Source organism: Catellatospora sp. KI3 (assembly GCF_029948125.1).
GTDB lineage: Bacteria > Actinomycetota > Actinomycetes > Mycobacteriales > Micromonosporaceae > Catellatospora.
The window spans coordinates 57,672-115,342 of the sequence record NZ_JASAMB010000021.1 but is presented as its reverse complement, the minus strand read 5'-3'; the positions used below and the strand labels follow the sequence as shown (position 1 = coordinate 115,342).

Below are 57,671 nucleotides of genomic sequence, written 5' to 3'. Positions count from 1 at the left end.
CGCTGCACCGGGTCGGAGGCCTGCAGCGGCTGGGCCGTGCGCAGCTGGTCCGGGGTGAAGTCCGGGCGCAGGTAGTCGAACTCGTAGGCGCGCCCGGCCGAGTTCTCCCGCTGCGAGTACACGATCTGCATGTTCGGGTCGTACGACCAGGCCGAGCCGAGCTTGCGCATCGACACCGGGGCGCCGAACACCGGGATCAGCGGCATCGCGAACTGCTGGGTGACCTCCACCCGGGCCGTGTTGCGCAGCGTCACCACGTTGCTGGTGTCCAGGCCGACCGGCATCGGCATGTTGTCGTTGACCGGCTGCCCGGCCGGCTGGCGGCTGGAGAAGCCCTTGTCGCCGATCTCGTCGGCGACGCCGAAGCGCAGGTAGAACGGCCGCGAATCGGTCGTGCTGACCTTGACCATGTCCTGCACCTGCGAGGACCGCAGCCGCCCGCTCAGCTCGGCGAAGAGGTCCACCCGGGTGGCGCCCTTGCCGCCCTTGCCGTTCTGGCCCAGGCCCTCGCCGGTGCCGAACTGGCCGAAGAAGCCGACGCCCATCGCGGGCACCGCCAGCGGCAGCAGCACCGCGGCGACGACGCCGACCGTGGCCAGCCGCCGCCCCGTCGCCGACAGGGGAGAGGGCTCCCACACGTCCACGCCCCGGCCCTCGCCGGTGAAGCGGCGGCCGAAGCGGCGTACCCGGTCGACGTTGTCGCTGACCAGCAGCCACAGGAAGCCGACCGCGCCGATGATGAACGGCAGCGGCGACACCGAGTCGACGTAGACCGCCACCGGCACCGAGTAGATCGCCAGCATGGGCAGGCCCGCCAGCGCCGGGCGGCGCAGGCTCACCGCGCACAGGTCCACCAGGACCGCCACCGCGCCGATGCCCATCGCGCTGATGAACAGCAGGCCGTCCAGGTCGGGGACCGGCACGTAGCTGCTGCGGATCTCCTCGCCGGACAGCGACAGCAGCGCGCCGAAGCGCTCAATGGTGTCGGGGGTCGGGATCAGGCCCAGGGCCGCCGTGCCGTCGCCGAACAGCCAGGTCAGGCCGAGCAGCAGGGCGGCGAGCATGGCCGCCAGCTGGGCCCAGGTGCGGCCGCGCAGCGAGCGGGTCGCCAGCGCCGCCCCGGCCACCAGGCCGACCATCAGCAGCGCGTGGAACAGCCAGGTGTACCCCTCGAAGATCAGCGAGATCGGGGCCGAGGCGAGCAGGGTCGTGCCCGCCGCGACCAGGCCCAGATGCCGTCGCGAGTTCATCGGCTGCCTCCCATACCGACGGTCTCGGCCATCGCGGCCCGCACCGCGAAGCCCTGCTGGCCCTTGGCGGCCTGCGGCCACAGCGTGGGCAGCTGGTCGCCGTGCTTGACCCGCAGCACCCGCCAGCCGCTCTGCAGCAGCGCCAGCGCCGCCGTGGCGTGCTCGCGCTCGGCCGCCTCGCGGGTGGCCGCGGGCAGGTTCAGCCAGGTGTTGGTGTCCATGAACAGCGCCACGCAGGTGGTGCCGCTGGTGCGCAGCGCGGCCAGCAGCCGGGCCTCGCCCGGGGTGAGCAGGCCCAGCACCGCGATGATCAGGCCGCCGTCGGCCCGGCGGCGCACCTGGTCGACCAGGCTCGACACGTCGCCGCGCTGGGAGGTCTTCACCTCGGCCAGGTGGTCCAGCAGCAGGCCGTCGCCGGTCGCCTCGGTGGCGTCGAGGTCGGCGCCGCTGTCGGTGACCATGCGCAGCCGGTACCCGGCCTGGCGCAGGTGCACCGCGATGCTCGCCGACGCCGACACGGCCCACTCGAAGCTGGCCGTGGGGCCTTCGCCCCGGTGGGCGCTGCCCCGGGTGTCCAGCAGGACCGTGGCCCGGCTCTCCCAGGGCTGCTCCTCCCGGCGCACCATCAGCTCGCCGACGCGCGCGGTCGAGCGCCAGTGCACCCGGCGCAGGTCGTCGCCGCGCCGGTACTCGCGGGTGGCCGCGTCGTCCTCGCCGTGCACCGCGACCGAGCGGGCCCGGCTGTCGCCGGTGCCGGAGTACTCCCCGGCCAGCCGCACCAGCTGCAGCGGCGACACCTGCGGGATCACGGTCAGCTTGTCGGTGCTCGGGAACGAGCGGGTCAGCTCGCACAGGCCGAACGGGTCGGTCATCCGCAGCGTCAGCGGGCCGACGTCGTAGCGGCCGCGCAGCTCGGCGCGCACGGTGTACGCCACCGAGCTGGCCTGCTGCGCGCCCAGCCGCTCCAGCACCAGCCGGGGACGGCTGCCCAGGGCGTAGGGCAGCCGGTCCTCCAGTAGCAGGGTGCCGGTGGGCAGCCGGGACACGTTCTGCAGCCGCAGCAGCACGCGGGCGCTGGCGCCCGCCTGCACGCGGTACGGGTCGAGGCTGCGCGTGCACGCGAGCCGGTACCGAGCCCGGCCCACGTGCAGCGCCGCGAGCAGCGGCAGTGCCACCAGCAGCACCGCCACCCGCATCAGGTCCTTCTCGCCGAGCACGACCGCGCACAGCAGCGCGGCGACCCCGGCGGCCAGGAAGGACCGGCCCCGGGTGGTCAGCCCTCGCAGCGCCTCGCGCATGGGTCAGCCCCGCCGGTCGTAGAAGGAGTTCGGCGGGGTGGCCGGGCGGGTGTCGTAGGGGGAGCGCCGGTCGTGCGGCACGGGCAGGCGGTGCACCAGCTCCGACAGGATCGCGTCGGTGGTGCGCCGGGCCAGCTGCGCGTCGGCGGTGGGGATGACCCGGTGCGCCAGCACCGGCACGGCCAGCGTCTGCAGGTCGTCGGGGACGACGTAGTCGCGGCCGTCCAGCGCCGCGACCGCCTTGGCGGTGCGCAGCAGCTGCAGCGTCGAGCGCGGGGACGCGCCCAGGCGCAGCTCGGGGGCCTCACGGGTGGCGGTGACCAGCTCGACCGCGTACCGCTTGACCGTCTCGGCGACGTGCACGCTGCGTACGGTGCCGATCAGGCGGCGCACCGTGGCCCCGTCCACGACCGCGGTGAGGTCCTCCAGCGGGTCGTGCGAGTGGTAGCCGTCGAGCATGGCGTACTCTGCGGCGGCGTCGGGGTAGCCCATCGCGATGCGGGCGGTGAAGCGGTCCCGCTGCGCCTCGGGCAGCGGGTACGTGCCCTCCATCTCGATCGGGTTCTGCGTCGCGATGACCATGAACGGCATGTCCATGGTGTAGGTCTCGCCGTCGACCGTGACCTGGTGCTCCTCCATGCACTCGAGCAGCGCCGACTGGGTCTTCGGCGAGGCCCGGTTGATCTCGTCGCCGACGACCAGGTTGGCGAAGACCGCGCCCGGCTTGAACTCGAACTCGCGCGTCTCCTGGTTGTAGACGCTGACGCCGGTCACGTCGCTGGGCAGCAGGTCGGGCGTGAACTGGATGCGCCGGACCGAGCAGTCGATGGAGCGGGCCAGGGCCTTGGCCAGCTTCGTCTTGCCGACGCCGGGGACGTCCTCGATGAGCAGGTGGCCCTCGGCCAGCAGCACCGCCAGCGCCAGCCGCACGGTGGCGGTCTTGCCCTCGATGACCTGCTCGATGTTGGCCACGATCGCGTTGGTCGTGGCCTTGAACTCCTCGACCGTCATGGGGTCGGTGAGTTCGCTCCCACCTCGTTGCGTGGTCACATGTCCTCCTGAAGTTCGCAACCGTGGGGCGCGGGGTGCTCGCTGATCCTGGTCACCAGGCCTCCACCATTCTGATCACCTAGCCGAGACCAGGACGCTCAAGGTCGCGGCGTTGGTTGCCTCGCGGAACACCCGCCGTTCACCGCGTCGCGTCTGCGACGCGCGAGCGGACGAGCACGTTCCGTCGTGACCCCACTGTTACGCCTGGGGGGTGTGTGCGCAATGGGCGGTATGCGAGATGCCCCGCCGCGCGCGTACGCGGTATCATGCGGGCATGGCCCGGAAGCTGGTGCTCCTTAGCAGGCCGTGCTGACGCGACAGAGCGCGCGTGAGCACGGCGACCCCTCCTGCGCGAGGGGATTTTTTATGCCTGGAGCACGCCCGGTGGCCGCGCGGTGGCGGCCTCATCCGCTGAGACCTGAGCCTGAGACGCGTACTGATTCGTTGAGGATTTGACATGAGCGAGCAAGCCGAGACTTCGGCCGACGTCCCCGCGTTCCGCTACACCGCCGCCCTGGCGGGCGAGATCGAGCGGCACTGGCAGGACTACTGGGACGAAAACGGCACCTTCCACGCCCCGAACCCGACCGGCCCGCTGGCCGACCCGGCGCACCCCCGCTTCGGCGCGGCCAAGCAGTTCGTGCTGGACATGTTCCCGTACCCGTCGGGCGCGGGCCTGCACGTCGGCCACCCGCTGGGCTTCATCGGCACCGACGTGTTCGCCCGCTTCCAGCGCATGGCCGGCTTCAACGTGCTGCACACGATGGGCTTCGACTCCTTCGGCCTGCCCGCCGAGCAGTACGCGGTGCAGACCGGCACCCACCCGCGCGTCACCACCGACCGCAACATCGCGCGCTACCGCGAGCAGCTGCGCATGCTGGGCCTGGGCCACGACCCGCGCCGCTCGGTCGCCACCACCGACGTGGAGTTCTACCGCTGGACCCAGTGGATCTTCCTGCAGGTCTTCAACTCCTGGTACGACGCGGAGGCCGGCCGCGCCCGCCCGATCGCCGAGCTGGAGGCGAAGTTCGCGGCCGAGGACCCGACCTGGGCCGCCAAGTCCGTCGCCGAGCGCCGCGCGATCATCAACGACCACCGCCTGGCGTACGTCAGCGAGGCGCCGGTCAACTGGTGCCCCGGCCTGGGCACCGTGCTGGCCAACGAGGAGGTCACCGCCGACGGCCGCAGCGAGCGCGGCAACTTCCCGGTCTTCAAGCGCAGCCTGAAGCAGTGGATGATGCGCATCACCGCGTACGGCGACCGCCTGATCGACGACCTGGACACGCTGGACTGGCCCGAGGCCATCAAGGCGATGCAGCGCAACTGGATCGGCCGCTCCACCGGCGCCCACATCTCGTTCGCGGTCGACGGCTCGGACGAGCAGGTCCGCGTCTTCACCACCCGCCCCGACACCGTCTACGGCGCGACCTACATGGTCGTGGCGCCGGAGCACGAGCTGGTCGACGCGATCGCCCCGGCGGCGTGGCCGGACGGCACGCACGCGGTCTGGACGGGCGGGCACGACACCCCGGCGCAGGCGGTGGCCGCCTACCGGGCGTTCGCGGCGAGCAAGACCGACGTGGAGCGCCAGGCCGACGCCAAGACCAAGACCGGCGTGTTCACGGGCGCGTTCGCGGTCAACCCGGTCAACGGCTCGAAGCTGCCGGTCTTCATCGCCGACTACGTGCTGGCCGGCTACGGCACCGGTGCGATCATGGCGGTGCCCGGCCAGGACGAGCGCGACTGGGAGTTCGCCGAGGTCTTCGAGCTGCCGATCATCCGTACCGTGCAGCCCACCGAGGGCTTCGACGGCAAGGCGTTCACCGGCGACGGCCCGGCGATCAACTCCGGCATGCTGGACGGCCTGGGCGTCGCCGAGGCCAAGGCGAAGATCATCGAGTGGCTGGAGGCCGAGGGCCGCGGCCAGGGCGCCATCACGTACCGGCTGCGCGACTGGCTGTTCAGCCGCCAGCGCTACTGGGGCGAGCCCTTCCCGATCGTGTACGCCGAGGACGGCCAGCCGATCGCGCTGCCCGAGTCTATGCTGCCCATCGAGCTGCCCGAGGTCGACGACTTCTCCCCGAAGACGTTCGCGGCCGACGACGCGAACTCCTCGCCGGAGACGCCGCTGTCGCGCAAGGGCGACTGGGTCGAGGTCACGCTGGACCTGGGCGACGGGCCGAAGCGGTACACCCGGGAGACCAACACCATGCCGCAGTGGGCCGGCTCGTGCTGGTACCAGCTGCGCTACCTGGACCCGACCAACGACAAGGCGTTCGTCGACCCGCAGAACGAGGCCTACTGGGTCGGGCCGCGCAACCCGGGCGACTCCGGCGGCGTCGACCTGTACGTCGGCGGCGTCGAGCACGCCGTGCTGCACCTGCTGTACGCGCGCTTCTGGCACAAGGTGCTGTTCGACCTGGGCCACGTCAGCAGCTTCGAGCCGTACCACCGCCTGTTCAACCAGGGCTACATCCAGGCGTACGCCTACACCGACGACCGCGGCGCCTACGTGCCCGCCGAGGAGGTCACCGAGGAGCAGCCCACGGTCTGGACCTGGAACGGCGAGAAGGTCAACCGCGAGTACGGCAAGATGGGCAAGTCGCTGAAGAACGTCGTCACGCCCGACGAGATGTGCGAGCGGTACGGCGCAGACACCTTCCGCGTCTACGAGATGTCGATGGGCCCGCTGGAGGTGTCCCGCCCCTGGGACACCCGCGCGGTCGTCGGCGCCCAGCGCTTCCTGCAGCGCGTCTGGCGCTCCATCGTCGACGAGCAGACCGGCGCGGTCGTGGTGGTCGACACCCCGGCCGGTGACGAGCTGCGCCGCCTGCTGCACCGCACCATCGCCGGGGTCCGCGAGGACATGGCGGCGCTGCGCTTCAACACCGCGATCGCGAAGCTGATCGAGCTGACCAACGCGGTGACCAAGGCCGGTGCCACCCCGCGCGAGATCGCCGAGCCGCTGGTGCTGATGGTGGCGCCGGTCGCCCCGCACATCGCCGAGGAGCTGTGGCGCAAGCTGGGCCACGACGGCTCGCTGACCTTCGCCGACTTCCCGGTCGCCGACCCGGCGCTGCTGGCAGCCGCGCAGGTCACGTACCCGGTGCAGGTCAACGGGAAGGTGCGCGGGCGGGTCGAGGTCGCGGCGGACGCGAGCGAGGAAGAGGTGCGCGCGGCGGCCCTGTCGGCCGTCGGCGACGCCCTGGGCGGCAAGGACCCGAAGAAGGTCATCGTCGTAGCCGGCCGCCTGGTCAGCATCGTCGCCTGACCCGCCGCGGCTTCGGCCGCGCCTAGATCCGAGATCGTGGACGCCAGGTGTCGCTATAGCAGCACCGGGCGTCCACGATCTCGGATCTTCCCCCGCCATCATCCCACGACCTGGACGACGACGGCAGAGCAGAGCCCGCGACCGCAGGCCCAGGGCGGCGTCATGCGCCGGTCGCGGATGCGCGACCTCTTGCGCATGCCGTCCGGACCACGAGCCACGGCTCATGGCAGCCGTCGATCATCGATTGCTGTCGCACAGCGGCCCTAGGCTCATCGGTCGTGCGACAGCCACCGCGCGACGACGCCGCCGACCTCGACTTCCTGCTCTTTCGCCAGCGGGACGTGCTCACCCGCGACCAGGCGCTGGCCCACTTCACCAGCGCCGCCGTCCGCCACCGCGTCGCCTCCGGCCGCTGGACCCGCGCGGCGCGCGGCGTCTACCTGCTCCAGCCGACGCCCGCCGACGACGAGCAGCGCCGCTGGATCGCGGTCCTGGCCGGTCCGCCCGGCACCATCACCGCAGGCCGGACCGCGCTCGCCCAGCACGGCCTGCGCGGCTTCCACGTCCCCGGCATCCACCTGCTGCTGCCCGCCGAGGCGCGCGACCGCGACGCCCCCATGGACGTGATCGTGCACCGCACCCGCCGTGTCGATCCGGCCGACGTGCACGAACTGGGCAGCCCGCCGTGCACCATGCCCGCGCGCTCGCTGGTCGACGCCGCCCGCTGGGCCCGCTCCGACACCGAGGCACAGACCCTGATCGCGGCCGCGATTCAGCAACGACTGACGCACCCGACCGAGGTCCGCGCCGTCCTGGCACGGATGCCGAACATCGTGCGCCGGGACGTGATCGTCCAGGCCGTCAACGACAGTGCCGGCGGCGTGGGCTCGCTGCCGGAGGCGGAGTTCGTCGCGCTGTGCCGCCGGGGCGGCCTGCCGGAGCCGAAGCTGCAGGTCAGCCGCCGCGACAGCGGCGGCAGGCAGCGGTATCTGGACGCGCTGTTCGACGGCTACGGCGTCCAGGTCGAGGTCGACGGCGCTCAGCACATGGACGTGCGCGCGTGGTGGGCGGACATGCGGCGCCAGAACGCGTTGTGGGTGCGGGGCGAGCGGGTGCTGCGCTTCCCGGCCTGGGCCGTCCGGAACAAGCCGGATGAAGTGCTCGAAACGCTGCGTGCTGCGTTGCGCGCCGCCGGGTGGTCGCGGGGATGATCCGAAATCGTGGACGCTGGATGCTGCTATAGCAACACCAAGCGTCCACGATTTCGGATCAAGGGCTGGGAAGCGTAGTGATGACTCAAATCCTGGTGGATGTCGACGCGGAAGATCTGGCTCGGGCCATGGAGATTTTGGGCACTTCGGACGACGCCGAAGTGGTCAGGCTGGCGATCGGCAAGATCATCGTCGCCGACGCTCGGCACAAAGTGATCGAGATGTCACAGCCGGCCACTTCGGCGATCTTGGTGACGGACAGGTCCGTCGGGAGGCATGGTCGTGACCTGTGCCAGCGACATCAGCGTATGCCCGGACTGGAGCTCCGAGACTGCGAACGAGGCGTTCGCAGTCTCGGGTCAGGCTGGGGCGAGGGGGCGGTTGCGGAGGGACTGGCGGCGCCAGTGGAGGGCGGCGGCGGCGCTGATGAGCAGGCCGCTGGCGGCCGGTACGAAGGTCAGCCAGCTCAGCGTGTGCGGGGCGACCGCGGCCGCGCCGATGGTGGCGTAGCTGAACGAGGACGGGACCCCGCCGATGAGCGTGCCCAGCAGGTAGTGCCGGAACCGCGTGGTCGACGTGCCGTACGCGTAGCCGACCAGGCCGAACGGCGCGATCGGCTGCAACCGCACCACGACCACCGCCAGCAGCCCGTGCGCGGTGAGCCAGCGGTCCAGCCGCTGCAACCGGTCCCCGGCGCGGGCCGCGACCAGGTCGCGCCCGGCCCAGCGCCCGGCGGCGTAGGTGAACGCGGCGGCGATCAGCGCCGCCGCCATCGACCAGGTCGCGCCCATGACCGCACCGAACAGCGCCCCGCAGCCCAGCGAGATCGCGGTCCGGGGGACCAGTGCGCTGAGCAGCCCGGCGCACACCAGCACGGCCACGACCGGTGCGGACGGACCGAGCTGGTCGACCCACGCGGGCAGCCGTTCCAGCGGCAGCAGCCACGCACCGACCGCGGCGGCGACGACCAGCAGCGCCAGCCCGACCGCTCGTCGCCAGTGCGTGACCAGCGGCCGGCCCGCCTGCGGCGGCTCCGGCAGTGCGACGGCGGGGACGGTCGCCGGGTCGGCAGCCGAAGGCGCTCCCGCCGGGTCCGGCCTGCCGCTCGTCGCGGCGGCGGCGGGCCTGGGGTCGCGGATCGTGCCCGTCACGCGTTTCCCGTGGCGGACAGGCGCTCGGCGCGCAGCCGGGTGGGCCAGGTGTCGTCCATGGCGGGCAGGGTCTCCGCGCCGGTGGCCCAGCGCAGCAGCAGGTCGGCCAGGCCGGGGTTGCGCGACAGGGCCGGGCCGTGGGCGTACGTGCCCAGGACGGTGCCGTTCCAGGCCCCCTCGCTGACGCCGTCGTTGCCGACGCCGGTCTGCACCCGGACCAGCGGCCGGACGCCGCGGCCGAGGTGGGTGCGGCCGCCGTGGTTCTCGAACCCGGTCAGCGTGGGCACGCCCAGCACCGGGTCGACCTCGCCGGCCAGCTCGCCGACGGCGCGGGTCGGGCCGCGGTCGGAGTACAGGTCGAGCAGGCTCAGCCCGGCGCACTCGGCGCCCTTGGCGTAGAAGCTGCGCCCGAGCAGCTGGTACCCGGCGCACACGGCGAACACCACGGCGCGCCGCGCGACGGCGTCGTGCAGCCCTCCGTCGGCGTTGAGGCGCTGCGCGGCCAGGGCCTGCGGGCCGTCCTCGCCGCCGCCGAGCAGGTAGATGTCCCCGGTGGGCAGCTTCTGGTCGGAGCGGACCTCGACGGTCTGCACGGGGATGCCGCGCGCCCTGGCCCGGTGCGCCAGGATCAGCATGTTGCCCCGGTCGCCGTACGTGGAGAGCAGGTCGGGGTAGACCCAGACGATCTGCAGTGCGCTAGACAACTCGATCCAACTCCGCTCGGATGTCCTGGAACGCGGTGTAGTTCGCGATCACTTCCAGCCGGCCGGGCGGCACCGCCGCGACCGCCTCGGCGAAGGTCTTGACGTGCGTGAACGGCACCTGGTTGACCTCCAGCCGGACGGCGAGGTCGTACGCCCGGTCGCCGGTGATGAGCACCTGGCGGCCGCGCAGGGGTGCGAAGTCGACGTCGAACAGCCAGCTGGTGTCGAAGCCGTCGGGGTCGCGGGCGTTGATGGACAGCAGCGTGGGCTGCTGCTCGGCCATGTCGAACGCCTCCAGCCAGCTGGCCGGGTTCTTGGCCAGCAGCAGGCGGATGTTGCGGCCGTCCCGGTCGACCTGGGCGTAGCGGCCCGCGACGCTGGCGACCTCGGCCAGCCGGGGCGCGGCCGCGGCCGGGTCGACGCCGAACCGGTGCGCCACGGCCAGCGCGGTGGCCGCGTTGCCGACGTTGACCTTGCCGGGCAGCTGCAGCTTGAGCTCGTGCGACATGCCCGCGGGGTCGATCACGGCGTTGTCGCCGACGGTCCACTGCGGGGTGGGCCGGACCAGGTCGCCGCTGGCGCAGCGCCAGCCGTCGTCGGTGCCGTCGCGGTCGATGTGGGCGCCGCAGGCGGGGCAGACGTGGGCGTCCTCGCGCCAGCGCTGGCCGGCCGAGAACCAGGTGACCCCGCCGGTGCCGGAGGCGGCGTGCGCGGCGGCGGCGTAGACGACCATCGGGTCGTCGGCGTTGGCCACCACGTGCACGTCCGGGTGGTCGACCAGCGCGTCGCGCCACAGCTGGGCCATCATCGCGACTTCCTTGGCCCGGTCGAGCTGGTCGCGCGACAGGTTCAGCAGCGCCACGACCAGCGGCGTGGTGGCCCGCAGCACCTGCGCGAGGTAGTGCTCGTCGACCTCCAGCACCGCGTACGGCGTGGCGCCGGCGCGGGCCAGGGCGGAGGTGTGCCCGGTGGGCATGTTGGCGCCGAACGAGTTGGTGGCGACCTCGCCCAGCACGCCGACCGCCGCGGCGGTGAAGCGCGTGGTGGTGGTCTTGCCGTTGGTGCCGGAGACCAGGGCTATCCGGCGGCCCGCGGCCAGGTGCGCCAGCAGGTCGGGGTCGATCATCATGCCGAGGCGGCCGCCGATGACCGATCCGTCGCCCCGCCCGGTGGCGCGCGACAGCGCCGCGGCGGTACGCGACACCGACGCCGCAAGGGTGGCGCGCAGCGGCAGTTTCTTCTCCGTCACGCCGGAGAGGCTACCTGACCCGGCGGGCCCGCCGGACCTGTGGCGCAGAACACCGGGCGACCGCGGGTTTTCCCTGCGTATTGCCTATTCGGCCGCAATGGGATAAAACGAGTGGGCAGCCGCGTGTGGCGGAACGTGCGTGCCAGGTTCCGAGCTGCTGCGCCAGGCGGATCAGCCGAGCCCTGCCCGGTCCGCTTGCGCCACCCCCTCACGATGGATCCCGGGCAGGGGCGAGTCGCCGCGCGTACCGGTGCGGCCGCCGCTGGACCCGGGAAGGACCGCACCGTGCAGGAACCCTCCGACCGCCGTCCCCGTTTCGACCCCACCCGCCTGGTGCTCTCGCTCGGCGCGGGCCTGGCCGCGGTCAGCCTGCTGGGAGCGCCAGCCGCGGCGGCGGCCCCCCGCCCGCCCGCGCCGGCCCAGGCGACGGTCGACGACGAGCACCCGCAGCCGCCGGACACCGACGACGCCCCGCGCGGCGGCGACGAACTGGCCTGACCCCGAAAAGTTTTCGAAGACGCTGCCGAAGGGCACTGTTCCGCCACGCTCCGCGACGCTCGCGGAGCACCACGTGACGAGCAGTGCCCTTCGGCGTACCCGCATCCGGGTGTCAAAAGAATGACCTTGGTTACCCGGCGCGCCGCCGCCCCACTCCACTCCACCGTCGATGAGCTGCGGCGATATGGAGCACTAAGGCACCCGGAAGGCTGATTTCGCATTGACGGTGGAGGGAAGTGGAGTAAAGTGGGGCGCAATGGCGGGCCGTGGGTCCGCCGGCCCCGCAGGCACCGCGCGTCAACTCGTCCGCGAAACGAGTCGGAGCGCGGCGTCGGTCTACGAGGGGGTGGGGGCCGATGTTCCTGGGCACCCATACTCCGCGGCTGGACGACAAGGGCCGGCTGATCCTGCCCGCCCGGTTCCGGGACGAGCTGGCGGGAGGTGTCGTGATCACCAAAGGGCAGGAGCGCTGCCTCTACGTCTTCACGGTGCCCGAGTTCCAGCGCATCGCGGGACAGCTCGCCGAGGCGCCCATGACGAACAAGGCGGCCCGCGCCTACAGCCGGGTCTTCTTCGCGGGCGCCCACGACGAGGTCCCCGACCGGCAGGGCCGGGTCACCATCCCGCCCCACCTGCGTGAATACGCGGCGCTCGACCGTGACCTGGTGGTCATCGGAGCGAGCACCCGCGTCGAGATCTGGGACAAGCCGTCGTGGGAGTCCTACCTCGCGGCGAACGAGGACGAGTTCGCCGACATCGAGGAGGGGGTGCTGCCCGGCGGTCTATGAGGATGGGCGGGTCTGGCGCGCGAAAGCCGGATCCGGGCCGCCGTACCGCGAGATCTCCACCCGCTCCGGCACCTGGCATCACTTCCCCGATGCCAGGCGCATTCGCTCCCACCTCGGCCGCGAGGCGGGACGGGGAAGCGGATGGGGATCTGGCGGTACGACGGCAGGCACAGCGAACAGGGGGGCTCGACCATGGTGGAACCGCGTGGCGTACACGTGCCGGTTCTGCTCGATCGATGCCTCCAGCTGCTGGCCCCCGCTCTCGACCGGCCCGGTCGCGGCCCCGACGGACGCACCGTGCACGTCGACGGCACGCTGGGTCTCGGCGGTCACGCCGAGGCGGTGCTCGCCGCGCATCCGAACACGATCCTGGTGGGGCTGGACCGCGACACCGAGGCCCTGGCCCACTCGCAACGACGGCTGGCTCCCTTCGCCGACCGGATCCATCTCGTGCACGCCGTCTACGACGAGCTGCCCGACGTGCTGGTCAAGCTGGGCATCGACGCGATCGACAGCGCCCTGTTCGACCTGGGCGTGTCGTCGCTGCAGCTCGACGAGGCCGACCGGGGGTTCGCCTACGCCCAGGACGCGCCGCTGGACATGCGGATGGATCAGACCACCGGCACGACCGCCCAGGAGATCGTCAACACCTACTCCCACGGCGAACTGACCCGCGTGCTGCGGGTGTACGGCGAGGAGAAGTTCGCGTCCAAGATCGCCGCGGCGATCGTGCGCGAGCGTGCCAAGGCGCCGATCACGTCATCGGCGCTGCTGGCCGAGCTGGTGCGGGACTCGATCCCGGCACCGGCCCGGCGTACCGGGGGACATCCGGCGAAGCGGACGTTCCAGGCGCTGCGTATCGAGGTCAACGGCGAGCTGTCCACCTGGGAACGGGCACTGCCGCGGACGATCGACGCGCTGACGCCGGGCGGTCGGGTGGTCGTGCTGTCGTACCACTCGCTCGAAGACAAGATCACTAAGCAGGCCTTCGTGGCCCGCGCGCGCAGCACCGCTCCGATCGGCCTGCCGATCGAGCTGCCGGGCACCGGGCCGACGCTGAAGCTGCTCACCCGGGGTGGGGCGGAGCTGCCCAGCGACGAGGAGGTGGCGCGCAACCCGCGAGCCGGATCGGTGCGGTTGCGCGCGGCGGAGACGATCGACACGGACCACAGTCCATGAACCGACAGCTGCGAGCAAAGGGGGCAAAGATGAACGTGACACCGCTGCGGGCATCGCGCCGCAGCACCGAGCCGCCGCAGGCGGCGCCGCGCCCGGGGGGTCGGAGCGCGGCGCATGCGACGGCAGCTGTTCCCGCACGTGACGAGGTTGCGCGCGGGCGGTACCGCATGAGCGGCAACGCCGCGCTGGCGGCGCAGCCGGTGGCCGAGGAGCCGGTACGCCGGCCGCGGCTGCGACTGGCGCCCCCGGTGCCGGTGGCGGCCCCGCGTACGCCGTTCGTGCTGCTCATCGTGGTGGTCGTGGTGGCCGGGGTGCTCGGCATCCTGGTGCTCAACACCAAGATCGCAGAGAACGGCCTGCACCTGACCGAGCTGAACCACAAGCAGGCCCAGCTGGACCTGCGCGAGCAGCAGGTGAGCCAGGAGATCGCGGAGGCGGAGTCGCCCGGTCGGCTGGAGGCGGCGGCCAAGCGGCTCGGCCTGGTGCCCGCGGGCGCGCCCGCGTTCATCCGGCTGCCCGATGGCAAGATCATCGGTGTGCCGCAGCCGGCCACCGGCAAGCCCAGCATCACCAGCCAGTAGTACGTGACGCGCCGCGGCGCGGCCCCGCCCGGGCCGCGCCGCGTCGCCGTGGGTCCCGGGTTGCCAGGCAATCGGGCGTATCCGGGCCTGTCCAGTGCCCGATTGCCCGGCAATTTGGTCGATCTTGGTCGATCTCGGGTGAGCGAGGACCGGGCGGGGTCCGGTGAAGGGGAGACCATGGCGCGGCGCGAAGACGAGGAACCACCCCGGCGCGACACCTCACGCCGGTCGGGCATCTCCGACGCGCGCGCCTTCACCCCACGCGGCCGCACCGTCCGTGACGGAGCCCCCCGGGCGGGCGAGACCGATGATCCGGACGAGGGCCGCAATCCGCGCGTCCAGCATGTTCCGCCGGTCGGCCGGGCCCGCGCCGAGGCGCAGCGCCCGCGCGGCGCCCGCGCGAGCGCGCCCCGCGAGCCGGAGGCCGAGCAGGACGAGGACGAACTCGACGCGCTGGCCGAGCGGGAGCTGCAGCGGCGCCGGGCCGCGCTGCGCATGGTCCGCGGCGGGCGCGCCGACGAGCCGCCGACCCGCGCCGCCGCCGGGCTCAAGCGCACGGCCGGACGCGGCGAGCCCGCGGGACGGGAGCCCCGGCGGGGGCCGGTCGGGGCACGCGAGGCGGCGCGGCGCGGGGCCGCGGTCGTACCCCCGTGGCAGCGGCGCGGCCCGCAGCGGCGCGGCGGCCCGGACCGCCCGGCGGCGGTCATGCCGACCCCGCCCCGGCTGGGCTCGCCGAACCGGCGGCTGCGGCTGGCCACGGTGCTGTCGCTGCTGCTGTTCGTGGTCATCGGCATCCGCCTGGTGCAGTTCCAGCTCGCCGACGCGCCCGCGTTCGCGGCCGCCGGGCTGAAGGAGCGGCTGGACGAGGTCGGCCTGGCCGCACCGCGCGGCGCGATCTTCGACCGCAACGGCAAGGTGCTGGCCCGCAGCGTCGAGGCGCGCTTCGTCGCCGTGGACCCCGAGCTGGTCGACGACCCGGTGGGTACGGCCCAGAAGCTCGCGCCGCTGCTCGGCAAGGCCCCGTCGGAGCTGGAGCCGCTGCTGCGCAAGGGCACCCAGGAGGTCATCGGCGGGCCGGTGCGGTTCCGCTGGCTGGTGCGCGGGCTGAGCGTGGAGGCCGCCGAGCAGGTGCGCGCGATGAAGCTGGACGGCATCCGGGTCGAGCGCGACGAGCGCCGCGACCTGCCCGGCGCGGACCTGGCCGCCAACCTGATCGGCTTCACCGGCACCGACATGACCGGCCTGGCCGGGCTGGAGGCCCGCTACGACGACGTGCTGCGCGGCCACAACGGCGAGCTGGTGTACGAGGTCGGCAACGCCGAGCTGCGCAAGCCCATCCCCGGCGGCTACCGCCACGAGACGCCCGCGCAGCCGGGCAGCTCGCTGATGCTCACCATCGACTGGGACGTGCAGTACCAGGCGCAGCGCACGCTGTTCCAGAACATGGAGAAGGAGCACGCGGTCTGGGGCGCCGCGGTGGTGATCGACGTGAAGACGGGTGAGGTGGTCGCGCAGGCGTCGTACCCGACGTTCAACGCGGCCGACTGGAGCGACGCCAAGCCCAACGAGCTGGTCGACGCGGCCACCTCGATCGTGGTCGACCCGGGGTCGGTGCACAAGGCGGTCACCCTCTCGGCGGCGCTGGAGGAGGGCGTGGTCAAGCCCGACTCGACCGTCTCCATCGGCCCGGTGATCTACAAGGGCGGGGCGCCGTACCGGGACACGCACATGTTCGCCGAGGGCACCAAGATCACGCTGCCGGGGCTGATGGCGTTCTCGTCGAACGTGGCGACGATCAAGATCGCCGACAAGCTGGGCCCGCAGAAGCTGTACGAGTACCAGCGGAGGTTCGGGCTCGGCGAGCCGACCGGTATCGGGGTGCCCGGCGAGTCCTCCGGCCTGGTGCAGCCGCCGGAGAACTGGAGCGGGTCGTCGTACGGCTCGATCCCGATCGGCCACGGGGTGGCCGTGACGCCGCTGCAGATGGCCGAGGTCTACGCGACCATCGCCAACGACGGCGTCTGGATGCAGCCGCACCTGATCAAGGAGACGATCGACCCGAAGGGCGCCCACACGCCCGGCCCGGCCCCGAAGTCGCACCGGGTCATCAGCCCCGAGACCGCGGCCTCGCTGCGCCGGATCATGGAGGCGGTCACCACCGTCGACGGCGCCACCGGCCGGTCGGCCGCGCTGGCCGGCTACCGGATCGCGGGCAAGACCGGCACCGGCTCGCAGGTCGTCAACGGCAAGTACGTCAAGGGCGAGGTCGGCTCGTTCATCGGCATGGCCCCGGCCGAGGCGCCGCGCTACGTCATCGCGGTGTTCGTGAAGGCGCCCGGACTCGGCGCGGGCGGCAAGGTGGCGGGTCCGGCGTTCCGCGACATCATGGCGTTCACGCTGCGTCACTTCAAGGTGCTGCCGAGCACGCAGAAGTCGCCCGACTTTGTGACGCATTACTGATCAATGTCACTAGAAGTCAGACACAGCGGGCACAGGTGTACGGCGCGTCACCGCGCAGCGGGTAAGGTCTGACGCCGTGCCAGGCAAACTCAGCTCCACCACCGCCGGGCAGTCCGGCGGGACACTACCGGCCGTGCTGCGCCCCACCCACATCGTCCCGGTGGACCTGTCCGCCGTCGCGGCGCTGGCCGGTTCGGCGCCCGTCGCCGACGGGAACGTGGTCACCGGCGTGACCCACGCCAGCGACCAGGTGCTGCCCGGAGACCTGTACGCGGCCCTGCCCGGCGCCCGGCGCCACGGCGCCGAGTTCGTCGTCGCCGCGCTGGCCGCCGGCGCGGTCGCCGTGCTGACCGACGAGGCCGGCGCGGCCCACGAGGGCGTCGCCGTCGCGGCCGCCGCCGGGGTGCCGGTGCTGGTGGTGGCCGACCCGCGGCAGAGCCTGGGCCCCGTCGCCGACCTGGTCTACGGCTCGCCCACCACCAAGCTGGCCGTGATCGGGCTGACCGGCACCGCGGGCAAGACCTCCACGGCGTACCTGGTCGAGTCGGGGCTGCGCGCCGCCGGGCACGTCACCGGCCTGATCGGCACGGTGGAGACCCGGCTGGGCCAGACGACGGTGTCCAGCAAGCGCACCACCCCCGAGGCGCCCGACCTGCACGCGCTGTTCGCGCTGGCGGTCGAGCGCGGCGTGACCGCGGTGGTGATGGAGGTTTCCAGCCACGCGCTGGCCATGGGCCGGGTCGGCGGGGTGCGCTTCGCCGTCGGCGGCTGGACCAACTTCGGCTCCGACCACCTCGACTTCCACACCGACAGCGAGGACTACTTCCAGGCCAAGGCGCGCCTGTTCGACGGGCGCTGCCACCACGAGGTGCTCAACCTCGACGACCCGGCCCTGGCGGTGCTGCTGCGCCCGCACACGGTCACCTTCTCCGCCGAGGGGAACCCGGCGGCCACCTGGCACGCCGAAGACGTGGTGGAGGAGTCGTTCGGCCAGCGGTTCACCGCCGTCGGCCCGCCCGGCCGGCTGCCCGCCGCGGTGGCGCTGCCCGGCCGGCACAACGTGGCCAACGCGCTGCTGGCGCTGTGCTGCCTCACCGCCGCCGGGGTCGATCCGACCGTGGCCGCGGCCGGGATCGCCGCCTGCCGGGGCGTGCCCGGCCGCCTGGACCGCGTGGACGCGCCCGGCCCGGTCATCGGGGTGGTCGACTACGCGCACAAGACCGACGCCATCGTGGCGGCGCTGCGGGCGCTGCGCTCACTGGCCGACTCGCGCGGCGGGCGGGTGATCTGCGTGCTCGGCGCGGGCGGCGACCGCGACACGGGCAAGCGGCCGCACATGGGCTCGGCCGCCGCGCACGGCAGCGACCTGCTCATCGTCACCGACGACAACCCGCGTACCGAGGACCCGGCGTCGATCCGGCGCGACGTGCTCGCCGGAGCCGTGGCCGAGGACCCCGCCGCCGAGGTGATCGAGGTGCCGGGGCGGCGCCGCGCCATCGCGGAGGCGGTCGCCCGCGCGCTGCCCGGCGACGTGATCGCGCTGCTGGGCAAGGGGCACGAGACCGGCCAGGAGGTCGGCGGGCAGGTGCTGCCGTTCGACGACAAGGTGGAGCTGGCCGCGGCGCTGGCCGCCCGCTTCGGTGCCGAGGAGGACGCCCGATGATCCCGATGACGCTGGCCGAGGTGGCCGCCGCCGTGGACGGCACGCTGCACGGGGCCGACCCGGCCGCGCGCGTGCTCGGCACGGTGGAGTTCGACTCGCGCAAGGTGACCGAGGGCGGCCTGTTCGCCGCGTTCGCGGGCGAGCAGGCCGACGGCCACGACTTCGCCCCGACCGCCGTGGCCGCGGGCGCGGCGGCGGTGCTGGGCACCCGGGCGCTGCCGGGCGTGCCGATGATCCTGGTCGACGACCCGCTGGACGCGCTGACCCGGCTGGCGCGCGCGGTGCTCGACCGGCTCGACGTGACCGTCGTGGGCATCACCGGCTCCTCGGGCAAGACCACCACCAAGGACCTGATCGGCCAGCTGCTGAACGAGATCGGGCCGACGGTGGTCCCGCCGGGCAGCTTCAACAACGAGCTCGGCCTGCCGTACACGGTGCTGCGGGCGGACGAGAAGACGCGGTTCCTGGTGCTGGAGATGGGCGCGCGGGGGGCCGGGCACATCCGGCACCTGTGCGAGATCGCGCCGCCGCGCATCGGCGTCGTGGTCAACGTCGGGGTCGCGCACATCGGCGAGTTCGGCTCGGTCGACGGCATCGCCGCCGCGAAGTCCGAGCTGCCGCAGGCGCTGCCCGCCGACGGGCTCGCGGTGCTCAACGCCGACGACCCGCGCGTGGCCGCCATGGCGGCGGTCACCGCCGCGCCGGTGGTGCTGGCCGGGCAGGCCGAGGGCGCCGGGCTGCGCGCGGTGGACGTGGTGCTCGACGAGCGCGGGCGGGCGTCGTACACGCTGGTGCACGAGGGGAACTCGGCGCCGGTGGAGCTGGCGCTGACCGGCGCGCACCAGGTGGGCAACACGCTGCTGGCCGCGGCCGTGGCGCTGCACTGCGGCATGCCGTGGGCCGAACTGGCCGCGGCGCTGGCCCGGTTGCGCACAGTCTCGACCCGAAGGATGGATGTTTTCGACCGTGCCGACGGTGTCACGGTCATCGACGACTCGTACAACGCGAACCCCGCCTCCACCGCCGCGGCGCTGCGCGCCCTGTCGGCGCTGGGCGGCGGCGCCGCGGCGGACACCGGCGCGGGCCGCCGGACCGTGGCGGTGCTCGGGTACATGGCCGAGCTGGGCCAGGCGGAGCGCGACGGCCATGCGGAGGTCGGCGCACTGGCCGCTACGCTCGGCGTCGGTCTGCTCATCGTGGTGGGCGAGTCCGCCGCGCCGATCCTCGACGGCGCGGCCTCGGTGCGGCATTGGGAAGGTGAGTCGGTGCTGGTCAGCGATCAGGCGGCGGCGATCGGCGCGCTGCGGGAGCGGCTACGGGCCGCGGACGTGGTGCTGGTGAAGGGGTCGCGCTACCGGACCTGGGACGTGGTGGACGCGCTTCGGGAGACGCACGCCGTCGGCGTGAGCGATGGAGACGGCCACCGATGAGATCCATCATCGTCGCGATCCTGGTGGCGTTCGCGATATCCCTCTTCTGCACCCCCATCGCCATCCGGGCCTTCAGCCGGCTCAAGGCGGGTCAGCCGATCCGCTCCGACGGCCCGCAGTCCCACCTGGGCAAGAAGGGCACGCCCACGATGGGCGGCGTGGTGTTCATCGCCGCGACCGTCATCGCGTACGTGGTGGCCCACCTGAGCCTGACCACCCTGCCGAAGGAGCAGATCGCCCAGGTCAAGCCGACCACCACGGCGCTGGTGCTGCTCGGCCTGTTCGTGTTCTGCGGCGCGGTCGGCTTCATCGACGACTTCCTGAAGGTGCGCCGGCGCAACAGCGGCGGCCTGAACAAGCGCGGCAAGCTGCTCGGCCAGCTGCTCGTGGGCGCGGCCTTCGGTGTCATCGCGCTGTCGGACCCCGGCTCCAACGGGCAGAGCGTCGGCTCCACCCACATCTCGTTCGTCCGCGACATCAGCTGGATCGATCTGGGCAAGATCGGCGCGATCATCGTCTTCGTGTTCATCGTGCTCGGCGCGACCAACGGCGTGAACCTCACCGACGGCCTGGACGGCCTGGCCACCGGCGCGTCGGTGATGGTGCTCGGGGCGTACAGCTTCATCGCGGCCTGGCAGTACCAGCACTGGTGCGCCGACGAGGGCTACATGCGCACCGCCAGCAACTACTGCTACCTGGTGCGCGACCCGCTGGAGATCTCCATGATCGCCGCCGCGGCGGCCGGGGCGTGCGTGGGCTTCCTGTGGTGGAACACCTCGCCGGCCCGGATCTTCATGGGCGACACCGGCGCGCTGGGCCTGGGCGGCCTCATCGCGGGCCTGGCCATGGCCACGCGTACGGAGCTGCTGCTGCTCATCGTCGGCGGCCTGTTCGTGATCATCACGATGTCGGTGGTGATCCAGGTGATCTCGTTCCGGACCACCGGCAAACGCGTCTTCCGCATGTCGCCGCTGCAGCACCACTTCGAGTTGGCAGGCTGGAGCGAGGTCAACATCGTCGTCCGCTTCTGGATCATCGGAGGCATCGGGGTGGCGATCGGCCTGGGCATCTTCTACAGCGACTTCCTGCGCGTGATGGGGTGACTTCGATGTACGAGGGCCGCTCGGTCCTGGTGGCCGGGGCGCGGATGGCGGGAGCCGCCTGCGCCACCGCCCTGGCCGGCCTCGGTGCCGAGGTGACCGTGGTCGACCGGGCGGCCTCGGCCGACACCGAGCGGCTCGCGGCCGCCGGCATCGGCGTGGTGATCGGCGAACCCGACCCGGCGGGCCTGCTGTCGGGCGTCGACGACCTGGTCGTCTCGCCCGGCTTCCCGCCGCACCACCCGCTGGCGGTGGCCGCGGCGGCCAAGGGCATCGAGGTGTACAGCGAACCCGAGCTGGCCTGGCGCCTGCGCGGCCCCGACGCGCCCCGCTGGCTCGCCGTCACCGGCACCAACGGCAAGACCACCACGGTGACCATGCTCGCGTCGATGCTCGCCGCGGCGGGCCTGCGCACCGCGGCCGTCGGCAACATCGGCAGGCCGCTGGTCGACTGCCAGCACGGCGGCCCCGGCGGCTACGATGTGCTCGCCGTCGAGCTGTCCAGCTTCCAGCTGCACTGGTCGTCCACGCTCGCCCCGCACGGCGGCGCGCTGCTCAACCTCGCCGACGACCACCTCGACTGGCACGGCGACTTCGACCACTACGCGGGCGCCAAGACGGCCGTGTGGCGCTCGGCCGCCGCCGGGGGCACCGCGGTCGGCAACCTCGACGATCCGCGCGTACGGCGGCTACTGGAGGGCCTGCACGCGTCGGGCGCCGCCGGCCCGCTGATCGGGTTCACCCTCGACGTGCCGCCGCGCGGCTGCGTCGGCGTGGTCGAGGACGTCCTCGTCGACCGCACCGGCGAGGGCGACGCCCGCGAGCTGGCCACCCTGGCCGACATCCGCCCCGTCGGCGCGCACAACGTCGCCAACGCGCTGGCCGCCGCCGCACTGGCGCTGTCGGCCGGGGTCCCGCACGAGGCGATCCAGCGCGGCCTGGCCGGGTACGTGCCCGAGCCGCACCGCAACGCCACCGTCGCCACCGTCGGCGGGGTGCGCTGGGTCGACGACAGCAAGGCCACCAACCCGCACGCGGCGCAGGCGTCGCTGGTGTCGTACGAGCGGATCGTGTGGGTGGCCGGGGGGCAGCTCAAGGGCGTCGACATCGACGAGTTGACGGCGCAGGTCGCGCCCCGGCTGGCCGGGGCGGTGCTGCTGGGCGTCGACCGGGCCCAGGTCGCGGCCGCGCTCGCGCGACACGCGCCGCACCTGCCGGTGGTGGACGTGGCGCGCACCGATGATGGGGCGATGGAAGACGTCGTGGCCGCCGCCGCCCGCCTCGCCTCGCCCGGCGACACGGTGCTGCTCGCGCCCGCCGCCGCCTCCCTGGACATGTTCACCAGCTACGCCGCCCGCGGCGACGCCTTCGCCCGCGCCGTCCACACCCTCCCGACCACCTGACCCGCCCAGCGCCGTCCCGTCCGCCCCGCGCGGAGCACCCGGCTTGAAATTGACGCTGGCCTATCTAGAGGACGGATTCCCGAAAACTGTCCACTGGATAGGCCAGTGTCAATAGAAGGCGCGGGGGTGCCCGCCGCGACCACCAGCCGAGATCGGAGCAGCCGACGATGACCGGTGACGCCCGTACGGCCACCGCGCCCCCACCAGCTGAGACGGCGGCGAGCGCGCCGGACCCCCGTACCCCCCGGTTGGATCCCTTCGCCTGGATCTTCGCGCTGCGCGGCCTGCTGGCCCGCCCGCTCGCGTCGTACTACCTGCTGCTGGCCAGCGCGGGCCTGCTGCTGGTGATCGGCCTGGCCATGGTCTTCTCGGCGACCAGCGTGAAGGCGTACAACACCAGCGGCAACGCCTACGCCGTGATCGCCCAGCAGATCGGCGCGGCGGTGGTGGGCCTGGCCGCGTTCTGGGTCTGCCAGCGGCTGCCCCGGCGCACCTTCCGGGCCATCGCCAAGATCTCGCTGACCGTGTCGCTGGTCCTGCTGGTCATCATGGACGGCATCGCCCTGCTGTACGCCGCCAAGGCCCTGCCCGCCCCGCGCATCGGCTTCATCCACTCCGAGACGCTCTGGCTCTACCTGGGCCCGGTCCAGTTGCAGCCCTCCGAGCTGGCCAAGTTCGCGCTGGTGCTGTGGGGCGCCGACGTGCTCACCCGCAAGGGCAAGTCGATCGTGAACCCGCGCGAGCTGCTGACGCCGCTGTTCCCGGTGGTGGGGCTGCTGTTCGTGCTGGTCGGCTACACCGACCTGGGCACCATGCTGTGCCTGCTGATCCTGTTCATCGGCCTGCTGTGGGCCGCGGGCGTGCCGATGCGCTTCTTCGGCATGCTGATCGGCGCGGGACTGGGCGGCATCGCGCTGCTGATCATGGCGCCGGTCGGCGGCGGGTACCGGTCCGGCCGGTTCGGCGCGTTCTTCCAGTCCGACGCCGACATCATCGCCTGCTACGCCCGCGACGAGAGCTGCTACCAGGCCAAGCAGGGCCTGCTGGCGATCGCCGACGGCGGCTGGTTCGGGGTGGGCCTGGGCAAGAGCAGCCTGAAGTGGAACTGGCTGCCCAGCGCGCACAACGACTTCATCTTCGCGGTCATCGCCGAGGAGCTGGGCGTGGTCGGCTGCCTGGTGGTGCTGTCGCTGTTCGCGGTGCTGACCTACACCGGGCTGCGGATCGCGCGGCGGGTGCAGGACCCGTTCCGCCGGATGGCGGCCTGCGCGGTGACGCTGTGGCTGGTCTCCCAGGCTGTGATCAACATCGGCGGGGTGGTGAAGCTGCTGCCCATCACCGGTCTGCCGCTGCCGTTCATCTCCGACGGCGGCACCGCGCTGGTGGTCACCCTGGCCGCGGTCGGCATGCTCGCCTCGTTCGCCCGCGCCGAGCCCGACGCGGCCCGAGCCCTGCACGCCCGTCCGGCGCCGAAGTGGGTCCAGCTAGTGTGGGCGCCGTTGCCCGCGCTTCCGGCGCCGGCCCGCCCGGCCGACGCCGCGGCGGCCGAACCGGCGGCCAAGGGCGGCCCGGAGCCGAAGGCGAAAGAGCCGGCGGCCCGGCGGGGTGGACCGACGGAGAGGAGACGGTGATGGTGAGCGGTGGCGGCCGACTGCGTTCGGTGGTGCTGGCCGGAGGCGGGACCGGGGGGCACATCTACCCCCTGCTGGCCTTCGCGGACTGCCTGCGGCGGCACGACCCCGACATCCGCATCACCTGCCTGGGCACCCCGCGCGGGCTGGAGACCGAGCTGATCCCGGCCGCGGGCTACGACCTGCGGCACATCCCGGCGTTCCAGCTGCCGCGCTCGCTCAACATGAACCTGCTGCGCACCCCGGACCGCATGTGGCGCTCCAGCAAGGCGGCGCGCGCGGTCATGGACGAGGTCGAGGCCGACGCGGTGGTGGGCTTCGGCGGGTACGTCTCCGTCCCGGCGTACCTGGCCGCGTGGCGCCGGCACACCCCGATCGTGATCCACGAGGTGAACGTCCCGGCGGGCGTGGCCAACAAGCTGGGCATGCGCTTCACCGACAACCTGGCGCTGGGCTTCCCGCACCAGCCGTCCCAGGACGAGTCGCTGCGCGCGGGCACCGTGGTCGGCGTGCCGCTGCGGCGCACCATCGCCGGGCTGGACCGGGCGGCGCTGCGCGAGCGGGCCCGCGCCCACTTCGGGCTGGACCCGCACCGGCCCACCCTGTTCGTCTTCGGCGCCTCGCAGGGCGCGCGCTCGATCAACCTGGCCGTGGCCGGGGCCGCCAAGGCGATCACCAACGCCGGGGTGCAGGTGCTGCACGTCATCGGCGCCCGCAACGAGGACTTCGACGTGCCGGCCGACCTGGCCGCGCCGTACGTGCGGGTGAAGTTCATCAACGAGATGGAACTCGGCTACGCCGCGGCCGACCTGGCGCTGTGCCGGGGCGGTGCGATGACCTGCGCGGAGACCGCCGCGATCGGGCTGCCCGCGATCTACGTGCCGCTGCCGTTCGGCAACGGCGAGCAGCGGCGCAACGCGCTCCCGGTCGTTGAGGCAGGTGGTGGTCTCATCGTCGACGACGGCGACCTGACCCCGGGCTGGATCGAGCAGAACGTGGTGCCGCTCGTGACCGACCCGGGCCGCCTGCACGCGATGGGCACCGCCGCGGCCGCGTACGGTCGACGTGATGGGGACGAGCAGCTGCGCTCGTTCCTGATGGCCGCCCTGGCGGCCCCGGGCAAGCACTGAGGAGGCTGCACGTGGAGACGGCGGAGATGATCCCGGCGGGGGTGCTCACCGCGGAGGACCTCGGTCGGGTGCACATGATCGGCGTCGGCGGGGTGGGCATGAGCGGCCTGGCCCGGCTGCTGCTGACCCGCGGGGTGCCGGTGTCGGGTTCGGAGCTGCGCGAGTGGCCCGCCCTGGCCGGGCTGCGCGCCCTGGGCGGCACCATCTACATGAGCCATGAGCTGTCCAACCTCGACGGGGTGGACACGGTCATCTACTCGACCGCGATCCCGGCCGACCACCTGGAGCTGGCCGAGGCGCGGCGCCGGGGCCTGCGGGTGCTGCACCGGTCGGAGGCGCTGGCCGCCTCGATGACCGGGCGCAAGACCATCGCGGTCGCGGGTACGCACGGCAAGACCACGACGACGTCGATGCTGACGCTGATCTTCCAGCACGCGGGGCTGGCGCCGTCGTTCGTGATCGGCGGCGAGCTGTCCGAGGTCGGGTCGAACGCCCACCACGGCACCGGGGAGTACTTCATCGCCGAGGCCGACGAGAGCGACCGGTCGTTCCTGCTGTACCGGCCGCACGTGTCGATCATCACGAACGTGGAGGAGGACCACCTCAACACGTACGGCACGCTGGCCAACCTGGAGGACGCGTTCGTCGAGTTCGGCGGGCTGGTCGAGGCCGAGGGCTTCGTGGTCACCTGCGCCGACGACGCGGGCAGCCGCCGGGTCGCGCAGCGGCTGCGCGAGCAGGGGCGGGTCGTGTACACGTACGGCGAGTCGCCCGACGCGGACCTGCGGCTGACCGACATCACCACCACCGCGGCCGGGGTGCGCTACCTGGCCAGCCTGGACGGCGAGTCGCTCGGCGAGTTCTCGATGCCGGTGCCCGGCCGCCACCTGGGGCTCAACAGCGCCGCCGCGGTGCTCACCGCGCTGCGGCTGGGGCTGGACCCGCAGGTGGTCGCGGCCGCGCTGGCCGCGCACCCGGGCGTGCGCCGCCGCTTCGAGCTCAAGGGCATCACCTCGGGGGTACGGGTCTACGACGAGTACGCCTACCACCCGACCTCGATGACCGCCGCGCTGAGCACGCTGCGCGAGGTGGCCGGGGACGGGCGGCTGCTGGTGGTGTTCCAGCCGTACCGGCTGTACCGCACCCGCGACCTGCAGACCGAGATGGCCACGGCGCTGGCGCTGGCCGACGAGGCCGTGGTGATGGAGGTCTTCGGCCCCGGCGAGAACCGGGAGCCGGGCGAGGGCGGCGTGGCGCTGACCGCGGCGATCCCGCTGCCCGCCGACCACAAGGTGTTCGTGCCGTCGTGGGAGGACGTGCCGGGCGAGGTGGTGCGCCGGGCCAAGGAGGGCGACGTGGTGGTCACCATGGGCGCTCCGCCGATCTCGCTGATGGGCGACGAGCTGCTGGCCGCGCTCAGCGGGCACAGCGGCCAGGGCAACGGGTACGTCGCCCGCCACGCCCAGCCGGGTGAGCCTGCCTGATGCCGGACTCGCCGGGGGACTCACGGCGCCGCTGGCGGCTGGTGCGGGCGGGCACCGACGCCATCCCGCCGGCGCTGCGCCAGTTCATGCGCCGCCAGTCCGCCTGGCGCCAGCTGCTGCTGCGCAAGCGGGGGCGGCTGCGGCCGGCCCGGCGGCGCAGACTGCTGCTGGCCCGGCTGGCCGCCGTGGCCGCCGTCGCCCTGGTCGCCGGGGCGCTGAGCTGGCTGGTCCTGGCCTCCCCGGTGCTCGGCGTACGCGACATCCACGTCGAGGGGGCGCTGGTGCTCGACGCCGACCAGGTGCGCGAGGCGGCCGGGGTGCCGCTGGACACGCCGCTGGCCCGGGTGGACACCGACGCGGTGGCCGCCCGAGTCGCCGCGCTGCCGCCCGCGCTGACGGTCGACGTGTCGCGCAGCTGGCCGTCCACTCTGGTCATCACCGTCGTGGAGCGCACGGCGGTCGCCGGTGTCCCGGTCGGAAAGAAGTATGATCTTTTCGACGATCATGGTGTGATCTACCGTACGGTCTCCAGCCTGCCGTCCGGCCTCGTGCGGGTGCGGCTGGCCACGCCGGGTCCGCAGGACGTCTCCACCCAGGCGGCGCTCACCGTGCTGCGGGCGCTGACGAAGGAGCTGCGCCGGGACCTGGACACCCTGATCGTCGACGGGCCGGCGCGCATCCGGCTGGAGCTGCGCGGCGACCGGGTCGTGACCTGGGGCGACGCGGAGGAGAGCGTGAGCAAGGCGAAGGTGGCCACGGCCCTGCTGAGCAAACCGGACAAGCTGATCGACGTCAGCGGCGTGCCGGATGTGGTCACGCTGGGGTGAGTGGCGCGATTGCTCCACAGTGGAAGACGTGACACGCCGTCGCGGTCCTTGGATCACGGCGTGCCGACGCTTACGTTTTCGTACGAGACAATGATTGACATAACCATAAGGCTCTAGTAGAGGTTTAGGGTTTTCCGCCCGAACCACTGCCGGAGCGCGGCACCGGAGGCCTCCTCCCTCGCCGCGACACGCTAGGCCGGGTGAGGGCGCTGCTCTCGCCCTTGTGGCACAAGAGCCTCGAAGGAAGGGCCCGATGACACCTCCGCACAATTACCTCGCGGTCATCAAGGTCGTCGGCATCGGCGGCGGCGGCGTGAACGCGGTGAACCGCATGATCGAGGTCGGTCTCAAGGGCGTGGAGTTCATCGCCATCAACACCGACGCGCAGGCGCTGCTGATGAGCGACGCCGACGTCAAGCTCGACGTCGGCCGCGAACTGACCCGGGGCCTCGGCGCCGGCGCCAACCCCGACGTCGGCAAGAACGCCGCCGAGGACCACCGCGACGAGATCGAGGAGGTGCTCAAGGGCGCCGACATGGTCTTCGTCACCTGCGGCGAGGGCGGCGGCACCGGCACCGGCGGCGCCCCCGTGGTCGCCAACATCGCCCGCAAGCTGGGCGCGCTCACCATCGGCGTGGTCACCCGGCCGTTCTCGTTCGAGGGCAAGCGCCGCCAGGTGCAGGCCGAGTCGGGCATCGAGGAGCTGCGCAACCAGTGCGACACGCTCATCGTGATTCCGAACGACCGGCTGCTGGCCCTGGGCGACCGCGGCATCACCATGATGGACGCGTTCCGCCAGGCCGACCAGGTGCTGCTCTCCGGTGTCCAGGGCATCACCGACCTGATCACGACGCCCGGTCTGATCAACCTCGACTTCGCCGACGTCAAGAGCGTCATGTCCGGCGCGGGCAGCGCGCTTATGGGCATCGGCAGCGCCCGCGGCGACAACCGCGCGGTCGAGGCGGCCGAGCGCGCCATCTCCAGCCCGCTGCTGGAGCAGAGCATGGACGGCGCGCGCGGCGTGCTGCTGTCCATCGCGGGCGGCTCCGACCTGGGCCTGTTCGAGATCAACGACGCGGCGCAGCTGGTCACCGACGCGGCCCACCCGGACGCGAACATCATCTTCGGCGCGGTGATCGACGACGCGCTCGGCGACGAGGTGCGGGTGACCGTGATCGCGGCCGGGTTCGACGGCGGGTCGCCGTCGTACAAGCCGGTGGAGATTCCGCGCAAGGTGGCCCCGCCGGTGGAGGCGCCGACCCTGCGCCACCCGACGCCCACCAGCACGCCCCCGGCGCAGTCCCAGCGCAAGGTCCTCTTCGACGACGTCGACGTGCCCGACTTCCTGAAGAACGGCTCGTAACCCGACGCCCCGGCGGCCATCGCCCTCCGGGCCCCACCGGGCCCCACCGGCCTCCCCGGCCGCCGCCCCGGCCCCGGCCCAGCCCCGGCTTAGCATCGACGGTGGCCTATCTAGTGGACAGTTTCACGATTTTCGTCCTCTAGATAGGCCACCGTTTATGTCAAGGCTGAGCCGCACACCCCGAAACCGGCCCACCCACGAACGGCTCGACCATGACTGACCAGCAGCGGCGCGAGCAGATCGCGCAGAACCTGGCGGCGGTGCGCGAGCGCATCGCCGCCGCCGCCCACCGCGCCGGGCGCGACCCCGCTGAGGTGACCCTCATCGCGGTGACCAAGACCTACCCGGCCTCCGACGTGCTGCACCTGGTGCGGCTGGGCGTCACCGAGGTGGGGGAGAACCGGGACCAGGAGGCGGCCCCCAAGGCGGCCGAGGTGGCTGCGGCCGGGGTGCACCCGCGCTGGCACTTCATCGGCCAGCTGCAGCGCAACAAGTGCCGCTCGGTGGCGGCGTACGCGAGCATGGTGCAGTCGGTCGACTCGGTGCGGCTGGCCACGGCGCTGGGCGAGGCGGCCGCGCGCCTGCGCGAGCACCCGCTGGACGTGCTGGTGCAGCTCAGTGTGGACGGTGACCCGGACCGGGGCGGTGCGCTGGCGTCCGGTGACGACCCCGACCGGGCGCTGCTGCGGGTGGCCGAGGCGGTGGCGGGCAGTGCGGCGCTGCGGCTGCGCGGGGTGATGGCGGTGGCGCCGCTGGGGTGGGCGCCGGATCTCGCTTTCGCGGAGGTGGGCAAGTGCGCCACACTGGTCCGCGCGGTGCATCCTGAAGCGACGGTGATGTCCGCGGGGATGAGCGACGATCTGGACGAGGCGGTGGCCGCGGGCGCGACACATGTGCGTATCGGCAGCGCATTGCTCGGAATGCGACCACCCCTGCGGTAGCCTGGCGGCGGGCACCGAATTACACGAGTGTGGTTAACCCATGCGAGTGAAGTAAGAGGTGCAGCAGGTACCGGCTTCGAGGCGGGGACGCCGTGCGGCGGCGTCGATGGACGAAGGTGGGGATCAGCTCGGCGGCGCGCGCGAACGCGCCGGCGGGGCGGACCCGTCTTCGCGGAGCCCGGTGCCTGCGCGAGAGCGGCACAGGCACGGGGGTTTGTGCCGCACGGCGGACGGAGGGGCGCGGCAATGGGCGCACTGCGGAAGGCGGGGGTCTGGCTCGGGCTGGTCGAGGACGATGACGAGCACGAGTACGACGAGCCTGCCTACGACAAGGGTTACACCTCCAATTACCGTGACCGCGGGGGCCGCCGCGGCGAGCGCGGCGACGACCGGTACGGCCGTGGCGCGGGCCGGTACGACGAGCTGCCCGACGACGACGAGGACGACCTGGACGAGGCGCCGGCGGTGCCGCGTACCCGGGTGGCGGCCGACCGCAGCGGCTCCGCCCGGCTGGAGGCCGCGCGCGAGTCCGCGCGTGCCGAGGCGACCCGGCTGAACGTCGAGGCGCGCCTGGAGGCGGCGCGGGCCGAGCGGGCCACGGTCCGCCCGATCACGGCGAACACGCGGCCGCTGACGGCGACCACGTCCACCGCCCCGGCGACGCGCGACAACCTGGCGCTGGCGCCGGTGGCGCAGCCGCAGCAGCGGGTGGCCCCGGTGGCCGAGGACAACCGGCCGCAGATCACCACCCTGCACCCCACCACGTACAACGAGGCGCGGCAGATCGGGGAGCGGTTCCGCGACGGTACGCCTGTGATCATGAACCTGACGGAGATGGACGAGGCCGACGCCAAGCGGCTGGTGGACTTCGCGGCGGGACTCGCATTCGGGTTGCGGGGTACGATCGAGCGCGTCACCAACCGGGTGTTCCTGCTCTCACCGGCCAACGTCCAGGTAACCGCCGAGGACAAGGCCAAGATCGCCGAGGGCGGGTACCTCAACCAGAGCTAGTCCTACCGAGGGACTCCCAAAGACGTGTTCTCACCTGTGCTGCAAGTCGTCTACCTGGCGATCTACCTGTTCTACCTGGTGCTCATCGCCAGGTTCGTGCTGGGTGCGGTGCTCGGCTACGGTCGGCGCTGGCACCCCGCCCGTGGGTCCGCCGCCGCGCTGGAAGTCGTGTGGAGCGTCACTGATCCGCCCCTCAAAGCGTTGAGGCGTGTGATCCCACCGTTGCGCATTGGTACCGTGAGCATCGACCTGAGCTCCCTTGTTCTGCTGGTTATCCTTTCCGTTCTGATGTATATCGTCGGAAAGCTGATCCGAGGGTGACCCCCACCCGACGAGCAGCTTTCCAACGCGGCCGCGACTGACCCGAGGAGTTTCGATGCCGCTCACCCCGGCCGACGTGCACAACGTCGCCTTTAAGAAGCCCCCGATCGGCAAGCGGGGGTACGACGAGGAGGAGGTCGACGCCTTCCTCGACGAGGTCGAGCGCGAACTCGCCCGTCTGATCGAAGAGAACAGCGAGCTGCGCATGCAGGTCGAGCGGGGCGGCGGTGGCCGTCCGGCGGGCCCCGGCGGCCCCGACCCGCGCCTGGCCGCTGAGCTCAACGAGATGAAGGCCCAGCTCGACCGCATGCAGCGGGACAAGTCCGCGGCCGAGCAGGCCGCCCGCGCCATGCAGGGCGAGCTGGACTCGCTGCGCGGCGGCGCGAGCAGCATGGCCGCCGCGGCGGCGATGTCGGGTCCCGAGGGCGAGCAGCAGGCGCTGCGCGTGCTCATGATGGCCCAGCGCACCGCCGACGACCACGTCTCCGACGCCCGCCGCGAGGCGGACAAGGTGCTGTCCGAGGCGCGTGCCAAGGCCGAGGAGGTCACCCGGGACGCGCGGGCCAAGGCCGACGCGCTCGAGCGCGACGCCCGCCAGCGCCACCAGGAGGCCATCAGCGGCCTGGACGCCAAGCGCACCGCGCTGCAGCAGCACATCGACACGCTCAAGCAGTTCGAGCGCGAGTACCGCACCCGCCTCAAGGCGTACCTGGAGAGCCAGCTGCGCGACCTTGAGGGCCGCGGGCAGAGCCTCGAGGCCGAGATCGGCCGCGAGGACCGCACCGCCGGTGGCCTGGCCGCCGCCGGTTCCGGCTCCTTCAACGGCCGCTGACGGTCGTCCTCCGAACCTCCCGGGCGGCCCGCGAACCAGCGGGCCGCCGGGACGGGACGGCGCGTGTGCCCGTCCCCCGGCACCACCTGATCCAACCGCACCGCAGCATCGCCCCTCACGCATGTCGAAGCACCGCGGCAGCCTCACCCCTCGTCGCTGCCGTCGCACGCAGATAGCAGAGAGAAGAACGACCCGGCGCCCGCCGGGCCGGCCGTCCCGGCCGGTGCCGGGGCCCGTGGTCGGCCGGTGCGGGACCCTCCCGCCCGGAGCGAACGGGTTCGGCGGGCCGCGGGTGCGGTCACGCTCATCGCAGCTCGGCGGACCCGCGACACCTGATCTAGCCGACGCGGCGGGGGTGAGCTGTGATAGTCGCAAGTCTGCTGCTCATTCTCGGTGCCGTCGTGCTGCTCGTACTGGGGCTGTTGAACGGGTCGAGCGGTCTGCTCGTCGGTTCCATCGGCACCAGCCTGCTGGCCGCGGTCGCACTAGTCGTGGGCGCCCGCCAGGCCGCCGCGGCACGTGCCGCGGCGGGGGGCCTCGACGACGAGGACGAGCAGTTCGACGGTGACGAGGATGAACAACCGGTCGGCCGCAGGGCCGGCGGCCGTACGACGGTGCCGCCGCGCGCCCCGGAGCGCGACTCCTGGGCCGACGAGCCGGTGCGCCAGGCCGGACGGTCCGACACCGACACGATGATGATGTCGGGTTATCCGCCGCAGCAGCCGGAGGTAGTCCTGCCGCAGCAGGGCGCCGGCGGCCGGGCGGACGACTTCGACGACGAGGACCCGCCGGACGAGCCGGTCGCGCAGCGGGTGTCCGCCGCCGACGCGGCCCGGGTCGCCCGGATGTCCACCGAAGTGCTGGTCATCGACGGTCGGCCGCGCTACCACGTGGCCGGGTGCGTGCACCTGCTCGGCCGCCCGTGTGAGCCGCTGCCGGTCGCCGAGGCGGTCGACCTCGGGTTCAGCCCGTGCGGGCTGTGCGAGCCGGACAGCGCGCTGCTCGCGGACGCGCGCCGGGTCTGACCGGTCGGAATTTGATCCGGTGACCCCGCCGGACCGCCTCGGGTGCGGTCCGGCGGGACACCGGATCTTTCTTTGTCCACGATCCGACACGATCCCCGGGTGACGCGGGCGGCGCCGGGGCGCCCCGCCACAATGGGCTATGGCACGCGACCCGTCCCCGACCGAGTCCGCCGTCGTCGCGGTGCGGGTGAAGCCCGGCGCGGGCCGCACCCGGGTGGGCGGGCGCTACGCCGGTCCGCACGGGACGGCGCTGATCGTGGCGGTCGCGGCGCCCGCGGTCGACGGCAAGGCCACCGAGGCCGCCCGCCGCGCGCTGGCCGAGGCGCTGGCCGTGCCGGCCGCCGCGGTCGAGCTGCGCACCGGCCATACCAGCCGGGACAAGCTGTTCACGGTCGCCGCCGCACCGGCCGACCTGGCCGACCGCCTCGCCGCCCTCTACGGCGGCGCCCCGTGACGCCGCCGGGCGGCGCCGGCCCCGGACCGGCCCGATGACGGAGTTCCTGGACCTCGCGCTGCTGGTCGGTGCGGCCGTGCTGCTGGTGGCGGTGGCGGCGGTGCGCTGGTCGACCCGGCTGGGCGTGCCCAGTCTCCTGGTCTACCTGGCCATCGGGGTGCTGCTGGGCTCGGCGTTCGGGCTGCGCTTCGGCGACGCGGAGCTGACCCGGATGCTGGGCACCTGCGCCCTGGTGCTGATCATCGCCGAGGGCGGCCTGACCGCCCGCTGGAGCATGCTGCGCCCGGTGCTGCCGCTCGCGTCGCTGCTGGCCACGGTCGGGGTGGCGGTCAGCGTGGTGGTGGTGGCCGTCGCGGTGCACTTCATGCTCGGCTGGGACTGGCGCACCGCGGCGCTGATCGGCGCGGTGCTGGCCTCGACCGACGCCGCGGCGGTCTTCTCCACGCTGCGGCGGCTGCGGCTGCGGCCCCGCCTGGTCGCGACGCTGGAGGCGGAGTCGGGCATCAACGACGCGCCGGTGGTGCTGCTGGTGGTGCTGCTGTCGACCCGGGGCAGCCTCGGCCCGTGGTGGCACGAGCTGCTGCTCATCGGGTACGAGCTGGCGGCCGGTGCCGTCATCGGCGTGCTGGTGGGCCTGGCTGGCCGGGCGCTGCTGCGCCGCGCGGCCCTGCCCGCCGCTGGCCTCTACCCGCTGGCCGCGGTGGGCCTGACCGTGCTCGCCTACGCGGGCGGCGCCGTCGCCCACGCGTCGGGCTTCCTGGCCGTGTACGCCGCCGGGGTGGTGCTGGGCAACGCGCGACTGCCGCACCGGCAGGCGATCCTCGGCTTCGCCGACGGCCTGGCCTGGTTGTCCCAGATCGGGCTGTTCGTCCTGTTGGGCCTTCAGGTGTCGCCTTCCGGACTCTGGGCGGTGCTGCTGCCCGGCGTCCTCATCGGCGGCGCGTTGCTGCTGCTGGCGCGGCCCCTGTCCGTGTTCGTCTGCGCCACGCCGTTCGGGGTGGGCTGGCGGGAGCAGGCGTTCCTGTCCTGGGCCGGGCTGCGCGGGGCGGTGCCGATCGTGCTGGCGACCATCCCGGCGGCGCAGGGCCTGCCCGGCGCTGAAGCGCTGTTCAACATCGTGTTCGTGCTGGTCGTGGTTTTCACGATGGTCCAGGCGGGAACGCTGTCGCAGGTGGCGCGGCGGTTGGGGGTGACCGCGCCGGGGGAGGCGACCGAGCTGCGGGTGGAGACCGCGCCGCTGGAGCGCATGCACGCCGACCTGCTGCAACTGGAGGTGCCGCAAGGCTCCGGGCTGGCCGGGGTGCACCTGGACGAGCTGCGGCTGCCGGTCGGCGCCTCGGTGACGCTGGTGCTGCGGGCGGGGGTGGGGTTCGTGCCGGATCGCGACACCCGCTTGCGCACGGGTGACAGCCTGCTCATCGTGACGACCGAGGCGGTTCGGGACGAGGCGGAGCGGCGGCTGCGCGCCGTGAGCAGGCGCGGCCGCCTGGCCAGCTGGTTTGGGGAGGACGGCCGGGAGAGCCGGGACTAGATGATAAAGTCCGTTTTGCCAGCTTTCGCCGATCCGGCGGCGCCCGGGGCCGTCGTCCCGCGGTGCGATCGGACAAGCCGCCCGTTTGCGGCCGCCTCGGCGCCAGCTGGCACGTTTTCTCGAATCCGGCCGGGTTCGCGTGGCATGTTTGTGGACCGTCCATACGTTCCGTATTCTTGCCAGCCTATTGGAGTGCGCGGCGTGAGCCGCGCGCCCGTTTTGCATCTGGGGGACGGCATGGCCGAACAGCGGGCAGGCGGGAGCAGGACAGGCGCGGCGGCGGACAAGGCCGCGGCGAAGACCACCGCGGCGCCGAAGCGCTCCGTGAAGACGGTGGCCGCGGGGGCGGCCACGGCAGAGGGGGAGACGGTGACGGCGACCTCGGACACGACGAAGCGCGCGACGGCCAAGCCGACCGCCGACGCCAAGAAGGCCACCGCGAGCAAGGCCGCCCCGGCGGCGGCCGCGAAGAAGAAGGTCGGCACGGCGGCGCACGACGCCGCCTCGACCGCGCAGACCACCCGGCGGCCCGCCGCCGGGTCGGAGGAACATCCCCCCGCCCAGGCAACGCCGAGCGCCGCCACGACCGCGGCCGAGGGAGCGACCATGGTCAAACCTGCCGAGTCCAAGACCGCCAGCCGCACCGCCGCCAAGCCGGCGGCGGCAGCGGCGAAGAAGGGCGACCGCAGCGCAGCGGAGACGGAGAAGATCCGGGTCGCGTTGACAGCCCGCCGCGACGAGCTACAGGAGGAGTACGACCACACGCTCGTCGAACTCGCCGAGCTGCAGCGCGAGCGCCTGACCGACTCCGCCGGCGACGACCAGGCCGACACCGGTACCAAGACGTTCGAGCGCGAGCAGGAGATCACGCTGGCCAACAACATCCTGGAGCGGATCACGCAGGTCGAGCGGGCCCTGGAGCGCCTCGACGAGGGCAGCTACGGCTGGTGCGAGCGCTGCGGCAATCCGATCCCGGTGGAGCGGCTGGCCGCGTTCCCGTCGGCCACCCTGTGCGTGACGTGCAAGGCGCTGGAGGAGCGGCGCTGAGCGCGGCACCGCTAGTGGGTACAGTTCGGCGCGGACTTACGGACGGCCGGATGTGACGAAGGCGCGGGTGCGCCATGGCAGGGGAGTGTTGTCGGTGGAAGAGACCAGACAGGTGGAGCCGGAGCACTCCCCGCGTGCCATCGGGCACGGCCGGGCCGTGGCGATCTTCGCGGGGATGGCGTCGTTCGCCGTCCTGCTGGACGTGGTCACCAAGGAGATCGCGACCAAGCAGCTCGACCCGGACGAGCCGGTCCGGCTGCTCGGCGGCGCGCTGTACCTGTCGCTGACCCGCAACAGCGGGGCGGCGTTCAGCCTGTTCCGCGACCACACCTGGATCTTCCCGATCATCGCCGTCGGCGTGATCTCGTGGATCCTGTGGGCCGCGCGCAGCCTGCGGTCGCTGCCGTGGGCGCTGGCGCTGGGCTCGATCATGGGCGGCGTGCTGGGCAACCTGCTCGACCGGATCTTCCGCGCGCCGGGCACCTTCCACGGGCACGTGGTCGACTTCCTCAGCCTGTTCGACCCGTACGGGCGGACCTGGCCGATCTTCAACGTGGCCGACATGGCCCTGGTCGGCGGCGTCTGCCTGGCGATCCTGCTGGAGCTGACCGGCCGCCAGCGCGACGGCTCGCGCCTGACCGGCAAGGAAGAGCAGAAGAAGGCCGCCGCGGGCGACCAGCGCGAGGCCGAGTCGGCCGGCGTGACCTCCGAGCGTGGCTCGCAGGCATGGTCCTGAAGGGCGAGAGCCGCAGCCTGCCGGTCCCGGACGGACTGGATGGCATGCGGCTGGACCAGGCTGTCTCCCGCCTGTTCGGGCTGTCCCGCACCGCCGCCGCGACCCTGGTCGAGGCCGGCGACGCGCTGGTCGACGGCACCGTGCGCGGCAAGTCCGACAAGGTCTCCGGCGGCAGCTGGCTCGAGGTGACGCTGCCCGCGCCGCCGTCGGCGCCGACCGTCGTGGTCGAGACGGTCGAGGGCCTGCGCATCGTGCACAGCGACGACGACATCGTGGTGGTGGACAAGCCGGTGGGCGTCGCGGCCCACCCCAGCCCCGGCTGGACCGGCCCCACCGTGCTCGGCGGCCTGGCCGGGCTCGGCCAGCGGGTGGCGACCTCCGGGGCGGCCGAGCGGCAGGGCGTCGTGCACCGCCTCGACGTCGGCACGACCGGGCTGATGGTCGTGGCCAAGAGCGAGTCCGCGTACACCGCCCTGAAGTGGGCGTTCAAGCACCGCGAGGTCGACAAGCGGTACCACGCCGTGGTCCAGGGCCACCTGGATCCGCTGCGCGGCACGGTCGACGCCCCCATCGACCGCCACCCCACGCACGACTGGAAGTTCGCGGTGATGTCGGGCGGCAAGCCCAGCGTCACCCACTACGACACGCTGGAGGCCTTCCCGGCCGCCAGCCTCGTCGACATCAAGCTGGAGACCGGCCGCACCCACCAGATCCGGGTGCACTTCTCCGCGCTGCGCCACCCCTGTGTAGGTGACCTGACCTACGGCGCCGACCCGACCCTGTCCGCCCGGCTGGGCCTGTCCCGGCAGTGGCTGCACGCCCGGGAGCTGAGCTTCGTCCACCCGGGCAGCGGGGAAGAGGTCCGCTACGTCAGCGAGTACCCGTCGGATCTCGCGCACGCGCTGTCGCTGCTGCGCGACGCCGGATAGGGCGACGCGCCCCACCGGCCTGCGGCGGGGCGCGCGCCCACCTTCACGGAAGGAACCTCAGTGCAGAGGTTGCTGCGTCACCTGGACCAGGTGGTCGTGCCCCGGCTCGCGCGCGGCTTCGCCCGCGCGGGCGGGGGCGGGCTGCGGCTGCGGCTGCTGACCGGCATCGCGATCGTCGGGGTCGTCGGCGCGCTGCTCGGCGCGGTGTGGGCGACCCGCCGCCCGGTCACGGTGTCGACCGAGGGCCCGGCCGCGGAGGTGGTGCGGGTCGGCGTGGTCCAGGGCCAGAGCGTGCCGCTGTACGCGCGCCAGGCCCGTTCCGAGCTCGCCGGGCTGCTCGAGCGCCCCACGGTGACGCCCGTAGAGACGTACGCCCTGGTCAGCCTGCGCGCCTACCTGGCGCCGGAGCGGCTGACCCCGGTGCTCGGCGGCGTCTCGGTGGTGGAGGTCTTCGCCCGGGTGCCGCTGAGCGACGCGGCGACCCAGTCGGTCCGCATTCCGGCCTTCACCATCCCGACCGACGTGGTCGAGGGCATGGTGCAGGTGGCGCGCCGGCGCGCCGGTGACGCCGCCGACCTGCGCAACGTGGCGGCGAAGCTGCAGACCACCGACGCGACCGAGGTCGCCCTGCGCCGCGGCTACCTGGACGACTCGACCGTGGCGGCAGCCGAGGCCGAGGCGTACCGGGCCGGCTGCGCCTGCGTCTACGCGGCGGTGGTGCGGGCGACCCCGGCGGCGCTGGACCAGATCGCCGCCCGCCCCGAGGTGCGCGCCGTCGACCCCGCCCCCGAGGTGCGCCGCCTCGACCGCGCCGTGTTCCTGCCGCCCCTGCCCGAGCAAGTCGGCCAGGCCCCGGTCGCCGCCACGCCGTCGGCCGCCGCGTCGGCCGGGCCGGTGGTCTCGGCCGGGCCGGTGGTCTCGGCCGGGCCGTCACCCGAGCCGTCGCCGTCGGCCGAACCGGCGGCCACCGGGTCCGCCGCTCCGGCCCCGGCCGGCGAGGCGGCCCCGGCTGAGTCGCCGAGCGCCATATCCCCCAGCCAGGCCCCTTAGTTACACCCGGGTAGGCGCAAAACAGGGCTGGAGGTGTGGGGGCCCGAGCACATAGGGTGGTCAAGCTGGTGCCCGGTGGATAGCCTGGGCCGCATTGATCAGTCTGGGCAGGTCGGGAGGTTGCACCGTGGAGCGCAACGGGCAGCGTGGACCCGACGACCCCGCCTCCTGGGGCCAGCCGGGCAACCTGCCGGCGCCCGACACCTCGCGCTGGCGGGTGCTGCTCGACCGGGCCAAGATGCCGCCGCGCCCCGGTGACGCCCGCCCGTCGCCCGGCCCCGGCGCCGGGATGCCGTCCGCGGGCGGCGGCGGCCTGGGCGGGCGCGTCGAGTGGCGCCCCGCCGCCGCGCCCTCCGACCTCGACCAGGCCGTCAACCTGCTGCGGGGCCAGCTCGACCGGCCCAAGGTGCTGGCCTTCGCCAACCCCAAGGGCGGCGTGCACAAGACCACCGCCACCGTGCTGGCCGCCGCCACCATCGGCAGCGTGCGCGGCCGGGGCGTGCTGGCCTGGGACGACAACGAGCTGCGCGGCACGCTCGGGCTGCGCGCCGGCAGCGCCCGGCACGCCCGCACCATCCGGCACCTGCTCGGCGACCTGATGGAGATCGAGAACGCCCCGCCGTACGAGTTGAAGGACCGGCTCGACGACTACCTGCGCCACGCCTCCGACGGGTCGTACGACGTGCTCGCCGGGGAGGAGAATCCGCGCTTCGCCCAGCGGCTGGACTCGCACACCGTGCGCCGGGTGCTGGAGCTGCTGTGCCGCACCCACGAGGTGGTCTGCGTCGACACCGGCAACAACGTGGAGAGCGCCAACTGGCAGACCGTGCTCAACGCCTGCGACCAGCTCGTGATCACCACCGTGCCGCGGGAGGACGCCGCGTTCACGGCCGACTGGATGATCGACCTGCTGCACGAGGTGGGACTGGGCAAGCTCGCCGAGAACGCGGTGACGCTGCTGTCGTGCGCCACGCCGGGCCCGTCGGCGATGCTGGAGGATCTGCGCAAGCACTTCGCCACCCGTACCCGCGCGGTGGTGGTGGTGCCCTTCGACCCGGCCCTGGAGACCGGCTCCTCGATCGAGTACGGGGCGCTGCAGCCGCAGACCAAGCGCGCCTGGCTGCACGCCGCCGCGGTGATGATGGAGCCGTTCGTCCGGTGACCCGACCGGGTCGGCGGGCGCGTCCCCGTCAGCCCGGCGGGGTAGGCTGGCGGCCGTGTCAGACTCCTTCGTTCACCTGCACGTGCACACCGAATACTCGATGCTCGACGGTGCGGCGAGACTGAAGGAGCTGTTCAAGGAGGCGACCCGGCTCGGGATGCCCGCCCTGGCCATGACCGACCACGGCAACATGTTCGGCGCCTACGACTTCTACAAGCAGGCGACCGCCGCCGGCATCAAGCCGATCATCGGCGTGGAGTCGTACGTCACGCCCAGGACGCACCGGTCCGAGCGGACCCGGGTGCGCTGGGCCGACGGCGGCGAGAACGACGTCTCCGGCGGTGGCGCGTTCACCCACATGACGATGCTGGCCGCCGACGCCGACGGCCTGCGCAACCTGTTCCGGATGCAGTCGCGGGCCAGCCTGGAGGGCTTCTTCTACAAGCCCCGGGCCGACCGGGAGCTGCTGCAGAGCTACGGCAAGGGCGTCATCGCCACGACCGGGTGCCCGTCCGGCGAGATCCAGACGTGGCTGCGCATCGGCGACTTCGACAAGGCCGTCGCCTCGGCCGGTGAGTTCCAGGACATCTTCGGCAAGGAGAACTTCTACCTGGAGCTGATGGACCACGGCATCTCCATCGAGAAGGCGGCCCGCGACGGCCTGGAGCGGCTGCGCAAGCACCTGAACCTCAAGCCGATCGTCACCAACGACCTGCACTACACCTACGCGGCCGACGCCGACGCGCACGAGGTGCTGCTGTGCGTGCAGTCCGGCTCGACGATGGCCGACCCGAAGCGGTTCAAGTTCGACGCCCGCGACTTCTACCTGAAGTCCCCGGCCGAGATGCGCGCCCAGTGGGACGACCTGATGCCCGGGGCCTGCGACAACACCCTGGAGATCGCCGACCGGATCGGCGACTACAAGTCGGTGTTCGCCCACCGCGACCTGATGCCGTCGTTCCCGGTGCCCGAGGGGCACACCGAGGAGTCGTGGCTGCGCGCCGAGGTGCACCGGGGCCTGCGCGACCGCTTCCCCAACGGGGTGCCCGAGGACCGGCTGCGCCAGGCCGACTACGAGCTCGACGTCATCTGCAAGATGGGCTTCCCGGGCTACTTCCTGGTCACCGCCGACCTGTGCGAGTACGCGCGCAAGGAGAAGATCCGGGTCGGGCCGGGGCGTGGCTCGGCGGCCGGCGCGCTGATCGCGTACGCGCTGCGCATCACCGAACTCGACCCGATGGCGCACGGCCTGCTGTTCGAGCGGTTCCTGAACCCCGACCGCGTCTCGATGCCCGACATCGACATGGACTTCGACGAGCGTCGGCGCGGTGACATGATCCGTTACGCGACCGAGCGCTGGGGCGAGGAGCGGGTCGCGCAGATCATCACGTACGGCACGATCAAGGCGAAGGCCGCGATCAAGGACGCGGCGCGGGTGCTCGGCTACCCGTTCGCGGTCGGCGACAAGATCACCAAGGCGATGCCCCCGGCCGTCATGGGCAAGGACATCCCGCTCACCGGCATCTTCGACCCCAACCACCCGCGCTACCCCGAGGCGGTCGAGTTCCGGGCGCTGTACGAGTCCGACCCCGACGCCAAGAAGGTCGTCGACACGGCCAAGGGCATCGAGGGCCTCAAGCGCCAGTGGGGCGTGCACGCGGCCGGCGTGATCCTGTCCGGCGAGCCGCTGATGGACGTGCTGCCGATCCAGAAGCGCGAGCAGGACGGCGCCATCATCACCCAGTGGGACATGGGCGCCTGCGAGTCCATCGGCCTGCTCAAGATGGACTTCCTGGGCCTGCGCAACCTCACCGTCATGGACGACTGCCTGGAGGGCATCCAGCTCAACCGGGGCGAGACCCTGGTGCTGGAGGAGCTGCCGCTGGAGAACCCGCCGACCTACGAGCTGCTGGCCCGGGGCGACACCCTGGGCGTGTTCCAGCTCGACGGCGGGCCGATGCGGGCGCTGCTGCGCTCGATGGTCCCCGACGGCTTCGAGGACATCTCCGCGGTGCTCGCGCTGTACCGGCCGGGTCCGATGGGCGCCAACGCGCACAACGACTACGCCGACCGCAAGAACAACCGCAAGCCGGTCGTGCCGATCCACAAGGAGCTGGCCGAACCCCTCGCGGAGATCCTGGGCGACACCTACGGCCTGATCGTGTACCAGGAGCAGGTCATGGCCATCGCGCAGAAGCTGGCCGGGTACACCCTCGGCCAGGCCGACCTGCTGCGCCGCGCCATGGGCAAGAAGAAGAAGGAGATCCTCGACAAGGAGTACGTGCCCTTCTCCGGCGGCATGAAGGAGAACGGGTACTCCGACGAGGCGATCAAGACGCTGTGGGACATCCTGGTCCCCTTCTCCGACTACGCCTTCAACAAGGCCCACACCGCCGGCTACGGGCTGGTCTCCTACTGGACCGCGTACCTCAAGGCCAACTACCCGGCCGAGTACATGGCGGCGCTGCTCACCTCCGTCGGCGACGACAAGGACAAGTCGGCCGTCTACCTGGCCGAGTGCCGCCGCATGGGCATCAAGGTCCTGCCGCCGGACGTCAACTACTCCACCGCCCGGTTCACCGCCGTCGGCGAGGACATCCGCTTCGGCCTGGCCGCGGTCCGCAACGTCGGCGCCAACGTGGTCGACGCGATCGTGCGGGGGCGCAAGGAGCACGGCAACTTCACCGACTTCTACGACTACCTGCGCAAGATCGACGCGGTGGCCTGCAACAAGCGCTCCGTCGAATCGCTGATCAAGGCGGGCGCGTTCGACTCGATGGGCCACGCCCGCAAGGGCCTGCTGTCGGTGCACGCCGACGCCATCGACTCGTTCATGGGCGTCAAGAAGAACGAGGCCATCGGGCAGTACGACCTGTTCGGCGCCGCCTTCGCCGACGACGCCGCCGCGCCCGCCATGGTCGTCACCCCGACCATCCCGACCAGCGAATGGGACAAGACCGACCTGCTCGTCTTCGAACGCGAGATGCTCGGCCTATACGTCTCCGACCACCCGCTGTTCGGCCTGGAGCACGTGCTCAGCAAGGCCGCCGACATGTCCGTCGCCGCGCTGTCGGAGGAGGGCTCGGTCTCCGACGGCCAGATCGTCACGCTCGCGGGCATCCTCTCCGGCGTGCAGCGGCGCATCACCAAGCAGGGCAAGGCGTGGGCCTCGGCCACCCTGGAGGACCTGGACGGCGCGGTCGAGGTGCTGTTCTTCCCCAACACGTACGACCTGGTCGGGCAGTACATCGCCGAGGACGCCATCGTCGTGGTCAAGGGGCGCGTCGACCGGCGCGACGACCAGGCCCGGATGATGGCGATGGACCTGTCCATCCCCGACATCTCCGCCCCTGACGACGCCAAGCCGGTGGTGCTGGCGCTGCCCGCCAACCGGTGCACGCCGCCGCTGGCCGAACGCCTGCGCGAGGTGCTGTCCACCCACCCCGGCCCGGCCGAGGTGCACGTCCGCATCACCAACGGCCAGAAGTCCAGCACCTACCGCCTCGGCCCGATGCGCGTGTCCCCGGTCCCGGCCCTGATGGCCGACCTCAAGGCCCTACTCGGGCCCACCGCCCTGGGCTGACGCCCCGCTCTCGGCCGGCGCCCCGCCCGCGGCCGGCACCCTGCGGTTTCGGGGAAAGTGCACGAATCGAGGTCAAGATTCCAGCACTTTCCCCGAGACTGCACCCGATCATGGGCGCGAGGTCAGGGGATCTCGGGGTGGTGGTTGCCGGCCTTGTCGACGGTCTGGCTGGTGGCGACGTCGGTGCCGGTGGTCTCGTTGGCGGCGGCGGTGATGTTGACGCCCATGCTCTGCAGGGCGGAGCCGACCTGGCGCCACAGGCTCAGGATCACCGGGCCGATCTGCTCGTAGTTCTCCTGGATCTGCTTGCCCGAGTCGTCGTTGCCCCACGGGCGGGCGCTGCCCCCGGCCTCGATCCGGGCGCCGATGCCGTCGCGCAGGCCGCTGACCTGCTGCCCGGCCAGGAACATGCGCCGCCCGGCGTCGCGGCCGGTGTCCAGGTCGAGGTTGGTGCCGTCGCCGGGCGGCCAGGACAGGTGCCGCACCGGGATCTCGTCGCCGCTCACCGCCGACCCTCCTCGGGCTCCTCGGGCTCGTAGCCCATGATGCTGTCGTGGCGGCGCATCATCGCGTTGACGTCGTTGGTGCGCAGGAACTCCATCGCCCCCGACTCGGCGGGCAGCACCTGCGACATCAGCGCGGTCACCCCCGCACCGGCCGCCTCGGCGGCCCGGGACACCGTCTTGGTGATCTCCTCGGCGAGCTTGACCGCACCGTACTCCCGCAGGCTGCTGGGGTGCAGTTCCAGGTGCACCAGGCGGCCCCGCGCGTCGACCGTCGCCTTGATCAGCCCGTCGGTCGTCTTGGCGCTGCTGCGCAGCGACGCCAGCTTGGTCTGCAGCTCGCCCATGCCGGTACGCAGCCGCGAGTACTGATCGTGCACCTGCGCGAAGCGCTCCTTGAGCGCCCAGTTCGCGTCGCGATCGGACTGTTGCGCCACGACTCCGCCTTTCCCCGCACTCCGCTGCCTGCGACTGTATCCGCTGCGGCGGTTTCCCGCCGAAACGGGCCTGTCCAGGGTTGGCGCGGTCTTGGAGACATCGAGTAACTTACCCAAGGCGTTGCTCGGCTGCCTTGGGGAGGGTGCGGGATGTCTTGGTTGCCGTCACCGATTCCGCACCCGCTGTCCTACTTCGACGCTCCTGGTTGGTGCAAGGAGCTGCTCGACTGGGTCATCGGCATGGACTGGCCCGAGGGTGACGAGCAGGCCACCTGGGACATCGCCGACAACTGGTACGCCGCCTCCACCGAGCTGCAGGACCCGCTGCTGGAGTCCGAACGCGCCGCGCTCGACGCGGTGATCGCCTTCGGCGGCGCCGAGGGCAAGGTCGCCGCCGCGATCAAGGAGGCCTGGCTGCAGATCGGCAGCGGGTCGGACAAGTCGGCGCTGCAGGCCGCCGCCTTCGTCACGCACGCGCTCGGCGAGATGCTGGAGGGCGCGGGCTGCGACATCCAGGGCGCCAAGCTGGAGTACTACATCGAGCTCGGCCTGCTGCTCATCGAACTGATCGCGATGGCGGTCGCGGCGTTCTTCACCTTCGGCGCCTCCACCGCCGCCGCCGGGCCGATGTGCATGGCGACCCGCTTCGCGATCAAGGAGATCCTCAAGCGGCTGCTGAAGTCGCTGATCGAGCGGGGCATCAAGCGCGCGGTCAAGGACAAGCTGAAGGACCTGGGCAAGGACTTCGGCAAGAAGCTCGGCAAGTGGGCGATCAAGGCCGGCAAGGAGGGCCTGGACGAGGCCAAGGAGGAGCTGCTGACCCAGGGCGGCATCCAGGCGTACCAGAACGCCATCGGCCGCCGTCACGGCGTCGACCTGGTCGACCTGGCCGTCTCCGCCGGTGCCGGGTTCGCCGGCGGCGCCGCGAGCACGCTCGCGGGCAATCACAACGGGTCGTTCACCAGCAAGATGGCCCACGGGGCGCGGGGCGAGGTGCTCGGCGAGCTCGGCGGCTCGGCCGTCACCGGGCAGCTGCCGGGCCTGGACAACCTGGGCATGTCGGCGGTCTCCGGGGCCCGTGGCAGCGCCACCCACCACGTCACGCAAGAGTTCGACGCGATGACCGACGCGATCGTGGGCAACCTGGCCGCGATCAGCCTCGACGGCGACCCGGCCGGTGGCATCACCACCGCGGCCGCCGCGACCACGGGCGGCGGCGCCCCGCCGAACACCCAGCCCGTGCACACCACCGACGACGGCAGCTCGCAGTGGCCGAGCGCGCCCGCGGGCGGCTCGGACGGCGGCGGCTCGCCCGGCACCGGCGGTTCGGCCTCGCTGGCCGGAGTCGCCCCACCGGCCGACACCGGCTTCGCGCCACCCGGCTCCACCGTCGCCGCGACGACCACCGCCGCAGCGTCCGGCCCGGCGACGGGCCCGGTGGTGGCGGCGCCCGCCGGCATCCCGGCCCAGACCGGACCGGCGGCGGGCCCGGCCGCGGCCCCGGCGGTGGCCGCCCCGGCCACCGGCGGCAGCCCGCTGAGCACCGGCGCCGCGACCAGCACCGGAGTCGCCACCGGGGGCGCCTCGGCCGGACTCGCGTCGACCTCGACCGGCACCGCGACCTCCGGCCCGAGCACCGCGGGCACCGGTTCCAGCACCGCGACCGCCGGCCCCGCGACCGCCGGCCCCGCGACCGTCGGCCCCGCGACCGCCGGCCCCGCGACCGCCGGCCCCACGACCGCCGGCCCCACGACCGCGGGCACCAGCTCGACCGCCTCGACCGCGACGAGCGGCGCTACCACGTCGACCACCGCGGCCGGCACTTCGACCCCGGCGTCGTCCACCTCCGGCAACACCACCTCGACCGGCTCCAACGCGAGCACCTCGACCTCCGGCCCGGCGACGCCCGGCCGGACCCCTGGCACCGGTGCGCCGACCCCGTCGGGGCCTACCGCTCCGGGCCAGACCGCGCCCACCACGTCCACGGCCACGACCGGCTCGACCCCGGCCAACCCGGCCACCAGTTCGAACCCGGCCGGTCCGGCGCAGTCGGCGACGCCGGGCGCAGGCCCGAGCACCACCTCGCCCAGTCCGGCGACCAGTTCGAATCCGGCCGGTGCGGCGCAGTCGGCGACGCCCGGCGCAGGTCCGAGCACCACCTCGCCCCATCCGGCGCCCAGCCCGGCGCAGTCGGCGCCCGGCGCCGGTCCGGGCACCGGCCCTGACGGGACGACGCGAGACCCCGGCACCGCGCCGCAGGTGCGACCGGCCGCGCCGGACGGCTCGACCGCTGGCGGCGGCACGTCCGACCCGGCGACCGCGGTGCCCGCGCCGGTGACCACCGCGGGCACCGGCCCCGGCGGTACGCGTCCCGACGGCAGCGGGGCACGTCGCCCCGGCGACGGACGGGGCGACGTGCCCGACACCGACGCGCGGCGCTGGAGCGACGCCTACCACGGCGGCCTGCGCGCCCAGCGGCGTGCCATCCTCGCCTCGATGGGCGCCCCCGGTGCGCTCGCGGCGGCGGCCTGGGACGCGCTCAACCGGCACCGCGGCCCGGACTTCGCCACCGGCGGCGTCACCACCGACGACGTCTCCGCGCTCACCGGCGGTGACACCCCGCCCTCGGTCGACGCCTCGCGCCGCTACCACCAACGCGGCGGCTACCGGCCGGTGCTCACCCGGCACCAGCGCGAGCTGGAGGACGCGGTGCCGCGCGGGGCGGACGGGCGGCCGCGGCGGTTCCCGTCGCTGTCGTCGGGCTGGCTGGGCCTGGCCAACGACGGTGGTCCGCAGGCCGACCCGAGCCGCGGTGTGAACTGCGTCGACGTGGTGCTGTCGGTGGCCGACACCTGGCTGCACGGACGGCCCCGGTGCGCGGCGCCGCGTACGCTCGACGGGTTCTCGGCGGGGCGGCCCGTGCCGTCGGGCGGCGAGCCCGGGGGACCGCGCCGGATCGAGGACTTCTTCGGCGGCCGCCTGCAGCAGCTGTGCCCGAACACCCGGGGCATGGACCCCGACCAGGCCGCCGACGCCGTCACGGACGCGTACGCCCGGCTGGAGCAGCAGCTGCTCGCGGCCGGTCCGGGCGCGATGGCGGTGATCATCCACCAGGCCGCCGACGGCACCTCGCACACCTGGCCGGTCTTCAACGACGGCGGTGTCGTCATGTACGCCGACCCGCAGCAGCCGCCGGGCGAGCCGACCACCACGCCGCCGTTCACCGACGGCATCCGCCGGATGGACGCGCTGGTGGTGGCCCCGGACGGGAACCAGTCGCGGATCGCGGACGCCCCGGTGGGCGCCTGGTCGCAGGATCGGCCGAGGCGGGACGCGGCGTCGGACCGTACCCCCGAGGCCGCCGCGACCACGACCGCACCCGGCGCCGCCCCGCAGACCTCGACCACCGCGGACCCGGCGGTCGACCCCGCCGCCGCGACCGACCCGGCCGCCGCGCCGGACCCGGACGTCACCGCGACCGACCCGGCCGCCGCGCCGCGGCCCGACAGCCCGTCTGCGCCGCGGGCTGACAGCACGCCTGCGCCGCAGGACGACGCGGCCGACCCGGTGCCCGACCCGGCGGGGTCCGGGCGGGGTCCGGCCGAACCGCCCGCCGACGTGATGCTGCGCAGCCTCGACGACGCCGAACTGGCCGCACTCGGGGTGGGTACGGCGACGCTGGCCGACCTCGGGTACCCGGACCCGTCGGTGCTGTCCGCCGCGCAGCGGGCCACGCTGGAGGCGATGCTGCCGCAGGTCGCGGTGGTGCCCACGGCGGACGTGCGGTTCACCCAGCGCTCGGTCAGCCCCACCAGCGGCGACATGTCGCTGGAGGAGTTCGCCCGGCGGATGGGCGACACCGGCTGGCGCGGCGGCCCGGCCCACGTCGTGGCCTGGGGTGACGGCAGCCTGACCAGCCTCGACAACCGGCGGATGCGGGCCGCGCGACAGGGCGGCCTGGACGCGGTGCCGGTGTGCGTGCACACCCCCGACGAGCCGCTCACCAGCCTGCCCGGCGGCGAGGATCCGGAGCGCAGGAGGTACCGCGCGCCGCTGACCACGGAGATTCGGCGGCTGCCGGACGGGACGCTGGTGGTCGGCGGTGACCGCGGCGACGTGGCGTACGCGCCGGGCACGGTGCCGACGACGTTCGGCGAGGCGGCGATGTTCCGCGCCGCCGAGCAGCGCAGCCTCCTGCCGGGGCGGCTGTTCGGCGCCGACGTCGCCCCCGTCACGATCGGCAGGCCGCCCGGTCCCCAGAGCGTGGCCGGCGAGCTCACCTCGGCAGAAGCCCAGGTTCTGGCTTCGCTGCACGCCGATGCGCAAGCGACGGCCGACACGATCATGGGTGATCTGTCCGGCCTGGCGGACGCGGTCAGCGACCGGCTCGGCCTGACCGGTGAGCAGCGGGTGCAGCTGCGCGGCACCGGGGAGCGGGTGAAGTCGCTCGCCTCGCTCACCCGCAAGTTCCTGGTCGAGGGCAACGCGGTCGGCATCGACGCCTTCGCCGACGGCGTCAACGACGTCGTCCGGTTCTCCGTGCAGCTGCCCGGCGGCGCCGCCTACCGGCAGGCGTTCGACCAGCTGCGGGCCGGGCTGGAGGCCGACGGCTACCAGCTGACGACGCTCAAGAACTTCTTCCGGCCGGGCAACCGGTTCCACGGGCTCAACGCCACGTTCACCAGCCCCGACGGGCAGATGTTCGAGGTGCAGTTCCCGACCGCGGAGTCGTTCCGGGCCTGGGAGCTGACCCACCACGCGTACGAGGTCATGCGCCAGGCCAGCCCCGACGACAACGACGACCTGCCCGACGGGCCCGACCGCGCCTCGGCCCTCACCGATCCGCAACTCGGTGAACTGCCGCCGCGCCGGGTGCACGCCTTCCTGTCCATGCTCGCGGTCAACGCCCAGCTCGGACTGGACCAGGGCGTCCCACCCGGCGTCGCGGACATTGCGGGTCCCGATGGAGGGCCGGTCGGGGCGGTCGACACCGGATTCGCCAAGTGGATCACGAAGAACCGCAGGCTGTGGGCCCGCTACCGCACGTGGTTGGATGGCCAGGACGCCTCGTTCGACGGCTTCGCCGACGTGCTCGCCGAGTTCGGCCTCGACCCTGACAACATGCCGGTCGACCCGGCCACCGCCGCACGACTGGAGCAGCTCGATGATGGACTACTACGCGTTCTACGCGGTGGACAAGTCCCAACCGCCACCGACCGGGATCCTGATCTCGGACGGCCAGGACGCGATGATGTGGAGCCATCGCCAGAAGGCCTGGGTGTACGACCCGGCGGGAGTGCACTGGCTGCTGGACAACCCGACCTACACCGACCGGTCGGAGGTGATCAGCAGGGAGGAGGCCGAGCAGCTGACCCTGCAGATCACGAAGGGGACCGAACCCCTGCCGGACGAGGAGACCATTCTCTGGATCTTCCAGTGGAAGGGCGCCCCGCCGCAGAGCGACGACTAGACGACCCCGCCGCTGACGACACCCCGCCCGACCCGATGGGCACGGCGGTGCCGCCGCCACCGCACGACGTGATGATGCGCGACCTGACCGACGCGGAGCTGGCGCGGCTGGGCGCGGGTCGGGCGACCCTGGCCGAGCTGGGCTTCCCCGATCCGTCGGTGCTGACCGACGCGGAGCGGGCGCAGCTGGAGGCGCTGCTGCCGCGCGTGGCGGCGGTGCCGACGGCCGACGTGCGGGTCAGTCAGCGCTCGGTCAGTCCGTTCAGCGGTGCGAAGTCGATGGAGGAGTTCGCCCGGGAGATGGGCGACACGGGCTGGCGCGGTGGTCCGGCGCACGTGATCGTGTGGGGCGACGGCTCGCTGTCCAGCCTGGACAACCGGCGGCTGCGCGCGGCCCGGCTGGGCGGGCTGGACCAGGTGCCGGTGTGCCTGCACACCCCGAACGAGCCGCTCAACGGGGAGAAGGGCGACACGCTCGCGGTCGACCTGCGGCGGCTCGACGACGGGACACTGGTCATCGGCGGTGACCGCGGCGAGATCGTTTACGCCAAGGGCACCGAGCCCAGGACGTACGGCGAAGCGGCGCTGTTCCGCGCCGCCTGGCAGCGCAGCCTGCTGCCCGGCCGCCTGTACGGCGCCGACGCGGTCCACGTGACCATCACCAAGCCGCCCGCGCCCACGACACCGGCGGTAAGCCTCAACGAGGAACAGGCACGAGTTCTGGCCCGCGTGCACACCGACGCGCAGGCTCGCGCGCTGGCCGCGCTCGGTCACCTCACCGGCATCGTCGCCGACCTCAACGGTCAACGTGGCCCGGCCGCCGAGGCGGCACAGAGGCTGCAACTGCAGGGCACTGACCACATGGTCAAGACGTTGGAATCGATACAGCGCAAGTTCTGGACCGAGGGTCAGCGGATGGGTGCGCGGCTCTTCGCGTCTCAGCTCAACGACGCGGCGCGGTTCTCGGTCCAGCTTCCCGACGGCGCCGACTACCCCGTCGCGCTGCGGCAGGTCATCGCGGCGTTGGAAGGGCAGGGCTACGAGCTCACGAAACTCAAGAACTTCTTCCGGCCGGGCAACCGTTACCACGGCCTGAACGCCACGCTCCGGGCCCCGGACGGCGGCCTGATGGAGATCCAGTTCCCGACCGCGGACTCTTACCGCGCCTGGCAGCTGACCCATGACGCGTACGAGGTGGTGCGCCGTGACGACGAACTCGATCCGCGTCGGGTTCACGCGATGCTCAGCATGTTCGCTGTCAACGGCGAACTCGGACTCAACGATCAGGTTCCGCCGGGCATCGAGGAACTCATCAGTGAACGGTTCCCCGACGCGCAGCTGGTGCAGGACACGAGTCTGCTGAGATGGATCGCCGGCCAGCGCGAACTCTGGGTGGATTACCGGACGTGGTTGGATCAGCAGCACGCCACCTTCACCGGCTTCGGTGATGTGCTCGACGACTTCGGCGTGCAGGCGTCAGACCTGGTGCTCGACCCGGAAGTCGCGCGGGAGCTGGAGGGTATCGATGATCAACTATTATCAGACGTACGTGCACGACAAGAAGGACGGCCTTCCCCGGGGCCTGTTCATAGTGGGGGAGACGGACCAGGACGCGATCCTCTGGGACTTCGACAACCAGGCGTGGACGTACGACCCGAGGTCGATCGCGGCGTACCGCTTCAAGGCGGAGAACATGGATCGGTACGACCGGATCACCCGGGAGGAGGCCGAAGCCGTCTTCCAGACGATCAGTCATCGGGGCGACGAGTTCCCGGACGAGGAGACCATCCTCTGGATCTTCCAGTGGAAGGGGGACATCCCGGAGAGCCCGGACTGGTCGGACCAGTATCCGATCTGACCGACGACCTACCGCCGGACCCGGCGGGCACGTCGGCGCCGCCCGCCGACGTCATGCTGCGCGACCTCACCACTGCGGAGCTGGCAGCGCTGGGCGTCGGCACGGCCACCCTGGCCGACCTGGGCTTTCCTGACCCGTCGGTGCTGACCGACGCCCAGCGCACCGAATTCGAGTCGCTGCGGGCGTGGTTGGATGGCCAGAGCCTGTCGCTGGACGGGTTTGCCGACGTGCTCGCCGAGTTCGCGCTCGACCCGACGCAGCTTCCGGTCAGTCCCGACGTCGCCGCGAAACTGGAGAACATCGATGGTGACCTACTACGCGGTGGACAGGAACGAGCCGCCGCCCAGGGGGATCCTGGTGACGGAGGGCCTGGACGCGATGCGGTGGAGCCACCGCGGCAAGGCGTGGATCTACGACCCGTCGGGGGTCCGCTGGCTGCTGGACAACCCGGAGTACGCGGACCGCTCGGAGCCGATCAGCCGGGAGCAGGCCGAGCAGCTGACCCTGCGGCTGACGGACGGCAGGGAAGCGCTGCCGGACGAGGAGACCATCCGCTGGATCTTCCAGTGGAAGGGAGCGCCCCCGCAGCTGGAGGACGAGGACTAGCCGCCGACGACGCGCCGCCGCCGGACCCGATGGGCCGGGCCTTCGGCCCCCGCCCGGACACCGGCCTCAGCGATGCCGAACGCGGCCTGCTCGACGAGGTCCACCGGCGCGCGGTACGCAGCTCGGAGGTCATCCTCGACGATCTGACCGACGTGGCCGGCGACGTGGAGCGCCGCCTCGGCCTGCCCCCGGGCAGCCTGGAGCTGCGCGACACCGCTGCCAAGGTCAAGAGCCTGGAGTCGCTGGAGCGCAAGTACCTCACCGAGGGCCGGTTGGAAGGTCCGGCGGCGTTCGCGGCGACGGTCGACGACTCGGTCCGGTTCTGCCTGGTGCTGCCCGACGGCGCGGACTACAGACCCGCCCTGGACCGCTTCATGCAGGGGATGGCCGCGGCGGGATACGGCGTGGACGGGCCGCCGAAGGACTTCTGGCGCCCCGGCAACCGGTTCTACGGCACCAACGCGACGTTCCGGGCGCCGGACGGCACCCTGTTCGAGGTGCAGTTGCCGACCGACCTGTCGTACCGGGTCTGGCACGCCACGCACGCCGAGTACGAGGTGCTGCGCGACGACGACGCCGACCCTGAGCCGCGGGTCCGGGCGCTGCTGCGCATGATCGAGGTCAACCGGGCCACCGGTATGCTCGACGCGATCCCGCCGGGCATGGGCGAGCAGTCCAAGGACACGAGCCTGGCCAAGTGGATCTCGGACAACCCGAAGGTCTGGCACGCGTTCGTGCGCCGCCTCGCCGCGCAGGGCCGTACGCCGGACGACGTGATCGCCGAGTACGACCTCGCGCCGGCCGACTTCCCGGTCACCGACAAGGTCGCCGCCGCCCTGGAGGGAACGGATGCTGTACTACCAGGCGCTCTATCTCAAGGACGTCGAGGAGTTCCCGGACCAGCCGCCGACGGGCCTGTTCGTCCAGGGGGAGGGGTTCCGGGAGTCGCTGATCTGGGATCACCGGGCCCAGGAGTGGCGCTACGACCCGGAGACGGTGCGCGACCACCTCAGGAACTGGCGCAACGACTCCCGGCGCAGGCCGGTCCCGCGGACCGAGGCGGAGCAGGCCGCCCTGGCGATCACCCAGGGGACGCGGCCGCTGCCGAGCGAGGCGGAGATCGCGGCGATCTTCGCGGAGTCGCACCGCAGGAGGGCGGCGGGCGAACTGGACTGACCCCGGACGACGTCCCACCGGACCCGATGGGTTCGGTGTTCGAGCCGGAACCGGCCGCGCTCACCGCGGTCGAGACGGCGATGCTGGACGAGGTCTACGAGACCGCGCGCCGGCGTTCAGCCGACGTCATGGCCGAACTGCAGGCCGCGATCCGTGCCGTGAGCGCCGAGGTCGGCAGCGAGCTGCGGCTGCCCGACGACACCGAGCAGACGCGGTTCAAGGGGCGGGCCTCGCTGGAGCGCAAGTACCGGCTGGAAGGCCAGGCACACGGGCCGGACCGCTTCGCCGACGCGATCAATGACGCGGTCCGCTTCTCGGTCGTCATGCCGGACGGGGACGCGTACCGGCCTGCCCTCGACGCGATGGTCGCCCAGCTGGGTGCCCGGGGGTACGTGCTGGACGGGCCGCCGAAGGACTTCTGGCGGCCGGGCAACCGCTTCTACGGCACCAATGTCACCTTCCGGGCCGCCGACGGCCTCCGGTTCGAGGTGCAGTTCCCCACCGCGCAGTCACACCGGGTATGGCACCGCACGCACGGCGAGTACGAGGTGCTGCGCGACGAGTTCGCTGCGCCGCTGGACCGGCTCCGGGCCATCCTCACGATGATCGAGGTGAACCGCGCCGAGCGGATGGCCGACGCGGTCCCGGCCGGCATGGGTGGCGACGCCGCCAAGGACAACGGCCTGGCCAAGTTCCTGGCCGAGCAGCCCGGCGTCGTCGACGCGGTGCACCGCGAGCTGGCGGGGCAAGGCCGTACCCTGTCTGATCTGATCGCCGAGTATCACCTCACGCCGCAGGACTTCCCGGTCTCGCCGAAGGTGGCTCCGAACCTGAGGGAACAGGATGCTGCAGTACTACGCGCTCTACGTGAAGGATCTGGACGGCTATCCGGACCAGGAGCCGACGGGGCTGATCGTCCGGGGGCCGGGTCTGCACGAGTCGATGATGTACGACCATCGGGCTCAGGGCTGGCGGTACCGTCCGGAGGCGGTCGGCCGGATCATGAACGACTGGCGCTGGGACGACCGGCGGCGAGCGGTGGACCGGACGCAGGCGGAGCTGATCGCCCTGGCGATCTCGGAGAACCGGGGTCCGCTGCCGAGCGAGGCGGAGATCGCCGAGATCTTCCGGGAGTCCCACCGCAGGCGCGAGCAGGGGACTCTGCCGGAGTAGACCCGGCCCGCCCGCCGCACCAGCGCGGACCCGCCGACGGCGACGTGCCGCCGGACCCGGCCGGGACGGCGCGGCCCGAGCCGTCGGACCCGGCGCACCCGCAGTGGTCGTACCGGGCGGCGCTGCAGACCCGGCTCGCCTCGTTCGAGCTGCGGCGGCGCCAGCAGGAGTCGGACGCCCTGGCGCGGCGCTCGGCCGAGCAGCTCGACGAGAGCCGCCGCCTGGAAGCGTGGGCGCGGCACTACCGCAGCCAGGACCGGTACTCGTCGCAGGGTGCGCTGTGCGAGCAGTGGGCCGACTACCACCGCGCCTGGTCGGTCGAGTTCGGCAACCGGTCGCGGGCGGCGTACAACGGGACGTTCACCGGCAACGAGTTCAACTTCGTCACCACCGACCAGTGGACGCAGCTGAACAGCGACGTCGGCGAGCTGTACGCCGACCCCCAGCCGGTCGACGGGCGGCCGTACCAGCAGGTGGGCGGCCTGCGGCCGCCGCTGCGCGCGCACCAGGACGACCTGGTCGCGGCGATGCCGCGCAACCCCGACGGCAGCTTCCAGCAGTTCCCCGACCCGCGCGTCGGCCGCTGGTTCGGGCTGGCCAACGACAGCGGCCCCGGCTTCGACCCGTCCCGCGGCATCAACTGCCTGGACTGCATGCTCTCGCTGTGGCAGACCTGGCGCGGCAACCCGCGCGTCTCCGCGCCGCGCACCTGGGACCGCTACCGCGGCACCGACGCCTGGCAGGTCGACCGGGGCGAGGAGTGGGGCGACCAGCGGGCCGCCGCGCTGGCCGGGCGGCAGTGGGAGACCGTGTTCCCGGACATGTCCAGGCAGCTCCCGCCCGACCAGATGAAGCAGTGGGTGGACTGGGGCTTCGCCACCCTCACCCACCAGCTGGTCGCGGGCGGGCACGGGTCGGCCGTGTTCATCACGACGAGGTGGCAGGGCGGCGGCGGCCACGCCTGGCTGGCGGTCAACCAGAACGGCACGATCCTGTTCCTGGACTCGCAGACCGGACAGATCAGCGAGAACGTGCCGATGTACCGCCACGACGGCGACCCGGCCAGGTCGGCGAACGTGGCCTCGATGAATGCGATCTTCCTCGACGCCCAGGGCACGGCCCAGCCGATCCCGGCCCTGGCCCAGACCTCCTGGGGCCGCCAGGCGAACGCCCAGCTCAATCAGGCTCAGACGGCGCACAGCCAATCCGCCGAGCCGTCAGAGCCCACGCCGGAGAACTCAGCCGCAGACGACGATCCGACTGATCCGGCAGGAACTGTTCCAGCAGGCACGCATAGTCATGCCCCCGGCTCCGATGCGAAGGCCATCGCGAGATATGCACGGATTCGCGCCTACTGTGACGACGTCGAGAGGATCGCTCGTATTACCGGGGCGCCAGAAGAGGTCGTCGCCCGGGCGCGGCGTAACATCTTCCTCGAGACGCACGATGTTGCGGTCGGCCCAGGGCCAGAGAACCTATATCGCGGTCACTACTTCTGTGCATATGACTGGATCGCCGATGTGTGGACGCAGGGGTATGGCGGTGTGTTCAAGTCTGAGACGGAACGCCGCACCCTGCTGATGCTCCTCGCTCACGAATACGTCGAATCGCGACTGTTCGAGCTGACGGACCTTCCGTACGCGCCGTCTGACCCGGACTACTGGTTGCCGGACCTCGAGCTGGGCGGGTGGCTCGCAGATCCGTCGCCGGACCACTTCGGTGTCCACGATCTGGCGCCGAGGCAGAATATGGCGGACCCGTTTGGGCAGTATCGAGAGCTTCTCGGTATGGCGGTTCCAGATGTGGAGGCGCCGCTCGATCTAGCCGATCTTGAGCGGGTGGTTCACGCCGTGTTGGAGAGAGTGAGGTTGCGGTCATGACCGTGAGCGAACCGGTGCGACGGATTGGCGCCCGCCTGGAGGCCGTGGTGTGGGGCGAGAACTTCGTGACCGTGCCCTCGCGGCAGCGCCTCATGAAGGAATACCTGCGGCGTGCCGCCCTTTGGGCGAACGAATACGGCGTCGAGGAGCGGTGGCCGTTCTTCGATATCGCTGAGTGCGTGGACCCGGCCTCGGCGGTGGATCAGGAGTTTCTCGAGCAGTTGATGAAGCGGCTCGAAGACCGCGAGATCATCGGGCCACATCACTGGTATGTGGCCTATATGCTCCGTTTCGCGGCTTTGACGGTCGCCCTGCCTGATCTGGCTGATCCGTTTGAACCGATGCTGAGGTGTTATGAGCGGGGGGGTGCTTTCGGGCTGGAAGGCGGAGCCGTGCTCATCGGACATTCCTACGGCGTGCAGCATCGGCCCTTCGAGCGATTCCTGAATTGTCCACCGCTCGACATCAGCGATGTGGTCTTGGACGAACTGGATGTTCCGTGGCTCGCCAAGGTGGAGAAGAGCCGGGCTCGCGCCGACGAACAGGCACGGCGGGAGCAGGCGAAGAAAACGGCACCTGACCTCGATCACCTGCGGGACTGAGGCGATGGACGTGCCTTGGCGGGCGAAGATAGAGGAGCGGCTGGCCCGTGCGAAGAACAGGTGATCAGTGACTGCCGAGCTGCGGGCGCGTCTGGAAGCGATCGACTGCGAAAGAAGGGTGAGCAGTGGTCACTGAGTTGGAGGCGCGGCGGTTGGCCGAGCACCTGGCCCGCATCGCGGCCGACCCCGGCGCCCCCGCCCTGGTCCCGCACGTCGCCGAGTTCCCCGAGTGCTTCATCGTCTGGGCGCTGCCGCCCGAGCACGACGACGTCCCGCCCGAACCCGGCGCGGGCGCCCGCATCGTCATCGACCGCGGCACCGCCGCCCTGAGCACGTACCCCTCGATTCCGTTGGAGCACGTGCGCCGCCTGCACCGGCAGCGCCTGGCCGAGCACCCGCCCGCCCCGGTAACCGCCGACCCGCTGGCGGCGCTGCGCCGCGTCGGCCGAGGCGAGGCCCCGGGCATCGCCGCCGAGCTGACCCCCGCCGACGGCCGGACCCGCCGCGCCACCGGCGCCAAGGGCGACCAGCTGCTGCGCCACCACCGCCTGGTCATGCAATGGCTGGCCGACCAGCCGACCGGGACGCTGGTCCGCGGCGCCGCCCGGCACGCCGAGCTGATCG

39 protein-coding genes and 1 pseudogene (2 of these 40 cut by a window edge) are annotated in these 57,671 nt (G+C 72.5%); 32 read left to right on the top strand and 8 right to left on the bottom strand.

Annotated elements, in window-relative coordinates:
* The 3 genes in view from QEZ54_RS28315 to QEZ54_RS28305 are tightly spaced (at most 3 nt apart) and all read right to left on the bottom strand, a layout consistent with a single transcriptional unit that may run on beyond the window.
* Positions 1 to 1,250, bottom strand: the 5' portion of a protein-coding gene (locus QEZ54_RS28315) for a DUF3488 and transglutaminase-like domain-containing protein (RefSeq protein WP_281307776.1). Its footprint begins 1,204 nt before the window's first position; only the first 1,250 of its 2,454 coding nucleotides appear in the window; its start codon is at positions 1,248 to 1,250; the stop codon falls past the left edge of the window.
* Entirely contained in the window at positions 1,247 to 2,548 is a 1,302-nt protein-coding gene (locus QEZ54_RS28310) for a DUF58 domain-containing protein (protein ID WP_281307775.1), read from the bottom strand. Before QEZ54_RS28310 ends, QEZ54_RS28315 begins: the two co-directional genes overlap by 4 nt.
* 3 nt (positions 2,549 to 2,551) lie before the next feature.
* The gene (locus QEZ54_RS28305; protein ID WP_281307825.1) at positions 2,552 to 3,559 is read right to left on the bottom strand and encodes a MoxR family ATPase; all 1,008 of its coding nucleotides are present in this window, start codon (positions 3,557 to 3,559) and stop codon (positions 2,552 to 2,554) included.
* A 496-nt stretch (positions 3,560 to 4,055) separates the two neighbouring features.
* Here QEZ54_RS28305 and leuS point away from each other — a divergent pair, with 496 nt between their 5' ends.
* Together leuS and QEZ54_RS28295 are read left to right on the top strand one after the other, a co-directional pair.
* Positions 4,056 to 6,869 carry a leucine--tRNA ligase gene (gene leuS, locus QEZ54_RS28300; protein ID WP_281307774.1) on the top strand — a complete coding sequence of 938 codons (2,814 nt, stop codon included), beginning with the start codon at positions 4,056 to 4,058 and terminating at the stop codon, positions 6,867 to 6,869.
* A gap of 278 nt (positions 6,870 to 7,147) precedes the next feature.
* Positions 7,148 to 8,080 (top strand): DUF559 domain-containing protein, encoded by a 933-nt coding sequence (locus tag QEZ54_RS28295; RefSeq protein ID WP_281307773.1) that lies wholly within the window; start codon positions 7,148 to 7,150, stop codon positions 8,078 to 8,080.
* A 359-nt stretch (positions 8,081 to 8,439) separates the two neighbouring features.
* On the opposite strand, the gene QEZ54_RS28290 is transcribed toward QEZ54_RS28295, so the two are convergent.
* The 3 genes from QEZ54_RS28290 to QEZ54_RS28280 are packed head-to-tail and all read right to left on the bottom strand — an operon-like array spanning position 8,440 to position 11,169.
* The gene (locus tag QEZ54_RS28290) at positions 8,440 to 9,231 is read right to left on the bottom strand and encodes a TVP38/TMEM64 family protein (RefSeq protein ID WP_281307772.1); all 792 of its coding nucleotides are present in this window, start codon (positions 9,229 to 9,231) and stop codon (positions 8,440 to 8,442) included.
* On the bottom strand, positions 9,228 to 9,941 hold the full coding sequence (locus QEZ54_RS28285; RefSeq protein WP_281307824.1) for a glutamine amidotransferase: 714 nt from the start codon (positions 9,939 to 9,941) through the stop codon (positions 9,228 to 9,230). Before QEZ54_RS28285 ends, QEZ54_RS28290 begins: the two co-directional genes overlap by 4 nt.
* Positions 9,928 to 11,169 (bottom strand): MurT ligase domain-containing protein, encoded by a 1,242-nt coding sequence (locus QEZ54_RS28280; RefSeq protein ID WP_281307823.1) that lies wholly within the window; start codon positions 11,167 to 11,169, stop codon positions 9,928 to 9,930. Before QEZ54_RS28280 ends, QEZ54_RS28285 begins: the two co-directional genes overlap by 14 nt.
* Positions 11,170 to 11,469: 300 nt before the next feature.
* On the opposite strand from QEZ54_RS28280, the gene QEZ54_RS28275 reads away from it, so the two are divergent.
* The 27 genes and pseudogenes from QEZ54_RS28275 to dnaE all read left to right on the top strand — a co-directional run bounded on the left by QEZ54_RS28275 (position 11,470) and on the right by dnaE (position 43,343).
* On the top strand, positions 11,470 to 11,682 hold the full coding sequence (locus QEZ54_RS28275; RefSeq protein ID WP_281307771.1) for a hypothetical protein: 213 nt from the start codon (positions 11,470 to 11,472) through the stop codon (positions 11,680 to 11,682).
* A 356-nt stretch (positions 11,683 to 12,038) separates the two neighbouring features.
* Entirely contained in the window at positions 12,039 to 12,470 is a 432-nt protein-coding gene (gene mraZ, locus QEZ54_RS28270; RefSeq protein WP_281307770.1) for a division/cell wall cluster transcriptional repressor MraZ, read from the top strand.
* 192 nt (positions 12,471 to 12,662) lie between these two features.
* Positions 12,663 to 13,649, top strand: a complete 987-nt coding sequence (rsmH, locus tag QEZ54_RS28265) for a 16S rRNA (cytosine(1402)-N(4))-methyltransferase RsmH (RefSeq protein WP_348650583.1) — start codon at positions 12,663 to 12,665, stop codon at positions 13,647 to 13,649.
* Positions 13,650 to 13,816: 167 nt separating this feature from the next.
* On the top strand, positions 13,817 to 14,230 hold the full coding sequence (locus tag QEZ54_RS28260) for a hypothetical protein (RefSeq protein WP_281307769.1): 414 nt from the start codon (positions 13,817 to 13,819) through the stop codon (positions 14,228 to 14,230).
* 177 nt (positions 14,231 to 14,407) lie between these two features.
* The gene (locus tag QEZ54_RS28255; protein WP_281307768.1) at positions 14,408 to 16,690 is read left to right on the top strand and encodes a penicillin-binding transpeptidase domain-containing protein; all 2,283 of its coding nucleotides are present in this window, start codon (positions 14,408 to 14,410) and stop codon (positions 16,688 to 16,690) included.
* A 160-nt stretch (positions 16,691 to 16,850) separates the two neighbouring features.
* Entirely contained in the window at positions 16,851 to 18,353 is a 1,503-nt protein-coding gene (locus QEZ54_RS28250) for a UDP-N-acetylmuramoyl-L-alanyl-D-glutamate--2,6-diaminopimelate ligase (RefSeq protein ID WP_281307822.1), read from the top strand.
* Complete coding sequence (gene murF / locus QEZ54_RS28245) at positions 18,350 to 19,783, top strand: UDP-N-acetylmuramoyl-tripeptide--D-alanyl-D-alanine ligase (RefSeq protein ID WP_281307767.1); 1,434 nt, start codon at positions 18,350 to 18,352, stop codon at positions 19,781 to 19,783. Before QEZ54_RS28250 ends, murF begins: the two co-directional genes overlap by 4 nt.
* Positions 19,780 to 20,886 carry a phospho-N-acetylmuramoyl-pentapeptide-transferase gene (gene mraY / locus QEZ54_RS28240; RefSeq protein WP_281307766.1) on the top strand — a complete coding sequence of 369 codons (1,107 nt, stop codon included), beginning with the start codon at positions 19,780 to 19,782 and terminating at the stop codon, positions 20,884 to 20,886. Before murF ends, mraY begins: the two co-directional genes overlap by 4 nt.
* A 5-nt stretch (positions 20,887 to 20,891) precedes the next feature.
* Positions 20,892 to 22,286 (top strand): UDP-N-acetylmuramoyl-L-alanine--D-glutamate ligase, encoded by a 1,395-nt coding sequence (murD, locus tag QEZ54_RS28235; RefSeq protein ID WP_281307765.1) that lies wholly within the window; start codon positions 20,892 to 20,894, stop codon positions 22,284 to 22,286.
* A gap of 167 nt (positions 22,287 to 22,453) precedes the next feature.
* Entirely contained in the window at positions 22,454 to 23,917 is a 1,464-nt protein-coding gene (locus QEZ54_RS28230; RefSeq protein ID WP_281307764.1) for a putative peptidoglycan glycosyltransferase FtsW, read from the top strand.
* Entirely contained in the window at positions 23,917 to 25,047 is a 1,131-nt protein-coding gene (gene murG / locus QEZ54_RS28225) for an undecaprenyldiphospho-muramoylpentapeptide beta-N-acetylglucosaminyltransferase (RefSeq protein WP_281307763.1), read from the top strand. The genes QEZ54_RS28230 and murG overlap by 1 nt, the downstream gene beginning before the upstream one ends.
* Before the next feature lie 26 nt (positions 25,048 to 25,073).
* Positions 25,074 to 26,531, top strand: a complete 1,458-nt coding sequence (gene murC / locus QEZ54_RS28220) for a UDP-N-acetylmuramate--L-alanine ligase (protein ID WP_281307821.1) — start codon at positions 25,074 to 25,076, stop codon at positions 26,529 to 26,531.
* Complete coding sequence (locus QEZ54_RS28215) at positions 26,531 to 27,358, top strand: FtsQ-type POTRA domain-containing protein (protein ID WP_281307762.1); 828 nt, start codon at positions 26,531 to 26,533, stop codon at positions 27,356 to 27,358. Before murC ends, QEZ54_RS28215 begins: the two co-directional genes overlap by 1 nt.
* 253 nt (positions 27,359 to 27,611) lie before the next feature.
* Positions 27,612 to 28,721 carry a cell division protein FtsZ gene (ftsZ, locus tag QEZ54_RS28210; protein WP_212825818.1) on the top strand — a complete coding sequence of 370 codons (1,110 nt, stop codon included), beginning with the start codon at positions 27,612 to 27,614 and terminating at the stop codon, positions 28,719 to 28,721.
* A gap of 212 nt (positions 28,722 to 28,933) precedes the next feature.
* On the top strand, positions 28,934 to 29,662 hold the full coding sequence (locus QEZ54_RS28205; protein WP_281307761.1) for a YggS family pyridoxal phosphate-dependent enzyme: 729 nt from the start codon (positions 28,934 to 28,936) through the stop codon (positions 29,660 to 29,662).
* Between the two features lie 246 nt (positions 29,663 to 29,908).
* Entirely contained in the window at positions 29,909 to 30,673 is a 765-nt protein-coding gene (gene sepF / locus QEZ54_RS28200; RefSeq protein ID WP_281307760.1) for a cell division protein SepF, read from the top strand.
* A 24-nt stretch (positions 30,674 to 30,697) separates the two neighbouring features.
* Positions 30,698 to 30,994, top strand: a complete 297-nt coding sequence (locus tag QEZ54_RS28195) for a YggT family protein (protein WP_281307759.1) — start codon at positions 30,698 to 30,700, stop codon at positions 30,992 to 30,994.
* Between the two features lie 55 nt (positions 30,995 to 31,049).
* Positions 31,050 to 31,826 carry a DivIVA domain-containing protein gene (locus QEZ54_RS28190; protein WP_281307758.1) on the top strand — a complete coding sequence of 259 codons (777 nt, stop codon included), beginning with the start codon at positions 31,050 to 31,052 and terminating at the stop codon, positions 31,824 to 31,826.
* A gap of 362 nt (positions 31,827 to 32,188) precedes the next feature.
* On the top strand, positions 32,189 to 32,851 hold the full coding sequence (locus QEZ54_RS28185; protein ID WP_281307757.1) for a hypothetical protein: 663 nt from the start codon (positions 32,189 to 32,191) through the stop codon (positions 32,849 to 32,851).
* A gap of 139 nt (positions 32,852 to 32,990) precedes the next feature.
* Positions 32,991 to 33,305: a DUF167 family protein gene (locus QEZ54_RS28180; protein ID WP_281307756.1), complete on the top strand. Its 315-nt coding sequence runs from the start codon at positions 32,991 to 32,993 to the stop codon at positions 33,303 to 33,305.
* Between the two features lie 34 nt (positions 33,306 to 33,339).
* Positions 33,340 to 34,836 (top strand): potassium/proton antiporter, encoded by a 1,497-nt coding sequence (locus QEZ54_RS28175; RefSeq protein ID WP_281307755.1) that lies wholly within the window; start codon positions 33,340 to 33,342, stop codon positions 34,834 to 34,836.
* Positions 34,837 to 35,442: 606 nt separating this feature from the next.
* A complete protein-coding gene (locus QEZ54_RS28170; RefSeq protein WP_281307820.1) occupies positions 35,443 to 35,883 on the top strand; it encodes a TraR/DksA C4-type zinc finger protein in 441 nt (146 codons plus the stop codon).
* Between the two features lie 94 nt (positions 35,884 to 35,977).
* Positions 35,978 to 36,619: a signal peptidase II gene (locus QEZ54_RS28165; protein ID WP_281307754.1), complete on the top strand. Its 642-nt coding sequence runs from the start codon at positions 35,978 to 35,980 to the stop codon at positions 36,617 to 36,619.
* The gene (locus QEZ54_RS28160; protein ID WP_281307753.1) at positions 36,610 to 37,548 is read left to right on the top strand and encodes an RluA family pseudouridine synthase; all 939 of its coding nucleotides are present in this window, start codon (positions 36,610 to 36,612) and stop codon (positions 37,546 to 37,548) included. Before QEZ54_RS28165 ends, QEZ54_RS28160 begins: the two co-directional genes overlap by 10 nt.
* A 60-nt stretch (positions 37,549 to 37,608) precedes the next feature.
* Positions 37,609 to 38,598: a hypothetical protein gene (locus QEZ54_RS28155; protein ID WP_281307752.1), complete on the top strand. Its 990-nt coding sequence runs from the start codon at positions 37,609 to 37,611 to the stop codon at positions 38,596 to 38,598.
* Between the two features lie 322 nt (positions 38,599 to 38,920).
* Positions 38,921 to 39,760: pseudogene (locus QEZ54_RS28150) on the top strand (chromosome partitioning ATPase); the annotation flags it as partial.
* Between the two features lie 55 nt (positions 39,761 to 39,815).
* Positions 39,816 to 43,343 (top strand): DNA polymerase III subunit alpha, encoded by a 3,528-nt coding sequence (dnaE, locus tag QEZ54_RS28145; protein WP_281307751.1) that lies wholly within the window; start codon positions 39,816 to 39,818, stop codon positions 43,341 to 43,343.
* Positions 43,344 to 43,465: 122 nt separating this feature from the next.
* On the opposite strand, the gene QEZ54_RS28140 is transcribed toward dnaE, so the two are convergent.
* Both QEZ54_RS28140 and QEZ54_RS28135 read right to left on the bottom strand, forming a co-directional pair.
* On the bottom strand, positions 43,466 to 43,849 hold the full coding sequence (locus QEZ54_RS28140) for a hypothetical protein (protein WP_281307750.1): 384 nt from the start codon (positions 43,847 to 43,849) through the stop codon (positions 43,466 to 43,468).
* On the bottom strand, positions 43,846 to 44,283 hold the full coding sequence (locus QEZ54_RS28135; protein WP_281307749.1) for a YbaB/EbfC family nucleoid-associated protein: 438 nt from the start codon (positions 44,281 to 44,283) through the stop codon (positions 43,846 to 43,848). The genes QEZ54_RS28140 and QEZ54_RS28135 overlap by 4 nt, the downstream gene beginning before the upstream one ends.
* 150 nt (positions 44,284 to 44,433) lie before the next feature.
* Here QEZ54_RS28135 and QEZ54_RS28130 point away from each other — a divergent pair, with 150 nt between their 5' ends.
* From QEZ54_RS28130 to QEZ54_RS28120, 3 genes are all read left to right on the top strand, one after another.
* Entirely contained in the window at positions 44,434 to 56,445 is a 12,012-nt protein-coding gene (locus QEZ54_RS28130; protein WP_281307748.1) for a toxin glutamine deamidase domain-containing protein, read from the top strand.
* Positions 56,442 to 57,047, top strand: a complete 606-nt coding sequence (locus QEZ54_RS28125; protein WP_281307747.1) for a hypothetical protein — start codon at positions 56,442 to 56,444, stop codon at positions 57,045 to 57,047. Before QEZ54_RS28130 ends, QEZ54_RS28125 begins: the two co-directional genes overlap by 4 nt.
* Positions 57,048 to 57,172: 125 nt before the next feature.
* Positions 57,173 to 57,671 carry the 5' portion of an SUKH-3 domain-containing protein gene (locus QEZ54_RS28120; protein ID WP_281307746.1) on the top strand. 770 nt of this gene lie beyond the right edge of the window, so the window shows 499 of its 1,269 coding nt (coding positions 1-499); the start codon lies at positions 57,173 to 57,175; the stop codon falls past the right edge of the window.

Excerpts from the sequence above, each read along its gene's own strand:
- rsmH (WP_348650583.1), top strand. The coding sequence starts at position 12,663 with ATGGTGGAACCGCGTGGCGTACACGTGCCGGTTCTGCTCGATCGATGC.
- QEZ54_RS28305 (WP_281307825.1), bottom strand. The coding sequence starts at position 3,559 with ATGACGGTCGAGGAGTTCAAGGCCACGACCAACGCGATCGTGGCCAAC.
- murD (WP_281307765.1), top strand. The coding sequence starts at position 20,892 with ATGTACGAGGGCCGCTCGGTCCTGGTGGCCGGGGCGCGGATGGCGGGA.
- QEZ54_RS28255 (WP_281307768.1), top strand. The coding sequence starts at position 14,408 with ATGGCGCGGCGCGAAGACGAGGAACCACCCCGGCGCGACACCTCACGC.
- QEZ54_RS28125 (WP_281307747.1), top strand. The coding sequence starts at position 56,442 with ATGACCGTGAGCGAACCGGTGCGACGGATTGGCGCCCGCCTGGAGGCC.
- QEZ54_RS28180 (WP_281307756.1), top strand. The coding sequence starts at position 32,991 with ATGGCACGCGACCCGTCCCCGACCGAGTCCGCCGTCGTCGCGGTGCGG.
- QEZ54_RS28130 (WP_281307748.1), top strand. The coding sequence starts at position 44,434 with ATGTCTTGGTTGCCGTCACCGATTCCGCACCCGCTGTCCTACTTCGAC.
- QEZ54_RS28160 (WP_281307753.1), top strand. The coding sequence starts at position 36,610 with ATGGTCCTGAAGGGCGAGAGCCGCAGCCTGCCGGTCCCGGACGGACTG.
- sepF (WP_281307760.1), top strand. The coding sequence starts at position 29,909 with ATGGGCGCACTGCGGAAGGCGGGGGTCTGGCTCGGGCTGGTCGAGGAC.
- mraZ (WP_281307770.1), top strand. The coding sequence starts at position 12,039 with ATGTTCCTGGGCACCCATACTCCGCGGCTGGACGACAAGGGCCGGCTG.
- QEZ54_RS28170 (WP_281307820.1), top strand. The coding sequence starts at position 35,443 with ATGGTCAAACCTGCCGAGTCCAAGACCGCCAGCCGCACCGCCGCCAAG.
- QEZ54_RS28205 (WP_281307761.1), top strand. The coding sequence starts at position 28,934 with ATGACTGACCAGCAGCGGCGCGAGCAGATCGCGCAGAACCTGGCGGCG.
- QEZ54_RS28230 (WP_281307764.1), top strand. The coding sequence starts at position 22,454 with ATGACCGGTGACGCCCGTACGGCCACCGCGCCCCCACCAGCTGAGACG.
- QEZ54_RS28215 (WP_281307762.1), top strand. The coding sequence starts at position 26,531 with ATGCCGGACTCGCCGGGGGACTCACGGCGCCGCTGGCGGCTGGTGCGG.
- leuS (WP_281307774.1), top strand. The coding sequence starts at position 4,056 with ATGAGCGAGCAAGCCGAGACTTCGGCCGACGTCCCCGCGTTCCGCTAC.
- ftsZ (WP_212825818.1), top strand. The coding sequence starts at position 27,612 with ATGACACCTCCGCACAATTACCTCGCGGTCATCAAGGTCGTCGGCATC.
- murC (WP_281307821.1), top strand. The coding sequence starts at position 25,074 with ATGATCCCGGCGGGGGTGCTCACCGCGGAGGACCTCGGTCGGGTGCAC.
- murG (WP_281307763.1), top strand. The coding sequence starts at position 23,917 with ATGGTGAGCGGTGGCGGCCGACTGCGTTCGGTGGTGCTGGCCGGAGGC.
- mraY (WP_281307766.1), top strand. The coding sequence starts at position 19,780 with ATGAGATCCATCATCGTCGCGATCCTGGTGGCGTTCGCGATATCCCTC.
- murF (WP_281307767.1), top strand. The coding sequence starts at position 18,350 with ATGATCCCGATGACGCTGGCCGAGGTGGCCGCCGCCGTGGACGGCACG.
- QEZ54_RS28190 (WP_281307758.1), top strand. The coding sequence starts at position 31,050 with ATGCCGCTCACCCCGGCCGACGTGCACAACGTCGCCTTTAAGAAGCCC.
- QEZ54_RS28310 (WP_281307775.1), bottom strand. The coding sequence starts at position 2,548 with ATGCGCGAGGCGCTGCGAGGGCTGACCACCCGGGGCCGGTCCTTCCTG.
- QEZ54_RS28175 (WP_281307755.1), top strand. The coding sequence starts at position 33,340 with ATGACGGAGTTCCTGGACCTCGCGCTGCTGGTCGGTGCGGCCGTGCTG.
- QEZ54_RS28260 (WP_281307769.1), top strand. The coding sequence starts at position 13,817 with ATGAGCGGCAACGCCGCGCTGGCGGCGCAGCCGGTGGCCGAGGAGCCG.